This window comes from Mesorhizobium amorphae (genome assembly GCF_014843845.1).
GTDB classification, from domain to species: Bacteria; Pseudomonadota; Alphaproteobacteria; order Rhizobiales; family Rhizobiaceae; genus Mesorhizobium; species Mesorhizobium amorphae_A.
This window is the reverse complement of the sequence record NZ_JHQS01000056.1, coordinates 220,147-275,175: the sequence shown is the minus strand read 5'-3', so window position 1 is coordinate 275,175 and position 55,029 is coordinate 220,147. Positions and strand designations below refer to the sequence as shown.

At 63.4% G+C, this 55,029-nt stretch carries 59 protein-coding genes and 2 pseudogenes (2 of these 61 cut by a window edge); 27 read left to right on the top strand and 34 right to left on the bottom strand.

All coding sequences use genetic code 11. The features are described 5' to 3' along the window. From DH08_RS23795 to DH08_RS23775, 5 genes are all read right to left on the bottom strand, one after another. Positions 1-209, bottom strand: the 5' portion of a protein-coding gene (locus DH08_RS23795) for a MurR/RpiR family transcriptional regulator (RefSeq protein WP_192181597.1). Its footprint begins 667 nt before the window's first position; only the first 209 of its 876 coding nucleotides appear in the window; the start codon lies at positions 207-209; its stop codon lies beyond the left edge, outside the window. Beyond that, a complete protein-coding gene (locus DH08_RS23790; protein ID WP_192181596.1) occupies positions 206-1,183 on the bottom strand; it encodes an ABC transporter permease in 978 nt (325 codons plus the stop codon). The genes DH08_RS23795 and DH08_RS23790 overlap by 4 nt, the downstream gene beginning before the upstream one ends. Beyond that, entirely contained in the window at positions 1,184-2,707 is a 1,524-nt protein-coding gene (locus DH08_RS23785) for a sugar ABC transporter ATP-binding protein (RefSeq protein ID WP_192181595.1), read from the bottom strand. 78 nt (positions 2,708-2,785) lie between these two features. Then, positions 2,786-3,838 carry a sugar ABC transporter substrate-binding protein gene (locus DH08_RS23780; protein WP_006206470.1) on the bottom strand — a complete coding sequence of 351 codons (1,053 nt, stop codon included), beginning with the start codon at positions 3,836-3,838 and terminating at the stop codon, positions 2,786-2,788. 47 nt (positions 3,839-3,885) lie between these two features. Further along, positions 3,886-4,887: a sugar phosphate isomerase/epimerase family protein gene (locus DH08_RS23775; protein ID WP_192181594.1), complete on the bottom strand. Its 1,002-nt coding sequence runs from the start codon at positions 4,885-4,887 to the stop codon at positions 3,886-3,888. A 161-nt stretch (positions 4,888-5,048) separates the two neighbouring features. Here DH08_RS23775 and DH08_RS23770 point away from each other — a divergent pair, with 161 nt between their 5' ends. After that, a complete protein-coding gene (locus DH08_RS23770; RefSeq protein ID WP_246800975.1) occupies positions 5,049-5,618 on the top strand; it encodes a GNAT family N-acetyltransferase in 570 nt (189 codons plus the stop codon). An 88-nt stretch (positions 5,619-5,706) separates the two neighbouring features. Here the strand turns inward: DH08_RS23770 and DH08_RS23765 are convergent, their stop codons facing one another. Next, positions 5,707-5,955: a hypothetical protein gene (locus DH08_RS23765; protein ID WP_192181593.1), complete on the bottom strand. Its 249-nt coding sequence runs from the start codon at positions 5,953-5,955 to the stop codon at positions 5,707-5,709. Positions 5,956-6,132: 177 nt separating this feature from the next. Beyond that, the gene (locus DH08_RS23760; protein ID WP_192181592.1) at positions 6,133-6,837 is read right to left on the bottom strand and encodes an SDR family oxidoreductase; all 705 of its coding nucleotides are present in this window, start codon (positions 6,835-6,837) and stop codon (positions 6,133-6,135) included. A 119-nt stretch (positions 6,838-6,956) separates the two neighbouring features. Between DH08_RS23760 and DH08_RS23755 the strand changes: the two are divergent. After that, positions 6,957-7,859: pseudogene (locus tag DH08_RS23755) on the top strand (LysR substrate-binding domain-containing protein). Between the two features lie 22 nt (positions 7,860-7,881). On the opposite strand, the gene DH08_RS23750 reads toward DH08_RS23755, so the two are convergent. The 4 genes from DH08_RS23750 to DH08_RS23735 form a co-directional block, all read right to left on the bottom strand. Beyond that, positions 7,882-8,301 carry an AAA family ATPase gene (locus DH08_RS23750; protein WP_345892442.1) on the bottom strand — a complete coding sequence of 140 codons (420 nt, stop codon included), beginning with the start codon at positions 8,299-8,301 and terminating at the stop codon, positions 7,882-7,884. 65 nt (positions 8,302-8,366) lie between these two features. Next, positions 8,367-9,467 (bottom strand): flavin-containing monooxygenase, encoded by a 1,101-nt coding sequence (locus DH08_RS23745; RefSeq protein WP_192181591.1) that lies wholly within the window; start codon positions 9,465-9,467, stop codon positions 8,367-8,369. Between the two features lie 96 nt (positions 9,468-9,563). Next, complete coding sequence (locus DH08_RS23740; RefSeq protein WP_192181590.1) at positions 9,564-11,003, bottom strand: LuxR C-terminal-related transcriptional regulator; 1,440 nt, start codon at positions 11,001-11,003, stop codon at positions 9,564-9,566. 54 nt (positions 11,004-11,057) lie between these two features. After that, a complete protein-coding gene (locus DH08_RS23735) occupies positions 11,058-11,276 on the bottom strand; it encodes a hypothetical protein (RefSeq protein WP_192181589.1) in 219 nt (72 codons plus the stop codon). Between DH08_RS23735 and DH08_RS23730 the strand changes: the two genes are divergently transcribed. The 6 genes from DH08_RS23730 to DH08_RS23705 all read left to right on the top strand — a co-directional run bounded on the left by DH08_RS23730 (position 11,260) and on the right by DH08_RS23705 (position 16,760). Next, entirely contained in the window at positions 11,260-11,466 is a 207-nt protein-coding gene (locus tag DH08_RS23730; protein ID WP_192181588.1) for a hypothetical protein, read from the top strand. The genes DH08_RS23735 and DH08_RS23730 overlap by 17 nt on opposite strands. A 114-nt stretch (positions 11,467-11,580) precedes the next feature. Beyond that, entirely contained in the window at positions 11,581-12,189 is a 609-nt protein-coding gene (locus DH08_RS23725; protein ID WP_192181587.1) for a DUF922 domain-containing Zn-dependent protease, read from the top strand. Positions 12,190-12,380: 191 nt separating this feature from the next. After that, positions 12,381-13,463: an ABC transporter ATP-binding protein gene (locus DH08_RS23720; RefSeq protein ID WP_192181586.1), complete on the top strand. Its 1,083-nt coding sequence runs from the start codon at positions 12,381-12,383 to the stop codon at positions 13,461-13,463. Between the two features lie 39 nt (positions 13,464-13,502). Further along, the gene (locus tag DH08_RS23715; protein WP_192181585.1) at positions 13,503-14,828 is read left to right on the top strand and encodes an ABC transporter substrate-binding protein; all 1,326 of its coding nucleotides are present in this window, start codon (positions 13,503-13,505) and stop codon (positions 14,826-14,828) included. A 185-nt stretch (positions 14,829-15,013) separates the two neighbouring features. Further along, on the top strand, positions 15,014-15,865 hold the full coding sequence (locus tag DH08_RS23710) for a carbohydrate ABC transporter permease (RefSeq protein ID WP_425277685.1): 852 nt from the start codon (positions 15,014-15,016) through the stop codon (positions 15,863-15,865). A gap of 1 nt (position 15,866) precedes the next feature. Then, positions 15,867-16,760 (top strand): carbohydrate ABC transporter permease, encoded by an 894-nt coding sequence (locus DH08_RS23705; protein ID WP_192181583.1) that lies wholly within the window; start codon positions 15,867-15,869, stop codon positions 16,758-16,760. Between the two features lie 67 nt (positions 16,761-16,827). Here the strand turns inward: DH08_RS23705 and DH08_RS23700 are convergent, their stop codons facing one another. Then, positions 16,828-17,247: a VOC family protein gene (locus tag DH08_RS23700; protein WP_192181582.1), complete on the bottom strand. Its 420-nt coding sequence runs from the start codon at positions 17,245-17,247 to the stop codon at positions 16,828-16,830. Between the two features lie 214 nt (positions 17,248-17,461). On the opposite strand from DH08_RS23700, the gene DH08_RS23695 reads away from it, so the two are divergent. Both DH08_RS23695 and DH08_RS23690 read left to right on the top strand, forming a co-directional pair. Continuing rightward, on the top strand, positions 17,462-18,673 hold the full coding sequence (locus DH08_RS23695) for an MFS transporter (RefSeq protein WP_192181581.1): 1,212 nt from the start codon (positions 17,462-17,464) through the stop codon (positions 18,671-18,673). Positions 18,674-18,803: 130 nt separating this feature from the next. Further along, the gene (locus DH08_RS23690) at positions 18,804-19,439 is read left to right on the top strand and encodes an ankyrin repeat domain-containing protein (RefSeq protein WP_192181580.1); all 636 of its coding nucleotides are present in this window, start codon (positions 18,804-18,806) and stop codon (positions 19,437-19,439) included. Between the two features lie 36 nt (positions 19,440-19,475). Here the strand turns inward: DH08_RS23690 and DH08_RS37205 are convergent, their stop codons facing one another. Continuing rightward, positions 19,476-19,628 carry a hypothetical protein gene (locus DH08_RS37205; protein WP_345892441.1) on the bottom strand — a complete coding sequence of 51 codons (153 nt, stop codon included), beginning with the start codon at positions 19,626-19,628 and terminating at the stop codon, positions 19,476-19,478. A 165-nt stretch (positions 19,629-19,793) separates the two neighbouring features. Here DH08_RS37205 and DH08_RS23680 point away from each other — a divergent pair, with 165 nt between their 5' ends. The 3 genes from DH08_RS23680 (at position 19,794) to DH08_RS23670 (ending at position 23,564) form a co-directional block, all read left to right on the top strand. Continuing rightward, on the top strand, positions 19,794-19,982 hold the full coding sequence (locus DH08_RS23680; RefSeq protein WP_192181579.1) for a hypothetical protein: 189 nt from the start codon (positions 19,794-19,796) through the stop codon (positions 19,980-19,982). A 284-nt stretch (positions 19,983-20,266) separates the two neighbouring features. Further along, entirely contained in the window at positions 20,267-22,486 is a 2,220-nt protein-coding gene (locus tag DH08_RS23675; RefSeq protein ID WP_192181578.1) for a sensor domain-containing diguanylate cyclase, read from the top strand. Positions 22,487-22,832: 346 nt separating this feature from the next. Beyond that, positions 22,833-23,564: a DUF2270 domain-containing protein gene (locus tag DH08_RS23670; protein ID WP_192181577.1), complete on the top strand. Its 732-nt coding sequence runs from the start codon at positions 22,833-22,835 to the stop codon at positions 23,562-23,564. A gap of 90 nt (positions 23,565-23,654) precedes the next feature. On the opposite strand, the gene DH08_RS23665 is transcribed toward DH08_RS23670, so the two are convergent. From DH08_RS23665 to DH08_RS23630, 8 genes are all read right to left on the bottom strand, one after another. Then, positions 23,655-24,284: an ATP-dependent DNA ligase gene (locus DH08_RS23665; protein ID WP_345892440.1), complete on the bottom strand. Its 630-nt coding sequence runs from the start codon at positions 24,282-24,284 to the stop codon at positions 23,655-23,657. A gap of 296 nt (positions 24,285-24,580) precedes the next feature. Continuing rightward, positions 24,581-24,919, bottom strand: a complete 339-nt coding sequence (locus DH08_RS23660; RefSeq protein ID WP_192181575.1) for a slr1659 superfamily regulator — start codon at positions 24,917-24,919, stop codon at positions 24,581-24,583. 18 nt (positions 24,920-24,937) lie between these two features. Continuing rightward, positions 24,938-25,498, bottom strand: a complete 561-nt coding sequence (locus DH08_RS23655) for a slr1658 superfamily regulator (protein ID WP_192181574.1) — start codon at positions 25,496-25,498, stop codon at positions 24,938-24,940. A 2-nt stretch (positions 25,499-25,500) separates the two neighbouring features. After that, entirely contained in the window at positions 25,501-27,885 is a 2,385-nt protein-coding gene (locus DH08_RS23650) for a SpoIIE family protein phosphatase (protein ID WP_192181573.1), read from the bottom strand. Continuing rightward, on the bottom strand, positions 27,882-29,060 hold the full coding sequence (locus DH08_RS23645) for a class I SAM-dependent methyltransferase (RefSeq protein WP_192181572.1): 1,179 nt from the start codon (positions 29,058-29,060) through the stop codon (positions 27,882-27,884). Before DH08_RS23645 ends, DH08_RS23650 begins: the two co-directional genes overlap by 4 nt. Beyond that, complete coding sequence (locus tag DH08_RS23640; RefSeq protein ID WP_192181571.1) at positions 29,057-29,578, bottom strand: ubiquinone biosynthesis methyltransferase UbiE; 522 nt, start codon at positions 29,576-29,578, stop codon at positions 29,057-29,059. Before DH08_RS23640 ends, DH08_RS23645 begins: the two co-directional genes overlap by 4 nt. 178 nt (positions 29,579-29,756) lie before the next feature. Next, entirely contained in the window at positions 29,757-31,406 is a 1,650-nt protein-coding gene (locus DH08_RS23635; RefSeq protein WP_192181641.1) for a putative bifunctional diguanylate cyclase/phosphodiesterase, read from the bottom strand. 422 nt (positions 31,407-31,828) lie between these two features. Next, positions 31,829-32,971: a helix-turn-helix domain-containing protein gene (locus DH08_RS23630; protein WP_192181570.1), complete on the bottom strand. Its 1,143-nt coding sequence runs from the start codon at positions 32,969-32,971 to the stop codon at positions 31,829-31,831. A 231-nt stretch (positions 32,972-33,202) separates the two neighbouring features. Between DH08_RS23630 and DH08_RS23625 the strand changes: the two genes are divergently transcribed. Together DH08_RS23625 and DH08_RS23620 are read left to right on the top strand one after the other, a co-directional pair. Further along, on the top strand, positions 33,203-33,505 hold the full coding sequence (locus DH08_RS23625) for a hypothetical protein (protein ID WP_192181569.1): 303 nt from the start codon (positions 33,203-33,205) through the stop codon (positions 33,503-33,505). A gap of 27 nt (positions 33,506-33,532) precedes the next feature. Continuing rightward, a complete protein-coding gene (locus DH08_RS23620; RefSeq protein WP_192181568.1) occupies positions 33,533-33,853 on the top strand; it encodes a hypothetical protein in 321 nt (106 codons plus the stop codon). Positions 33,854-33,901: 48 nt separating this feature from the next. Here DH08_RS23620 and DH08_RS23615 read toward each other — a convergent pair whose 3' ends face one another. Together DH08_RS23615 and DH08_RS23610 are read right to left on the bottom strand one after the other, a co-directional pair. Then, positions 33,902-34,507, bottom strand: a complete 606-nt coding sequence (locus DH08_RS23615; RefSeq protein WP_192181567.1) for a sulfotransferase family protein — start codon at positions 34,505-34,507, stop codon at positions 33,902-33,904. A gap of 26 nt (positions 34,508-34,533) precedes the next feature. Next, positions 34,534-35,433, bottom strand: a complete 900-nt coding sequence (locus DH08_RS23610; RefSeq protein WP_192181566.1) for a VOC family protein — start codon at positions 35,431-35,433, stop codon at positions 34,534-34,536. Between the two features lie 155 nt (positions 35,434-35,588). On the opposite strand from DH08_RS23610, the gene DH08_RS23605 reads away from it, so the two are divergent. Both DH08_RS23605 and DH08_RS23600 read left to right on the top strand, forming a co-directional pair. After that, positions 35,589-36,395, top strand: coding sequence for a class I SAM-dependent methyltransferase (locus tag DH08_RS23605; RefSeq protein WP_192181565.1), 807 nt, complete (start codon positions 35,589-35,591; stop codon positions 36,393-36,395). 219 nt (positions 36,396-36,614) lie between these two features. Next, the gene (locus DH08_RS23600; protein ID WP_192181564.1) at positions 36,615-36,920 is read left to right on the top strand and encodes a hypothetical protein; all 306 of its coding nucleotides are present in this window, start codon (positions 36,615-36,617) and stop codon (positions 36,918-36,920) included. Positions 36,921-36,976: 56 nt separating this feature from the next. On the opposite strand, the gene DH08_RS23595 is transcribed toward DH08_RS23600, so the two are convergent. Beyond that, a complete protein-coding gene (locus DH08_RS23595) occupies positions 36,977-37,609 on the bottom strand; it encodes a Vgb family protein (RefSeq protein WP_192181563.1) in 633 nt (210 codons plus the stop codon). Between the two features lie 35 nt (positions 37,610-37,644). After that, the gene (locus tag DH08_RS23590; RefSeq protein ID WP_192181562.1) at positions 37,645-38,865 is read right to left on the bottom strand and encodes a helix-turn-helix domain-containing protein; all 1,221 of its coding nucleotides are present in this window, start codon (positions 38,863-38,865) and stop codon (positions 37,645-37,647) included. A gap of 119 nt (positions 38,866-38,984) precedes the next feature. On the opposite strand from DH08_RS23590, the gene DH08_RS23585 reads away from it, so the two are divergent. From DH08_RS23585 to DH08_RS23575, 3 genes are all read left to right on the top strand, one after another. Then, on the top strand, positions 38,985-39,737 hold the full coding sequence (locus tag DH08_RS23585; RefSeq protein WP_192181561.1) for a DUF899 domain-containing protein: 753 nt from the start codon (positions 38,985-38,987) through the stop codon (positions 39,735-39,737). A gap of 98 nt (positions 39,738-39,835) precedes the next feature. Beyond that, positions 39,836-40,120 carry a hypothetical protein gene (locus tag DH08_RS23580; RefSeq protein ID WP_192181560.1) on the top strand — a complete coding sequence of 95 codons (285 nt, stop codon included), beginning with the start codon at positions 39,836-39,838 and terminating at the stop codon, positions 40,118-40,120. 89 nt (positions 40,121-40,209) lie between these two features. Next, positions 40,210-40,656 (top strand): SRPBCC family protein, encoded by a 447-nt coding sequence (locus tag DH08_RS23575; protein ID WP_192181559.1) that lies wholly within the window; start codon positions 40,210-40,212, stop codon positions 40,654-40,656. Positions 40,657-40,807: 151 nt separating this feature from the next. Here the strand turns inward: DH08_RS23575 and DH08_RS23570 are convergent, their stop codons facing one another. Beyond that, positions 40,808-41,104 carry an antibiotic biosynthesis monooxygenase gene (locus DH08_RS23570; RefSeq protein WP_120018249.1) on the bottom strand — a complete coding sequence of 99 codons (297 nt, stop codon included), beginning with the start codon at positions 41,102-41,104 and terminating at the stop codon, positions 40,808-40,810. A gap of 312 nt (positions 41,105-41,416) precedes the next feature. Between DH08_RS23570 and DH08_RS37495 the strand changes: the two genes are divergently transcribed. After that, entirely contained in the window at positions 41,417-41,752 is a 336-nt protein-coding gene (locus tag DH08_RS37495) for a hypothetical protein (RefSeq protein WP_428339000.1), read from the top strand. A 70-nt stretch (positions 41,753-41,822) separates the two neighbouring features. Here the strand turns inward: DH08_RS37495 and DH08_RS37490 are convergent. Then, positions 41,823-41,912, bottom strand: a pseudogene (locus DH08_RS37490) (TetR family transcriptional regulator); the annotation flags it as partial. Between the two features lie 464 nt (positions 41,913-42,376). Between DH08_RS37490 and DH08_RS23565 the strand changes: the two are divergent. Beyond that, positions 42,377-44,494 (top strand): alpha/beta fold hydrolase, encoded by a 2,118-nt coding sequence (locus DH08_RS23565; protein WP_192181558.1) that lies wholly within the window; start codon positions 42,377-42,379, stop codon positions 44,492-44,494. Between the two features lie 37 nt (positions 44,495-44,531). Here DH08_RS23565 and DH08_RS23560 read toward each other — a convergent pair whose 3' ends face one another. Continuing rightward, a complete protein-coding gene (locus DH08_RS23560; protein WP_192181557.1) occupies positions 44,532-45,386 on the bottom strand; it encodes an aldo/keto reductase in 855 nt (284 codons plus the stop codon). A 244-nt stretch (positions 45,387-45,630) separates the two neighbouring features. Here DH08_RS23560 and DH08_RS23555 point away from each other — a divergent pair, with 244 nt between their 5' ends. Further along, positions 45,631-45,840: a hypothetical protein gene (locus tag DH08_RS23555; RefSeq protein WP_192181556.1), complete on the top strand. Its 210-nt coding sequence runs from the start codon at positions 45,631-45,633 to the stop codon at positions 45,838-45,840. A 43-nt stretch (positions 45,841-45,883) separates the two neighbouring features. On the opposite strand, the gene DH08_RS23550 is transcribed toward DH08_RS23555, so the two are convergent. Beyond that, positions 45,884-46,501, bottom strand: a complete 618-nt coding sequence (locus DH08_RS23550; RefSeq protein ID WP_192181555.1) for a TetR/AcrR family transcriptional regulator — start codon at positions 46,499-46,501, stop codon at positions 45,884-45,886. A 348-nt stretch (positions 46,502-46,849) separates the two neighbouring features. Between DH08_RS23550 and DH08_RS23545 the strand changes: the two genes are divergently transcribed. From DH08_RS23545 to DH08_RS23535, 3 genes are read left to right on the top strand one after another with little or no spacing between them, the layout of a single operon-like run. Beyond that, positions 46,850-47,335, top strand: coding sequence for a (2Fe-2S)-binding protein (locus tag DH08_RS23545; protein ID WP_192181554.1), 486 nt, complete (start codon positions 46,850-46,852; stop codon positions 47,333-47,335). Next, entirely contained in the window at positions 47,332-48,315 is a 984-nt protein-coding gene (locus DH08_RS23540) for an FAD binding domain-containing protein (RefSeq protein WP_192181553.1), read from the top strand. The genes DH08_RS23545 and DH08_RS23540 overlap by 4 nt, the downstream gene beginning before the upstream one ends. Next, on the top strand, positions 48,312-50,612 hold the full coding sequence (locus DH08_RS23535; RefSeq protein ID WP_192181552.1) for a xanthine dehydrogenase family protein molybdopterin-binding subunit: 2,301 nt from the start codon (positions 48,312-48,314) through the stop codon (positions 50,610-50,612). Before DH08_RS23540 ends, DH08_RS23535 begins: the two co-directional genes overlap by 4 nt. A gap of 72 nt (positions 50,613-50,684) precedes the next feature. On the opposite strand, the gene DH08_RS23530 is transcribed toward DH08_RS23535, so the two are convergent. Continuing rightward, on the bottom strand, positions 50,685-51,446 hold the full coding sequence (locus DH08_RS23530; RefSeq protein ID WP_192181551.1) for a slipin family protein: 762 nt from the start codon (positions 51,444-51,446) through the stop codon (positions 50,685-50,687). Continuing rightward, positions 51,443-52,810, bottom strand: coding sequence for an NfeD family protein (locus tag DH08_RS23525; RefSeq protein ID WP_192181550.1), 1,368 nt, complete (start codon positions 52,808-52,810; stop codon positions 51,443-51,445). The genes DH08_RS23530 and DH08_RS23525 overlap by 4 nt, the downstream gene beginning before the upstream one ends. A gap of 481 nt (positions 52,811-53,291) precedes the next feature. Here DH08_RS23525 and DH08_RS36560 point away from each other — a divergent pair, with 481 nt between their 5' ends. After that, positions 53,292-53,507, top strand: a complete 216-nt coding sequence (locus tag DH08_RS36560) for a hypothetical protein (protein WP_246800973.1) — start codon at positions 53,292-53,294, stop codon at positions 53,505-53,507. A 30-nt stretch (positions 53,508-53,537) separates the two neighbouring features. Here the strand turns inward: DH08_RS36560 and DH08_RS23515 are convergent, their stop codons facing one another. The 3 genes in view from DH08_RS23515 to DH08_RS23505 are tightly spaced (at most 4 nt apart) and all read right to left on the bottom strand, a layout consistent with a single transcriptional unit that may run on beyond the window. Further along, a complete protein-coding gene (locus tag DH08_RS23515; RefSeq protein ID WP_192181549.1) occupies positions 53,538-53,948 on the bottom strand; it encodes a TadE/TadG family type IV pilus assembly protein in 411 nt (136 codons plus the stop codon). After that, positions 53,938-54,378 carry a TadE/TadG family type IV pilus assembly protein gene (locus DH08_RS23510; RefSeq protein ID WP_192181548.1) on the bottom strand — a complete coding sequence of 147 codons (441 nt, stop codon included), beginning with the start codon at positions 54,376-54,378 and terminating at the stop codon, positions 53,938-53,940. The genes DH08_RS23515 and DH08_RS23510 overlap by 11 nt, the downstream gene beginning before the upstream one ends. Before the next feature lie 4 nt (positions 54,379-54,382). Beyond that, positions 54,383-55,029, bottom strand: partial view of a pilus assembly protein TadG-related protein gene (locus DH08_RS23505; protein ID WP_192181547.1) — the 3' portion only. Its footprint extends 574 nt past the window's final position; only the last 647 of its 1,221 coding nucleotides appear in the window; the start codon falls outside the window, past its right edge; it ends in the stop codon at positions 54,383-54,385.

Below are 55,029 nucleotides of genomic sequence, written 5' to 3'. Positions count from 1 at the left end.
CCGGAAAAGCCGAGCTTCTTGGCGATCTTGACCACCATCGCCTCCGACACGCCGGCCTCCTCGGCGATCTGCTTCAGCGGAATGGTGTCGTCGAAGCCGCGCCGGCCGAAGACGGTCTCCACCACCTTCGCCTCCAGCGGGGTCAGATGCGGCATCATCATGCGGATGCGCGGTCCTACGGCTTTCAGATCCAGGCTGCTCAAGGTCATCCACGTCCCCTCGTCACGCGATCGATAAGCATCGCGGCGAGGATTATAAGGCCAGTTGCAAGCAGCTGATAGAAGGACTGGACGTTCATCAGCGTCAGGCCGTTGCGCATGGCGCCGAGGATGACGGCGCCCAGAATGGTGCCGACGACGCTGCCCTTGCCGCCCATCAGCGAGGCGCCTCCGATAGCGGCCGCGGCAATCGCGTCAAGCTCCCACAGATTGCCGAGAATGGGTTCGGCCGCCCCCAGCCGGCCGATCAGGATCTGCGCGGCAAGGGCCGCCAGAAGTCCCGATATCATGTAGGCGGCGATCTTGGTGCGGGCGATCGGTACGCCGGCGATATAGGCGGCCTCCTCATTGCCGCCGACGGCGAGCAGATATTCGCCGAAAGGCGTCTTCTTGAGGATGATCCAGGCGACCAGCGCGACGACGGCGACGATGACGACCGCTAGCGGCAGGCCGAACAGCGAGCCGTTGAAGATGGAGCGGAAGCCGGCCGGCAGGCCGAGTACCGGATTGCCGCCGGTGTAGATCAGCGCCAGCGCCCGGTAGGTGCTGAGCGTTCCCAGCGTGACGATGAAGGGTTGCAGCCCGACATGGGCGACGAGCACGCCGTTGAGCAGGCCGCAGGCAAGGCCGACGGCGAAGCTCGAGACGATGGCGAGCGGAAACGGCACGCCCGCGACCAGCATCGAGGCCGAGATGACCGCCGAAAGTGCAGCTGTCGGCCCGACGGACAGGTCGATGCCGCCGGAGATGATGACCAGCGTCATGCCCAGCGCCAGGCAAGCGTTGATGCTCGACTGCTGCAGGATGTTGATCAAATTGCGCTCGGCGAAGAAGCCCGGCACCAGCGCGCCGAAGACGGCGAGGATGACGATCAGGCCGATCAGCGTGCCGGCGTCGCGCATGGAAAACCGGTGCAGGAAATCCGCCTTGGGCCGCGTTGCTGTATTTTCCGATATGTCCGTCATCTACTGCCTTGCCTGCGGTCCGGTTTTGCCGACCTGCATTTGCGTTTGTGGTATGGCATGCGCCGCGATCGCCTGTTCGCTGAGACTTGCCCGGTCGAGCTCGGCAGCAACCGTGCCGTCGCGCATGACCAGCACGCGGTCGGCAAGCCGGATCACCTCGGGCAGTTCGGAAGACACGACGACAACCGAATGGCCCTCGGCGGCGAGCTCCTCGATCAGGTGGTAGATCTCCGCCTTGGCGCCGACATCGATGCCGCGCGTCGGCTCGTCGAACAGAAGGATGCGGGTCCCTGCCGCGAGCCAGCGGCCGATGATCGCCTTCTGCTGGTTGCCGCCACTGAACAGACGGATCGGCCGGTCGAGCAGGAACGGCCTGAGATTGACCCGCTTCATCTTCTCGGCCGCCACCCGTTTCAGGCGGCGATGATCGATGACGCCGCGCGGCGCGAACACGCCCATCGAGGCCAACGCCATGTTGCTGGTGATGGAGCGCAACGGCACGATGCCTTCGCGCTTGCGCTCCTCCGGCACCAGGCCGATGCCGGCGGCGATGGCGTCGCGCGGGCCGGAAAACCTGACCGCCTTGCCGTCGATCTCGATGGTACCGGACGACGCACGGTCGGTGCCGGCCAAGAGCCGCAGCAACTCGGTGCGGCCCGAGCCGACCAGGCCGGCAATGCCCAGCACCTCGCCGCGATTGAGGTTCAAGGACACGTCGTGCACCTTGGTCGCCGAGGCGAGCCCGCGCACGCTGAGCCTGACATCGCCGGTGGCATGAGAACGGTGCTGTTCCTGGGCAAGCTCGCGGCCCACCATCATGGCGACGACGGATTTTTCCGACACCTGCGCGAGATCAACGGAATCGACCACGCCACCATCGCGCATGATGGTGGCGCGCTTGCAGATGCCGAACACCTCGTCCAGCTTGTGCGAGACATAGACGACCGCGACGCCGTCGCGGGCAAGGCCGACGATGACCTCGGCCAGGCGCTCGAATTCGCTCGGCGTCAGGCTCGATGTCGGCTCGTCCATGGCGACGATCCTGGCGCGATCGAGCAGAGCGCGGGCGATCTCGACAATCTGCCGCTGCGCCACCTTCAGGCTGCCGAGCGGGGCGGCCGGATCGATAGATGGGTCGAGGGCGGCAAGGGCTTCAGCGGCGCGGCGTTCCTGCTCGCCTCTGGCGACAAAGATGCCGCCACGGGTCAGCGGATGGCCGAGAAACATGTTCTGGGCGACGCTGAGGCGCGGCACCTGCTGCAGTTCCTGATGGATCATGGCGACACCGGCGGCGCGCGCCGCGACCGGGTTGTTCAGCGTCACTGGCTGGCCGTCGATCAGCACGCTTCCCGCTGTCGGTCGGTAGACCCCCGACAGGATGCGCAGTAGCGTCGACTTGCCGGCGCCGTTCTCGCCAAGCAGGCCATGGATCTCGCCGGCGCCGACCGAGAAGGACACGTCGTCGAGGGCCCGCACGGCAGGAAACAGCTTGGAGATACCTGCGAATTGCAGCCGGGGTGACATTGGTTCCATTCTCCGGGCAAGGTGTCAGCCGAGCGAAAATGCTCTGCCGACACCCGCCGCCTCGCCCTGTCTTTTGTGCTACTGGCCGACGGCCGCGTCCTCGAGCAATGCCTTGCGTGCATCGGGGCCGGAATAGCGGTCGGCATTATCCTTGGTGATCAGCGCCTGCGGCGTGGCGACGACGCGCGGCAGCTTCTGCCCGGCGACGAGACGCAGCGCCGTTTCCAGCGCCACCTCGCCGGTCAGCACCGGGAAGCTGTCGACAGTGCCGGTCAATTCGCCGGCGCGGATCGAGGCATAGGCGTCGGATATGCCGTCTGTGCCGAACACGGCGACCTTGTCCTGCAGGCCGGCCGCCTTGACCGCCTCGACGATGCCCAGCGCCATGCCGTCATTGTTGGCGTAGAAGCCGATCAGGTCGGGGTGCTGCTGCAGGATGTTGGTGGCCGCATCATAGGAGGTCTGGCGGTCCCAGTTGCCGGGCACGCTGGCGACGACCTCGAACTTGCCTCCTTCGGTGATGGTGGTCTTGAAGCCGTCGGTGCGCTGGACAGCGGCATAGACGCCGGCCTGGCCCTCGACGATGGCGACCTTGCCACCATTCGGCCGGTTCTTGATGAACCATTTGGCGACGCGCACGCCATTGTCGCGTTGGACATTGCCGACATAGTGCTCGGCCTGCGGGATGACGGCGTCATTGACGTTGACGACCGGCACATTGGCTGCCTTGGCCTGTTCCATGATCGGCTGCAGATTGGAGTCGGTCTGCGGCGAGACGAGCAGCACATTGTAGCCCTGCGTCACCAAGCCCTCGGCGATGGTTAGCTGTCCGAGCTGGTCGCCCTCGCTTTGCGCCGCCTGATAGACGACCGGCACGCCGACGCGGTCGCCGAATGCCTTGTAGCCCTCGCCCAGCGAGCGCCAGTATTCGTTGGTCAGCGTCTTGGAGACGGCGCCGGCCTTGGTGCCGTCGGGCAATTTGGGGAACGCGCCGAACTTTGCTTCCAGCTGCGACCAGTCGATGCGGTCCTTCTCTGTATCGGAGTTGAGCGGCGCAAGGTCGGCGGCAAAGGCCGAGCCGATGGACAAAGCCATCAGGGCAGCGGTGGCGGCGGCAAGCAGAAGTTTCATGGCATTCCTCCCTTGGTGAAAAACGGCGTATGGCGACGCCGGGCGCTTCAGGTGACTCCGGGCGTGTCGCGCCCAAGCATGGCTTCCTGGACGATGGCCTGCGAGGTGACGGCATCCTGGCTTGCGACGGCGGCGGACAGGCGGTTGTCCTTCTCGAGGCGCTCGACGACGCCGAGCATGCGCTTGACGGTGGCGATGTTGACCTCGCACTCGCGCACCGGATCGAGCCCGGTCATGTCGGGGAATGTGTCGAAATAGATGGCGCCGGCGTAGCCGTCCCGATGGATCTGACGCAGCAATTCGATCGTCTGCAACGTGTGCACAGCGCCGACCATCAGGCCGTCGTCACGCTTGGCGTAGCCGTCGTTGAGATGGACGCCGAGCAACTTGCTGTGGCGGGCAATGAGCGCGGCGGCGAAGGCCGGCTGTTCGTCGGCATAGAGCACATGGGCGAAGTCGAGCGTGACGCCGAGATTGGGCAGGCCGACATCGCGGATCGCCAGCAAGGTCGTCGCAGCGTCCGGCATCAGCGAGTAAGAGCGCGGCTCGTTCGGCTTGTATTCCAGACTGATCTGGCAACCGGGATCATGCGCCGAAACTTCACGAATCCCATCGATTTCGTGTTGCCAGAGTGTCGCATAGTCGGCCTGGAAGGCATAATCGAAGCCATCCTGCCCGAGCCACAGCGTCATCAGACTGGCGCCGGCTTCACGCGCTGCGTCGATGCCGGCCTTTGTCAGGTCGATGGCTTCGCGGCGCACCGCCGGGTCCGGATTGGTGAAGGCGCCGAGCTTGAAAGCCGGATTGGAGTAGTAGCGCATGGCGAAGCCATTGATGGAAAGCCCGATATCGCCCAGTTTCCGAGCAATTTCTGTTGGCTTTTCACCGATATGGTCGGGAAAGTTGAGGTCTAGGTCGGTGAGTCCTTCGACCTTGGCCGCGCGCGCCGCCATCTGCATCAGCGACGGCTTGCCGGCAAGGCCGGGCCATTCTGCCTCGGGCCGCGAGGCAAAGGAATTCAGACGGGTGGCAAAGCGGTGCGATGTCATGGATGGCCTTTCGGTTGCGTTACTTCACATAATTATGAATTTTTGTAAAGTTATTATTTCAAGAAACGAACGGCGCGCGCCGTGCGCTGTCCCTTTGTCGGGGAGATTGGCAGATTCGGCGCTGTGCGGCTGCGTCACGGTTCTTGCGAGATCCCCTGCCCTTGGCTAGCTTCGCCGGGCTGGTCGCGCTTGAGGCGGTGAATTTCGAGGCCACCCCAGGACAGGAGTTGGCGATGAACCGGATCAGGGCGATGACCGAACAGGACGTGGCGTCGGCATCAAGGCTGCTGGGAGACTCCTGGCGCCGCACCTACTCGCCGATCATGGGTGCCGAGACCACGGCACGGCTGTCGGACGACAAGCATTCGCCGGAGCGGCTGGCGGCGGAACTCCGGGACGACAACAAGATGTCCTTCGTGGCTGAACGGCCCGACGGCTCGATCGCCGGCTACGCGATGGCGGCGATGGACGAAAAGGGCGACGTCATGCTCGACCGGCTGCACGTCGACAAGAGCGAATTCGGCTCGGGGCTGGCGACCGACATGCTGCATGCGGTGCTTGCCGCCCATGCGGGTATTGCGAGCATTGCGCTGGAGGTGATCGAAGGCAACGACCGAGCCATCGCCTTCTACCGCAAGCACGGCTTCGAAGTGGTCGAGAAGCGGGCGGCTGCGCATGGCGTGGGCGGCCACGCCTCGCTGATCATGCGCAGGGTGCTGTCGAGGGCGTAAAGAGGGAATAGGGGAATGTGAGGCAGTAGGGAGTAGGCAGTAGGAAAAAGCAAGGTGGCGCATCCCTACTGCCCTACTGCCTACTGCCCTACTCACCAAACTCCTGCGCCGCCGGTGCCCTTGGCCCATCCTCGTCCTCAGGCACTTCGAGAATCTCGATCAGCCGCACCACCCTTGCGTCCGGCAAGGGATGGCCCTCGTTGACCAGCGCCTCGTCGGCGCCGATCCAGGCGAAGGCTTCGCGCAATTCCTCGAGGCTGGCACCGGTCAGCGCGATGTCGGCGATGACGGCTTCGTCCACAGGCCCCAGAACCGAAATGATGTCGTTGCGTGTCATGGTGTCCTCCGTGCCCGATGCAAAAGTGCCGGTGCGACGCCGTGGGACGCTCAGCCGGAGACCGGCATCGGGATAGATCTGCCACGGGATGGTATCTGGGTCTCGGCTTCGTGCCGGCAACCACCAGTTCGACATTTGCCGGTGCCGAACGGAACCGGCGCCTCGTGCGCCCGGCAGTCAGATCGCGCGGATGACGCCGCCGTCGACGCGGAAGTTCTGGCCGGTGATGTAGCCCGCACCTTCGGGGGCGAGGAAGGCGATGGTCGCGGCAACCTCTTCGCTGGTGCCGTAGCGCTGCATCGGCACGCTGTCGCGGCGCTCCTCGGTGGCCGGCAGGCTGTCGATCCAGCCAGGCAGTACGTTGTTCATGCGCACATTGTCGGCGGCGTAGGTGTTGGCAAAGATCTTGGTGTAGGCGGCAAGGCCGGCGCGGAACACGGCCGAGGTCGGGAACATCGGGCTCGGCTCGATCACCCATGCGGTCGAGATGTTGACGATGGCACCGGCCTTTTGCTTGACCATCTGCGGTGCAACGATGCGCACCGGCCGGATGACGTTCAGAAGGTAGACATCCATGCCGGTGTGCCATTGCTCGTCGGTAATCTCGAGGATCGGCGCGCGCGGCCCGTGCCCGCCGCTGTTGACCAGCACGTCGATGCGGCCGAAGCGCTCGAGCGTCAGGTCGACAAGACGCTGCAGATCCTCATTCGACTGGTTGGAACCGGTGACGCCGAGGCCGCCAAGCTCCTTGGCCAGCGCCTCGCCCTTGCCGGACGAGGACAGAATGGCGACCTTGAAGCCGTCCGCTGCCATGCGCTTGGCCGCCGCCGCACCCATCCCGCTGCCGCCCGCAACGATTACTGCTACTTTTTCTACACTCATTTTTTGCCCTTCCTGAGCGGCTCGCCGCAATACCCTCGATGTCTCCGCCATGATATATCCGTTTTTCACCTCTGGCTCGAACCAGAAAGCCTGAAATCAGACTGTAGAAAAACTGCTCGATGCCCGAAGCCTTCCTTCGCCTGCCGCCGCTCAATGCGCTTCGCGCCTTCGAGGCGTCGGCGCGGCACCTCAACTTCCGCCTCGCCGCGCATGAGCTCAACGTGACCCAGGGCGCGGTAGCGCGGGCTGGAGGCCAGCCTTGGCGCAAAGCTGTTCGAGCGGCTGCCGCGCGCCTGGCGCTGACCGACGAGGGCCGTGCCTATGTGCCCAACATCCGCCGCGCCTTCGAGCTGATCTCGGAAGCAACGGCGCTGCTGCGGCCGGAACCGGCGCGGCTGACGATCAGCGTCACGCCGAGCTTCGCCACCAAATGGCTGATCCCGAAACTGCCGGAGTTCGTGGCGCACAATCCGCTGGTCGACCTGCGCATCCTGGCCAGCGAAAGCCTGTCGAGTTTCCAAGCCGACGGCGTCGACATCGCGGTGCGGCAGGGACAGCCGCCGTTCGGCCCGGGCCTCATCGTCGACCTGTTGTTCCCGCAGCAGATCATCGCCGTGTGCAGTCCTGCCCTGCTGCCGCCCGGTGTTGGCGGGATCGCGCCGGCCGACATCCAGCATCATGTCCTGATGCACGATGCGCATAATCTGTGGCCGGAATTCATGGAACGGGCGCTCGGCCTGAAGATGGCGACGGAAGCCAAACGCATGCGCTTCAACCAGACTGGCCTTGCCATCGATGCGGCCATCGCCGGCCAGGGCATCGCGCTGGCCAGCCGCTTCCTCGTCGCGGCCGACATCGCGGCCGGCCGGCTGGTCCAGCCGGTCAGCGCCGAAATGCGCGGCACCTATGATTTCCACGTCGTGGTACCGAGAAAGCAGCGTCACCCCGAACCGACGCAAGCTGTGCGGCAGTGGCTGCTGGATGAGGCTGGCCGCGAAGCGATCCGTACCATTGCGGACTGATTGGCCTCCGGTTCGGCACGCTTCACGCCGGTGCGGATGCGCCGGCTCTTAGTGCGACCATGACTTCAGCCTCGAAGGCGCCGCTGCTTGCCTCGGCCAGTTGCCGGGCGTCCCAGTGGCGGGCGATACGACCCTCGACCAGAAGCACGGCGCGGGTGCACAGGCCGGGCACGGCCTCCACCAGATGGGTGGAGATGATGACGGCGTGGCGGCCGCTTGCGGCCACGGAGCGGATGATGCGCTTGATCTCCCAGGCGGCGAGCGGATCGATCCCGTTTAGCGATTCATCGAAGATGAGCAGCGGCGGCGCACCGAGCAATGCGGCGGCAATCGCGATCTTGGCCCGCGTGCCCAGCGAGTATTCGGCGATCGGCCGGTCGATCCAGCGTCTCAGGCCGAGCCGCTCGGTAACGTCAAAGCCCGGCCAGTCGGCGTTGTCGATAAATGCCGGCAGCAGCTGATGAGCGCGACGGCCGGATCGACCCGGTCGGCCTCGCCGGCGGCGCCTCAGCCCCGCCGTTCGATGTCGGCCACCACCGCGGTCGCCTCGCGGCCTATTTCCCGCAGCAGACCGGTGACCGGGTTGTGGAAGCCGACCAGATAGAGGCCGAGTTCGGAAGCGCGGGGATTGACGCCGCTTTTTGCCGGCCGCAGCTCCGCCGGCAGGAATTTGTCATAGGCCGGCCGGTAGCCGGTAGCGAGGATGACGGTTTCGAACGCCTCCTGCCGCCCATCGGTGAAGGAGGCGCCGTGCTCGGTGAAGCCGGCGATGTCGGGCACTATGCTGATCTTGCCGGACTTGATCGCCGCCACCGTGCCGACATCGATGACCGGGATACGCCCGGCGTCGACCTGCTTGAGGATGCCTTGCTTCGGCCTGACGATGCCGTATTTCTCGAGCTTGCCGAGTGCGAAGTCGAGGATGATCGGGAACATCCAGTCGTTCAGCGCCTGCGGCATCGGCCGGCTGGCGATGCCGACCATCTGGATCGGCACGCCGAACAATTGCCGCGGCACGATATGGACGCCCTTGCGCACCGACATCGTCGGATGGGCGCCGGACTCGGCAAGGTCGAGCGCGATTTCGGCGCCGGTGTTGCCCATGCCGACGATCAGCACGTTGCGGCCAACAAACGGTGCAGCTTCGGTGTAGTCGGCGCTGTGCAGGACCTTGCCCTTGAAAGCCTCGATGCCGGCGAGGTCCGGAACAATCGGCTCGGCATTGTTGCCGGTGGCGATGACGACATGGCGCGACGCCAGCCTGTCCGATCCGGTCTCGACGACAAAGCCACCATTCTCGCGCCGGATCGCCGTCACCGTCTCGCCGAAGCGCGGCCGGAGCTCGAAACGCTCGGCATAGGCGTCGAGATAGGCGACCACTTTTTCGCGCGGCACGTAGCGCGGATGATCGCGCGGGAACGGCACGAAGGGCAGCGAGGAAAACGACTTCACAGTATGCAGGTGCAGCCGCCGGTAGTGGCGGCGCCAGGCCGACGCCACCTCATGGGCTTTTTCGAGGATGATGAAATCCACACCCGCCCGCCTCAGGCAGGCGCCAACGGCAAGACCCGCCGGCCCGGCGCCGACAATGACGACATTGGTGTCCAAGCGATTCTCCTCCCGCCAGGCTGGGCTGAGGCTATGCGCAAAGCGGTCGAACGCGCAATCTCCCCCCTTGCGGGGGAGATTGGCAGCTTCACTGGCCTAGCCCAGCTTCGTCAACTTCGCGGCGTTCCGGATGGCCTTGACGGCATCCGGGTTGGTCACGGGATAGCCCGAGATGAAGCCCTCGACGGAGAAGTCGGGAAACTCGGCACGCAGCCGGGCCACGAATCCGGCCGCCTCGGCGTCCTCACTCGCCGCCGCGTGCGCCAAAGCCAGGAACATCAGCACATTGGGAGAATCCAGTGTGCTTCTGCGCAATGCGGCGATGGCTTCCCGGTGCCTGCCAGCGCAGAACAGGACGCGGCCATACATGCCGAAATACCAGGGCGGAGCGAGCGGATTGAGGCGCATGGCGCGCTCCATCAGCGGGATTGCCTCGGCCGGATCGCCGGCGACCAGTGCCTTGCTGCCGGAAAGCAGCGCCAGCGTGTCGGCGTGGTTGGAGCCGTACTGGTAGACTCGTTGGTAGGCGCGCTCGGCCGCGTCGAAGTCGCCGAGGCATCCCATGAGATCGCCAAGGCAGTTGCAGGCGCTGCTGTCGTACGGGTCGAGCCGGATCGCATTTTCAACCGCCGCGCGCCATTTCTCGATCGATCCCCTGGGATCGCGGCCAAAACAATTGCCGGCTTCGATCGAATAGGCGTAGGCGAGTTCGGTCCAGGCCCTGACCAGGGTCGGGTCGAGCTCCAGAGCGCGTGAGAACAGCCGGATCGCTTCCGCGTTGCCGGCGCGGCTGAAGGTGTTGTGCTGCTCGACGCCCAGAAGATAAAGATCATAGGCACGCAGGCTGGCCGGCGGCTTGCGGCGAACCGCGTTGCGCCCGATCGTGGCGATCGCTCCGAAACAGCCGGCGAGTACATTGATGACGGTTTCGGTCAGGCTGTCCTGCAGCGCGAAGATGTCCTCGACCGGACGGTCGTAGCGTTCGCTCCACAGGCTGACGCCGTTCCTCGCATCGGCGAGTTCGATGGTCAGCCTAATACGGGTGTCGTCGGCGCGCAGCTGGCCGGACAGAATATAGGTAGCGCCCAGCGCCTTGCCGTCGGCGGCGAAGTCGGCTGGCTTGCTGCCCAGCGATTTCATGGTGTGGAAGGCGATGACCGGCAAATCCGCGTAGCGCCCCAGGTCGATGGTAATGTCCGACGACAGGCCATCGGCAAAGCGGCGCCAGCGCTCCTCCGAATTCAGACATTCGATCGGGAACACGGCCAGCACCGGCCTGGTGTCAGGCAAGAGCGACGGCACGTCCACGCCCGCGGCGCGGTTGACATGCGCGGCAAGCGCCACCTTGTTGCGGACGCCGAGCTTTTCATAGATCGCGGCGAGATGGGTGCGCACCGTCGACGGCGCGATGAACAGCGCCTCGCCGATCTCGCGATAGGTCAGGCCGGCCGCGAATTTCTCCGCCACCGCACGCTCGCGCTCGGACAGCGCCGGCGAGGACGGTGAAGACGTGGCCGGTGTCGCGTTGTGGTTCATGACGATCCCCTGCCCGCGGACAGGCACCTTATCAACGCCTGCCGCGGCAAAATACTACAAATGCAGGATCCAAAACACCGCATCTGGCCGATCCCGCCGCAGGCGCACAGGGCGCAAACTCCCTTGCAGCAACAGGCTGCAATCAAGGGAGGTTTCCATGCGACGTGTTTCCATAGTGCTGGCATGCGCGATCCTGGGTTTTTCTTCCGCGTCGCCGTCATTCGCAAGCGGATGCAGGCAATTGCTGGAATCGAACGTGAAAATCACCAGCATGCGCCTCTATGCCGACATCCTGGCTAGTGCAGCCCGCAATGGCTGGGACTATACGCCTGACGCCATCGTCAGCGGCTCCAAGCGGCATTTCGACGAGATGAAACTCCAATTGATCGCCGCCGGCTATGAGATCGTCCCTGTCGGCCCCCGGCCGCATTGCCCCTCGTTGGAAAAGCTGGCGAGCGACTAGCAACCAGCGATCCATCCCTGCGACAGGCTTTGCCGAGACACCGATATACCGGCATGATGGGCGGCAAATCGCCCGCTGACTCGGGCTCCATATTGGCACCAGTCGCGGGGTCCTATGAAACCTGGCATCCTCTTCCTCTTGCTGGCGGCCGTTCTTGCGGCCTCACCGGCACATGCCGACTGGAGGCCGGTCGATAAAATCGAGACCTATGCGATCGCCGGGCAGACGGCGCCCGAACTCTATGCCTCGATCGGTGAGCGCGGACCGCTCATCGGCAAGGACGTCGTCGGCAACAAGGTCCGCGTCATCGCGCATACCAATTTCAAGTTGACCTGGACCCGGGACTACCGGCCCGAGGGCGGTGCCTGCGTGCTCAAAACGGCGCGGCCGAAGCTGATCATCACCTACACGCTGCCCAAGCCCGCCGGGCCCCTGCCAGCGGAGTTGCAGAAACGCTGGGATGCCTTCGCCGCCGGCCTCGCGGCCCATGAAAAGGTGCATGGCGGGCAGATCATCGACATGGTGCAAAAGATCGAGGCGCTGAGCATCGGCTTCACCGTCGCTAACGATCCCGGCTGCAAGAAGATCAGGACCGAACTGACGGCCAGGCTTTCCGAACTTTCGCAAGCGCAGCGCCAAGCCAGCCGCGACTTCGACCGCGTTGAGTTCGGGCCGGGCGGGAATTTGCAACAGCTGGTGCTGGGGTTTGTGAACGGCGACTAGCATCGGCCTGCACTCGGATTCACCACACGGATGACGAAGTTAAGCACTTAGCGCCGCGCGGGTTTACAGGCTGGTTTGGTAGCGCTACCGTCGCTGAGTCTGTCGCGTGACCAGAGGGGACTGGAGGCTGTCGCGGGCGGACTGGAACGGTTTCCTCAGGGGCGTCGGGAAACCGTTGGGAGGAGTCATAAATGGCGTCTGTCGCGATTGGCGAAGTCTATAAGTCATTCGGAACTGTCGAAATCCTGCACGGCGTCAGCGTCGATATAGACGACGGCGAGTTCGTCACTCTGGTCGGGCCGTCGGGTTGCGGAAAATCGACCCTTCTCAGGATGATTGCCGGCCTGGAGAAGATATCGCGCGGCCAGATCTCGATCGGCGAGCGTGTCGTCAACAACGTCGCGCCCAAGGAACGCGACGTTGCGATGGTGTTCCAGAACTACGCGCTTTATCCGCATATGACGGTCGCCGAGAACATGGCGTTCTCGCTGATGCTCAAGGGTGTCGCGAAAGCGGAGAGCGACGCCGGCGTTAAGCGCGCGGCCGAAATCCTGGGACTGGTGCCGTTGCTGGCACGCTATCCGCGCCAGCTCTCCGGCGGCCAGCGCCAGCGTGTCGCCATGGGCCGGGCGATCGTGCGCGATCCGGCGGTTTTCCTGTTCGACGAGCCGCTCTCGAATCTCGACGCCAAGCTGAGAGTCCAGATGCGCGCCGAGATCAAGGAACTGCACCAGCGCCTCAAGACCACGACGGTCTATGTCACCCACGACCAGATCGAGGCCATGACCATGGCCGACAAGATCGTGGTCATGCATGACGGCATCGTCGAGCAGACCGGGCCGCCGCTGGAACTTTACGACCGGCCGAACAATCTGTTCGTCGCCAGTTTCATCGGCTCGCCGGCCATGAACATGCTCAAGGGCGAAATCGCAATCGACGGCACGCCGTCCTTTCGAGGCGCCGGCGGGATTTCGGTGCCGTTGGCAAGGCTGCCTTCCACCGGCAAGGGCGAGCCGGTGGTGCTGGGCATACGGCCCGAGCACCTCAGGCTGTCCGACCAGGGCATTCCAGTCACCGTCGTGGTCGTCGAGCCGACCGGGTCGGAGGTGCAACTCATCGGCCGCACGCCCGGCGGCGAGGACATCGTCGCGAATTTCCGGGAGCGCCATTCCTTCACGCCGGGCGAGACCGTGCGGCTGACCGCCGAGCCTGGCCTCATCCACCTGTTTCACGGCGAAACCGGGCAGAGGCTGGAAACCCGCGCCGGGCAGTAGGACTTATACAGCGAGGAAACATCAGAGGAGGAAACGACCATGAAATTCACCAGACGCGACGTGATCCGCACGACCGCCGGCGTGGCGGCGGGAGCCTTGGGGAGCCGGTTCGTCGGTTCGCCCGCCTTTGCCCAGGAGGGGCTGAAGTCCAAGCCCGAGGACGGCGCCAAGCTCAGGTTGCTGCGCTGGTCGCCCTTCGTCCAGGGCGACGAGGACCAATGGCTGAAAAACACCAAGCGGTTCACCGAGGCGACGGGCGTCGAGGTTCGCGTCGACAAGGAAAGCTGGGAGGATATTCGCCCCAAGGCGGCGGTGGCTGCCAATGTCGGCTCCGGCCCGGACCTGATGTTCGTCTGGTTCGACGACCCGCATCAGTATCCCGACAAGCTGCACGACGTGACGGAACTGGGTGAACACCTGGGCACAAAATACGGCGGCTGGTACGACGGACCGAAGCAGTATGCGACGCGGGAAGGCAAATTCCTCGGCCTGCCGCTGGCCACCATCGGCAACGCCATCGTCTACCGGGAAAGCTGGGTCAAGGAAGCTGGGTTTTCGGAGTTTCCGAAGGACACGGCGAGCTTCCTCGAACTTTGCAAGGCGCTGCAGGCGAAGGGCCATCCGGCCGGCTTCACCCATGGCCATGGCGTCGGCGACGGCAACAACTACGCGCATTGGCTGCTGTGGAGCCATGGCGGCCAGATGGTCGACGAGAGCGGCAAGGTGACCATCAACAGCCCAGAGACGCTGAAGGCGATCGAGTACGCGCAGGCGCTCTACAAGACCTTCATTCCCGGCACCGAAAGCTGGCTCGACGTCAACAACAACCGTGCCTTCCTGGCCGGCGAACTCGGCGTCATCGCCAATGGCATTTCCGCCTACAACACCGCCAAGATCAACAAGGACAATGATCCGAAACTGGCTGAAATCGCCAAGGACATCCGCACCACCAACCTGCCGATCGGCCCGGTTGGAAAAGCGGTCGAGCTGTTCCAGGTGACCACCGCCGTCATCTTCGACTACACGCCCTACCCCAATGCAGCCAAGGCCTACCTGCAGTTCATGTTCGAGGATCCGCAGATGACGGACTGGATCACCTCGTCCGCCGGCTATTGCTGCCAGACGCTCAAGGCTTTCGACAACAATCCGGTGTGGACGGCCGATCCGAACAATGCCGCCTACGCCAAGGCCTCGGCGACGTTGCGTCCCAATGGCTATGCCGGGCCGCTCGGCTATGCCTCGGCGGCGACCATGGCCGACTATGTGCTGGTGGACATGTTCGCCAAGGCGGTGACCGGCCAGGCGACGCCGCAGGAGGCGATGGAGGAGGCGGAAAAGCGCGCCAACCGCTACTACCGCGTTTAAGCGCACAGCCGAGCCGGGCGGCACGATCGCTGCCCGGTCCGGTGCCTGAAATCGCTTGGCGGCCGCCCGGGCCGACCACCTCCTGAGGAGCTGTTCCCATGGCCGTGCCGTCAGTCGCCGTCCAGCCACGTCCGTCGACCCTTTCGCGCCTGTCCGAAAGCCATAACGCGCTTGGCTTCGGCTTCATGCTGCCGGCAGCGGCGCTGCTTTTGGTTTTCCTGACCTATCCGCTCGGGCTCGGCGTCTGGCTCGGCTTCACCGACGCCCGCATCGGCCGCCCCGGCATCTTCATCGGCGTCGAGAACTACGAGTATCTGTGGAGCGACGGCGTCTTCTGGCTCTCCGTCTTCAACACGCTGCTCTACACGATCAGCGCCTCGCTGCTGAAATTCGTGCTTGGCCTCTGGCTGGCGCTCATCCTCAACCAGAACCTGCCGTTCAAGTCGTTCTTTCGCGCGATCGTCCTGCTGCCATGGGTGGTGCCGACGGTGCTGTCGGCCATCGCCTTCTGGTGGATCTACGATTCGCAGTTCTCCATCCTGTCATGGGCGCTGCAGCAGATGGGCCTGATCGACCACCGCATCAATTTCCTCGGCGACCCGACAAACGCGCGCGCCTCGGTGATCGCGGCCAATGTCTGGCGCGGCATTCCTTTCGTCGCCATCACGCTGCTCGCCGGCCTGCAGACCATACCTCAGTCCCTCTACGAGGCGGCCACGCTCGACGGCGCCAGTCGCTGGCAATTGTTCCGCTATGTGACGCTGCCGCTGCTGACGCCGATCATCGCCATCACCATGACGTTTTCGGTGCTGTTCACCTTCACCGATTTCCAGCTCATCTATGTGCTGACCCGCGGTGGCCCGGTGAACGCCACCCACCTGATGGCGACGCTGTCCTTCCAGCGCGGCATTTCCGGCGGCCAGCTTGGCGAAGGCGCGGCAATCGCGGTCGCCATGATCCCGTTCCTGCTGGCCGCGATCCTGTTCAGCTATTTCGGCCTGCAACGGCGCAAATGGCAGCAAGGCGGCGGAGACTGACATGGCCGCGACAAAGAGAACCAAGCGCCCGGAAATCGACGAAGGCGGCATGGGCTACCTGCAGAGCCTGCCGCGCCGCGTGGTGACGGTCTATCTGCCGCTGCTGGTGTTCGTCATCGTGCTCCTGTTCCCGTTCTACTGGATGACGATCACCGCGGTTAAGCCCAATCTGGAGATGACCGACTATCAGAATTTCAACCCGTTCTGGGTGGTGCATCCGACATTGGAGCACATCCGCTACCTGCTCTTCGAGACATCCTATCCGGGCTGGCTGCTCAACACGATCATCATCTCGACAGCCGCCACCTTCCTGTCGCTGCTGGCATCGGTGTTCGCCGCCTACGCGATCGAAAGGCTGCGCTTTTCCGGGGCGCGGCAGGTCGGCCTGGCGGTGTTCCTCGCCTATCTGGTGCCGCCGTCGATCCTGTTCATTCCGCTGTCGGTGATGGTGTTCAACCTTGGGCTCTACGACACGCCGTTTGCGCTCATCCTCACCTACCCGACCTTCCTGGTTCCGTTCTGCACGTGGCTGTTGATGGGCTATTTCCGCTCCATCCCGTTCGAGCTGGAAGAATGTGCGCTGATCGACGGGGCGAGCCGGTGGCAGATCCTCACCAAGATCGTGCTGCCGCTCTCGGTGCCCGGCCTGATTTCCGCCGGCATATTCGCATTCACCCTGTCCTGGAACGAGTTCATCTATGCGCTGACGTTCATCCAGTCGTCGGAAAACAAGACCGTGCCGGTCGGGGTGCTCACCGAACTGGTCCGCTCCGACGTCTACGAATGGGGTGCGCTGATGGCGGGAGCGCTGATCGGCTCGCTACCGGTGGTCGTGCTCTATTCCTTCTTCGTCGAACACTACGTTTCCTCGATGACCGGCGCGGTGAAGGAATAATCCTGCGAGCATGCCGCGCGAACGCGGCGACAATGACCGCCTTGTGCCAAGATCACCGATGGCACGGCTAGAAATTGATCTCCACCGAAGCGGCGCTGCGCTTCGCCTCACCATGGAACACCGCCTCGATGTTGTTGCCGTCCGGGTCGAGCAGGAAGGCGGCGTAGTAGCCGGGGTGGTAGGGACGCTCGCCCGGCCCGCCATTGTCGCGGCCGCCGGCTGCAAGTCCGGCCTTGTACCAGGTATCGACCATGGCGCGGTCCCTGGCCTGGAAGGCGAGATGGTGGCGGCCGGTCAGCACGCCTTGTGCGGCGCGGCTGTCGGCGCTGGAGACGAACAACTCGTCGGCCCAGAAGTAGTCCTCGGCCTCGCCGCCGACAGGAATGTCCAGCACGTCGAGGACCGCACCATAGAAACGTCGACTCGCCTTCAGATCGCGCACGACGAGCTGGATGTGGTCGACTAGACGGCCCCGATGAAGCTCCATTGTTTCACTCCTCCTGATCGCAATGACTTCAATCTAGGTTAGGATGGCGTCCGGTCAATTCGCAGGACCTGTCGCATTTCGCTGCGGCACAAACTGGATAAAAAATGCAACCGGATTGTAGGATCGGCGCCCGCCACAGCGTCCTTCGGACGCAAGCGGCGCGACAAGGCACGAAAGAGGTCGCGCCGCATCGAACTGATTTCGGGAGCCAATCATGAAGCCTTCCTATCGTTGGGTCATCGTCGCGGCTGGCGCGCTGATGAGCTGTGTCGCCATCGGCGTGATGTTTTCGCTGGCGATCTTCCTGGAGCCGATGGCGCTCGACACGCAGTGGTCGCGCGCCGGCATATCGAGCGCGATGACGCTGAATTTTTTGGTGATGGGCCTCGGCGGTTTTGCCTGGGGCGCCATCTACGACCGCGTCGGCGCCCGCCCCGTCGTCTTCGCCGGCACTCTGCTGCTGGGGCTGGCGATGGTCTTGGCCAGCCGCTCCGGCTCGCTGCTGGCGTTCCAGATCACCTATGGCGTGCTGGTCGGGCTCGCGGCCAGTGCCTTCTTCGCGCCGATGATCGCGCTGACCACGACCTGGTTTGACACCAATCGCAGCCTTGCGGTGTCGCTGGTCTCGGCTGGCATGGGTGTGGCGCCGATGACGATCTCGCCCTTCGCGCGCTGGCTGATCACGGCCTATGACTGGCGCACCGCCATGTTCGACATCGGCGTGATGGCCTGGGTGCTCTTGTTGCCGGTCGCCTTCCTGGTGCGCCAGCCGCCTGTCCCCGTTACTGCCGCCGACGGCGCCGCTGCCGGTCCCGCCGCCGACGATCCCGGCATGTCGGTTGGCCAGGCGCTGCGCTCGCCGCAGTTCATAGTGCTCGGCCTCACCTTCTTTGCCTGCTGCGCCGCGCACTCCGGCCCGATCTTCCACATGGTCAGCTATGCGATGCTCTGCGGCGTCGCCCCGATGGCGGCGGTCACCATCTACAGCGTCGAGGGTCTTGCTGGGCTCGGCGGCAGGCTGCTCTATGGCGTGCTTGCCGACCGTCTCGGCGTCAAGCCGGTGCTGGTCGCCGGACTGGCGATCCAGGCCGTGGTGATCGCCGGCTATCTCGCCGTCCGGGAGCTCGACCAATTCTATGTGCTGGCCGTCATCTTCGGCGCCACCTATGGCGGCGTGATGCCCCTCTACGCGGTGCTGGCGCGCGAATATTTCGGCGGGCGCATCATCGGCACGGTGCTCGGCGCCGCCACAATGCTGTCCAGCCTCGGCATGGCCTTCGGCCCGCTCGCCGGCGGCATGGTGTTCGATGCCTATGCCAGCTACTCCTGGCTGTTCATCGGCTCGGCGCTTGTCGGACTGGGTGCGGCGGGAATTGCCATCGCCTTTCCTCCTTTGCCGCGCAGGGCAGAACTGCAGCCGGCATAGGCGTGCCAAAGCGATGGCCGCTCGCGGGAGCGGCCATCGCTCCAGGATTTGTCGCCGATCCCGTTGCCGAACACCACCAAAACCGGCACGATGTATGGTATTCTGGCCAGTCGCATCGGGAGCCACCGCATTGACCAAAAGCTTGGAAGCCGAAGACGCCAGGGGGTGGTCGAGCCTGCTCGTCGCCGCAGAGAAAGGCGATGCGGAGGCCGTGCAATCGGAACTGGCGGCCGGTGCGGACATCAATCAGGCGGACGAAGGCGGCTGGTCGGCGCTGCATCTTTCGGCCCTCAATGCCCACACGGCGACGGTCGAAGCGTTGATCGAGCACCCCGAAATCGACGTGAACTCCAGAAACAAGTGGAAGAGCACGCCGTTGAGCCTGGCGGCGGCCAAGGGCCATTACGCTTCCATCTCGGTCCTCGTGAAACATCGTGCAATCGACATCGATGCACGCGCCGACTATTACGGCCGCACCGCGCTGATCGAAGCCGCCAAGAACGGGCATCTGGATGTCGTGAAGCTGCTCGTGGAGCATGGCGCCGACGTCAATTTGATGGACAAGACCGGGCGCAACAATGCGCTGATCGAGGCCATCAAGGGACGGCATTTCGACATCGCGGAATATCTGCTGGAGACCAGGAAGGTGAACTTCCTCAACCGGGATATGCGCCTGAACGCGATGATCTGGGCGGGAAGCTGCCACAACCCCCAATTCATCGAGAAACTGGAAGCCGCGATTAGTAATTTCTTCGACGGTAAGTGAGTGCGGCAGGGCCACACCTCTCGCCGCCCGCCCCTGTCAACCCGTGCCGGAGCGCGAGGCCACGCGGGCGTCGTCGCGAGGCAGCCGGTCGTCGGAGATGAGCACCACAGGGCAGCGGCAGCGCTGCAGCACATCGCTCGTCGTCTCACCGAACATCAGTTCCTCGCCAGGGCGCCGCGCTACGCCCATGACGATCAACAACGGTTGCAGGCGACATCGGTTGCACGGGTCACTCACCCTCCGGCGCACCAAGCGGCGTCGAGACAATTCGATTCAAATGCGGCTGTGGATGTTTGCTTTCGGGTAAAGCGAGTCGCGCATCTTCGTTAGACGGCGGGCAATAAGGAGAAGCTAATGAAAAGCGACTTTGCCGCCGCTCGCCTGCATCTGGAGCGGGCCTGCCACTATCTGCGCGGCGACGACGAAACGAGCAGCGAGGCCCTTTCGGCGCTCGACCTGTTGATCGAGGCGATCGTTGCTGCCCAGTACACACGACCGGCGGCGGAAGTGGTGGATTTTCCTCGGTCGGCAAGGCTGCGGTAGTCCCACGAAGCCCGGGCTGACGACACGGTCGGGCACTCCCAAAAGGCCGTCCCACACGGCCGAAAGCGACATGGCAGAATAGCGAGGCCGCTTCGGAAGGGAGCGGCCTTTGTTATCGGCCTGCGGGTCGGCAATCACCCGTCTTTGATGAAAACGCTACGAGACAGGCTTCGGGGCTTGGTCGCCGTTAGTACGTTAATAAGCATTTGGTAATAAAAGATCGACAATGAAATACAGGCTCGATCCAGCGCATAGGATGCCGGCATTCCCGGCGGATTCGTGCCATGCGCATTAGAAGCCAGATCATCCTCAGCATGGTCAGCGCCGCGGCCTTGATCGGCCTGGTTGGCGGCGTCGCCATCTTCACGCAGATCGCGGCGACCAAATATCTGGGACTGACCGAAGCAACCAATGTCGCGCAGGAACTGGCCGACACGATTGTCTTCAAATCATCCGACGGGACGCCTTCGCTGTTCGAGCGGCCTGAGGCGCTCAAGCAATTCATGCTGCACCAGCACCGCCGCCTGCATCGGGATTTCCTGGTCCTCGACCGCAACAAGGTCGTCGTCGCCCATGCCGGCGACGAGGAGCACCATGTCGGCGACAAATTCGAGCACGACCCCGGCAACGAAATCGGCCAGACGCTGGAGGACGGCGTTGCGCGCAGATTTGTCGACCCGGAGGAAGTGAACGCCATACTCGCCGTGCCAATCGAATATCCTGCCGATACGATCATTGGCGCCGTGCTGCTGGAATATGACCCTGTTCTGCATGCCGCGGAGCAACGCACCAACAGCCTGCTCTGGCTGGTTGGCCTCAGCGCGGCGGCGGCCGTGCTGGTCGCGGTGGGGTTTGCATGGATGCTGCTCAGCCGTTTCGGTGCCGGCCTCAACGATATGATGCGCGGCATGGAAGCGCTGGCGAAAGGCAATGCCATGACGCGCATCAGCCATGCCCGCAAGGATGAATTCGGCCAGCTGGCCGATGGGTTCAACACGATGGCGGACCAGCTTGCATCGGCGCGGGCGCATATCGAGGATATCGTCGAGACGGCGGCCGAAGGCATAGCGGTGCTGGACGGCGACGGCCGCATCGCCAGCGCCAATCCGGCGGCCGCAATGATGATCGGGCGGCGCGCCGACAAGATCGTCGGGCAGCAATGGGATGCGGTGCTGACGGTGCGCGACCCGAGAGGCGGTGCGTTCGCGGCCGGCGCTTCTCCCGTCGAAATGGCTTTGGCCACCGGCCGCCAGCACCAGGGCGAAGTGCGCCTGACCAAATCCGACGGCTCGCATCTGCCGGTCATCGCCAGTTGCAGTCCACTCAGCCGATCCGACGGCGGTCTGGTCCTGACGCTCAACGACATCAGCGAGCTGCGCCGCGCCGAAGGGGTCGTCAACGAGCGTGCCGATCAGCTGGCAATCCTCAACCGCGAGCTGCACGAGAAGTCGGAAACCACGACCCGCCTGGTGAAGCTTGGCGAACTGCTGCAGGCCTGCGTGACCTTCCCCGAAGCCTTCTCAGTGGTCGGCACCGCCATGACAGAGTTCCTGGGCGGCTTGAGCGGAACCGTGCATTTGACCAGCGCCTCGCGCAACCTGGTCGAGGAGATGGCGCATTGGGGCGACGTCCGGTCGAGCGTCACGCAATTTGCGCCCGAGGATTGCTGGGCGCTGCGGCGCGGCCAGGAGCATGTCGCCGGTCCGGGCATGCTGACGCCGCGCTGCGCCCATATCACCGAGAACGGCAAGAAGGGCTATGTCTGCATGCCGCTGGCGGCGCAAGGCGAGACGCTTGGCATCCTGCATCTGTGCGAGCCGAACGCGGCCGACAAGCCGCAATGGCTGGCTGAACGGCAGCAGATCCTGCGCGGTGTCGTCGACACGCTGGCATTGGCGCTGGCCAATCTGCGCCTGCGCGAGACGCTCAGGCAGCAATCGATCCGCGATCCGAACACCGGCCTGTTCAACCGGCGCTATCTCGAGGAAACCAGCAGCCGCGAACTGCGCCGGATGGAGCGCTCGGCCCAGCCGCTGACGATCCTCATGCTCGACGTCGATCATTTCAAGCAGTTCAACGACACGTTCGGCCACGAAGCCGGCGACCTCGTGCTCAAACAGGTCGCCGCCACATTGATCGAGCACGCCAGGGACAGCGATGTCGTGTCGCGCTATGGCGGCGAGGAATTCGCCATCGTCATGCCGGGATGCTCGCTCGAGGAAGGCGCCCAGCGGGCGGAAGCGCTGCGCCAGGCTATCAGGCAGCTGCATCTGACGCATCGCGGTCGCACACTGGGCACCGTGACGGTCTCGTTCGGCGTCGCCGCCTATCCCGAGCATGGCACGGGCTGGGCAGAAATCACCAATGCCGCCGATCACGCGCTCTACGATGCCAAGGGCGAAGGACGCGACCGGGTCGTCGTCGCCAAGACCAGCACCCCCGGTGAGCGGCCCTCGATCCAGTTGGTATCAGCCGCCAAAGCGAGCGCGGACATCAAGGGCTGAAGCGCTCCGCGCCAAGCGCGAGCGGTAAGAGGAAGACAAGCAGCGGCTCCGAGCGGCGGCGAGACGCGTTCGGCCGTTCTGGAACTGGCAGCAGAGGAAGGGCTGTTCTCGCAGCCATGCCAATGGCATAGTGGGGTCAGGGCCTACGCTTGCTTTATTCATGGCCCCCTGTCCTGGGTGACCGGCGAAACCCACCCCCCGCCCCCCGCTCGTCGGTCGCCCATCTTTTCCACGCCAGACATTCTGAGCCGCGCTGGAACGTTTCAGCCGGCCGCGCGTTGTGTTTTTCGGGGTGTGGCCGGTTTGTTTCGGCCGGCCACTGCGTTCGGGAGGCGCATGGCAGGGGATGTCCCAGGTCCGGACCGTGAAATCCACCGAGGCGGCAGCAGCGCCGCGGGCGTCGGATGCGTTCGCGATGAAGCTCACCTCATCGGAACTGGCAACCACGATGTCGCATTTCCATCGCGCCGAGATCGGCCGCATGGCCGGCTGGCGCGACCGGCTCGACCGGACCAGCAACTGGGCGATCACGGTCGTCGCCGCCATGCTGTCGGTGTCGCTGTCGACGCCCAGCGCCCATCACGGGGTGCTGCTGTTCGCCATGCTTTTGATCACGCTGCTGTTGTGGATCGAGGCGCGGCGCTACCGCTTCTTCGACGTCTACCGGGCCCGGGTGCGCCAGTTCGAACGCTATTACTTCGCGCAAATCTTCTCGCCGCAGCCGGACTACGCCTCCAACTGGCTGGCCATTGTCGGTGAAGGCTTGCGCTCGCCCCGCTTCCTGATCTCGCAGCGTGCGGCGCTGGTGCGGCGGCTGCGGCGCAACTACCTCTTCATGTACACGATCCTGATGCTGGCCTGGGTGCTGAAGATCACGACGCCCAGCCTGCAGCGCGAAGGGTCACCGATCGGCTTCGGCGCCTCGTTCCTCGACGCTATGCGGGTAGCATCGCTCGGTCCCGTGCCCGGCATCGTCGTCGCGTGCATAGTGGGGTTCTGCTATGCCGCGCTGCTCGCCGCGGCCTTCCTCGTCAGCAGTGAGGAAGGCGAGCTGTCGCATGGCACCGTGCATGTGTGAGCATGGCAATTCCGCCATCGTTCCGAAACGTTCGGTTCCTATTTCAGCGACATTGTCGAGCGGAAGTCCCTGGCGCTGTTGCGGTTGGGATCAGGGCCGGTCTGGCACGGCAATGGGCGCAGAATATTTGGCCTTCAGCCATGTGTTCGACGATCCGCTCCTGTAGCGGCTGTCGGCGCGCTTGGAGATGATGCCCTCGAGCCCCATCTCATCGACGGCGCGGAAGATCGCTAGCGCACTGCCTTCGAAATGCGCGCTGTACTGGATCTTGCCGAGGCCGGGCTCAACCAGCTGCCACAGCGCCTGCTTGCGCTGCAGCAGGGGCAAGGAGGCAAGATTGCGACCGTCGAGATGGAGAATGTCGAATGCGACGAACACCAACCGGCTCGGCTCGTTCCAGATCGCGGCTTCCAGCGCGGGACAATCGGGAGCGCCCTGCTCGCCGGCTACAATGACCTCGCCGTCGAGAATGGCAGCCCGGCATGGCAGCTCGGCTGCCAGCGCGATGGGCCAGTATTTTGTGGTCCAGTCGTGGCCGTTCTTGCTGTAGAGACGCACGCCGCCTTTATCGATGATGATCTGCGTCCGGTAGCCGTCGAACTTGATCTCGTGAACCCATCCCTCATCTTCGGGCGGGTGCTCGACCGGAGTCGGGATCTGCGGCGGAATGAACTGCAGCCGGCCGCTGCTGACCTTGGGACGCTTACTCAAGACGACCACCTTTGACCGCGTGGCGGCGGCATGATCGGGCACAGGCGGCCCGACATCCCCCCAACGTGGACGCCTGCCGCCTGTGCCGAGCCCCCGCCAAGCCACTACGAACATCTACGCACGAGGCGCGATTGTCGTTAGCTTCGCATCCAAATACTTGTCCGGGCGTACATATCTCGCTGTAGGCGGCGATCCTGCACCGTTCTCACTGTCGGTACGGCCTCTCGCACCGTCCCCGGCTGGCCTATGCTATCTCGGGTTGCCGGCAAGCCCACGCAGTCCCCTGCAAATTTCGGGCGACCTGGTCAGTCCATCAAAAGCACCACAGCGGGATGCAGCTTCTTCAGATTCGGCAATGATTTCGATTGCCAGGGTATGTCGGGCGTTCCACGCACGATGAGTCGAACATCGGGATGCTTGCGCACCTCGATGGTAAATTTCGCCAGCAGGTTGATGCCGGAAGAATTGAGAAACTGAAGGTCCTTTAAATTGAGCGTAACGGAAGCGGGATTTGAGGCAAGAACACCGATCGCCAAAGCCATGATGGGTGCACCAGCCTCGGAACTGGCAAGCCGCATTGCACCGTCGAAAAAGATATCGCTTCCTTCGATCCACACGCGGTAGTCGTCTGTTTTGATTTCCATAGCCTGGCTTCGTTTCATCTAGTTGTGCGTTTGCGAGATCGGAATGGAGGCATATGTCTCCAGGCAAATCCGATCGCTTTCGTCGGCAGAGCTGAATATCCAAGCCAAACGCGCGTCGTAGTCGCTCATCAACGTCAGCAATCCGAGTCCGGAGCGTACCACGTCGGGGTTCGCAGCATTCGCTTCGATTCGCTGTATCAGCAGGTCTCTGGGGTCGCCAACCGTGATGTCCGCCAGGAGACTTTGGAACTCGGACGCGTTTTCACCATCGAGGTCATTCGACACCTTGAGCTTGAAGCACTCCGAATCCATCGACGCCTCGATCACGATTTCGCCCGGTGCGCGAAACTTGACGGCATTTTCGATGAGCTCGTTGACCAGATACCCGATGCTGTGCCGCACTTCCTTGTAGTCGTTGCGGGACGACTGAAAGCGCAATGCGAAAAGATCGGCGATGAAGTCCGAAGTCGTAGCACAATGACGCCAACTCAAGTCTAGAGGTCCGTCGAACAGCCGTACCCGGCTGACACTTTCCATCATCCCGATAGCAATGTCAGGGGTTCCGAACAGCGTGGTCATTCCTATGTGTGCCTTATGATTACGAGGGTGATGTCGTCGTGGATCTTCTGGATTCCGATATGGGCCATAAGATCCTCAATGATCCCGGTTTTGATTTCCTCTGCGCTCCTGCCATAACGTTTTCGTGCGCTCTGGCAGAGGCGCTCGAACCCGAATAGCCTTCGGTCCTGGTCTTCCGCCTCGGTCACACCGTCGGTGTGCAGCACGATCACGTCGCCACTCCCGAACAGGATGTCGCGCGTGGCAATGAACTTCGAGATGTCATGCTCCAGACCAACCGGCAGACCCAGATCAAGCGTATCGATGCGTTCGACTTCCCCACCCGCACGGACGACCAGAACGTCCTCATGCTGGCCGGATAGCGTTACCTGCTCACCCTCAAAGTCAAGAAAGGCCAGCGAGAGATGCTTGTCGGTGTTCGTCCGCTCAATGTTCTTGTAGATCGCCCTGTTCAGCCGATCCAGAAACTGGTGCGGATCCGCTTCATTGGTCTCCTGCAGCGCGCGTGCAACGGATTGGACCATCAGCATCAGCACGCCGCTCTCGAGACCATGACCGGTCACGTCGCCGATGCCGATCTTGACCCGTGACCCGTTCTGCAGGACGTCGTAGTAGTCACCGCCGACCTCGTCGGCCGGCCGCATGTAGGCTGCGATCTCCAGCCCCGGAATCGCTTCGAGTTCGAATGGTTTCGGCAGGACCATCATCTGGATCTGCCTGGCAACTGCGAGCTCGGCACCGAGGCGGACGTTCTCGTCCCGCAATTTTTCGTTGAGTGCGGATATCTCCTGATTTGCGTCCCCGAGCTCCCTGGTTCGTTCGTCGACGAGTTGCTCGAGGTTTTCCGTGTGAAAGCTGATCTGCTCAGCCATGCGGTTGAAAGCGACCCCCACCGCTCCAACCTCGTCGCGCGTCGGAATGCTTACCCGGACTGAATAGTCTTTCGCCTGCAACCGCTTGGCGGCCCCGGCAAGCGCACTAAGGCCTGCAGTGATTCGCTTTGAAATTCCGAAGACAGCCGCAAAGACGATCAGGAGCGAAACGATAACTGCGATGACCTGGGTGATCAGGATCCGGTTGGTCGCGCTGGAAATGCTCTCCTGCGCTGCAAGGAGGGAAGCATAGATTTCCCGTTCGGGGACGACGAAGCCAAGCATCAGGGTTTCGGCCGTGATGGACCCCGTACTATTCCAGAGATTGACTGCGTTTAGCCGGCGAAGTGCGACGATGTATGGTTGGGCCTTGCCGTTCTCATCAATCGAAATATGCTTAATGACTGTCTTGTCGTCGGCGGGAAGTTCGAGCGCTGCGACGGTCGCGTGCGTACTCTTTTTGAGCGAGCGATCGAGGCTGGTAACGCCTTGACCTGCCGCACCACTTGCGATCTTGAGCCCGAGCATTTTCTCGCCTTCAGGCTTGATCGCGAGCACATTGCCGTTCGACATGGTGAGAAAACCGAAGCCCGTATCGGCGACCTTCACGCTTTCGACGATTTCAGCGAGCTGATCGAGCGTCACGTCGGCAGCGACCATGCCGGCGACATCACTGCGGTCTTTCGTCCAGAGCGGGTGGAAGAAGCTCACGATGAGCTTGCCGGTAATCGCGTCGATATAAGGAGCAGTCGCAGTGATGTCATCGCCCTTTACGGGGCGCGAATCCGGCTCCCTGATCCAGCCTTGCCAGCCTTCATAGACGCCAGGAAAGAAGAAATCCCAGAAATTCGCTTTGTCGTGGCCTGGATAGAGCTTGTCGAAGGTCTGCGCCTGATCGGAATAAGGAATCGTGCGCATGATCGGCCCTGCCTTCGGCCCGACGTAGTAGACCTGCAGCTTCTTGGCGCCGGTTGCCATCTGGCTTGTGCCAAAAATATCGAAGATCGCACTGTCCTGAATGTCGCGGAGAATTTCGGGCTTCGGTTGGTGATCAGCGGAGAGGAGATATCCCCAGACACTCATGACCGAAGGTGACCCTTGCCGGGTCTGCACCCAGTTTCCCGTGGCGTCATATGCAAGCGGCGCATTAAAATTGGGGTTCTTCGCCAACGCCTTGCCGATCGCATCTTTCGCTTCCGGATAATCGATTAGTCTCTGCATGGAGCCTGCAAGCGCGGTCACCTCGGAGTGCATGCGGCCGAAGAGGAGATCGGCGCGCAGCGCCGTCGTCTCGATATAGTTCTGAAGGTATTCCTGGCTTGCCCTGGTGAGGCCGCTCTCGATCTGGTGGGTCGCGTCCCGGGAAAGCCGGTTCACATTCCACAGCGCGACACCGCCGCCGACGAGGAGGTCGAACAGCACCGCCCCACCCACAACGATCAAGAATTTCGCGCGGAAACTGTTAAGCCGGAGGACAGGCCAGGGTCTAGGCGGCGTTGCATCCAAATCGGTCATAGCGGCTTGCGTCCCGATGCAACCCAGATCGGCCAGCCGGCATAGCCTTTGGAGTGGAGCGCAGCGAAGATGTGGTCCTGGAAGCCCTGTCGGAACCGCCTGATAAACGCCGGTGTGTCACCTCGCTTGGTAGCCATCTCGCCTGCATAGACATTTTCCCATGCCGCGATGACGTCCGCGAAGTCCTGTGGATCGCCGTCGTGGTTGGAGACCATGAAGGACTCGACCCGAATGTCTTCGAGCCCCGCTTCGGTCAGGTAGCGTCGGCTCTTCGGGCCAAGCTCAATATCCATCTGGAAGTGCGCCCACAGCTTGGCGACCTCGTTATAGGTCCACTGGATGCTGTCGGCGCGTGGTTCACCCAGGCAGTGCGAATTTTTTTCATTGGTGATGTAGACGCGTCCGCCCGGCTTGCAGATGCGAAACAGCTCCCTGAGGATCAGTTCGGGCCTGTTGAACACCTGCAGCGAATGGCGGCACGTGACGAGGTCGAACTGATTTTCCTCGAGCAGCATTTCTGATGCATCGCCATAAGTGTACTCGATGCCCTTGATATCGAACTCCGCAGCCACTTTTCGCGCATAGGCGAGGCTCGACCTGGAGTGGTCGAGGGCGACGATCCGCGACGGCTGGAACTCCTTCTGCACGAGCACGGCGAAATCACCGATCCCGCAACAGATGTCGGCCATGACAATCCCGGGCCTCATGCCGTGTCGCGGCAAGATCGCGCGCTCGTGGCGCCAGGTCATCTTTGTCTGTGTGCGCAGGATTGGAACGAACCCGCCTCCCTCAAGGAAGCCCTGCCCCGGATAGAATTCGCTGTCATACTCTTCGACCGTGATGTTCGGTTCGATTCCGCTCAAGCGACCGAATTTTCGCGACGTCCATCCGACGACACTTGACGTGATGACGACGAATTTGAGATCGGGCCGAGCGCGGCAAGCGTCAATGATGATCCTTGAAAAGGCGTGAAATGCAGCGTTGTTCATCTGCGTCAGGCGTCTGACGTTGACGTAGAGAACGCCGCGCACCCGACCGATCGCATCGCGGAGCAATGCTATGCTGGGCCCAAGCTCATCGATGGCCTGAGGCCGGACCACTCCCGATATGGAGAACTCCTGGTTGTTGGCGTCGTATTGCGCCTTGAAACGCGGGAGAAGGTCGTAAGGGCTCAATGTCGCAGGCCCTCAAGCGGAAGATCCACGACAAGCTTGATTGCATCACCATCGGCTTCCTCCAGCCTGAGTGTCGCGTTGTAGTCGACAGCCAGTTCCAGGAGTACGACCTCCCGGCTGGGCGCGAGATCGCCAGACACCGAATTGAGGTATCGCTCCCTGGCCTCTATTCCTGCGACTTGCGATACGGCTTCTTCGTAGAACCGGCGCTCCTCTGGCACACAAGGAAGTATCAGCTCGATCCTGTCCGTCGCGCCATGGCGGGACACCCTGCATGCCAGTTCGCCGTCGGCATGGCGCGTACGAAAGGCGACTTCCAGCAATTCGTTGAAGGCAGAGGAAAAGAGATTTGAATGCCGGACCGAGTCTGACCTGTTTTGACTGATCATCCGGGCCATGTATGTCGAGACATAATCGCAGTGTCTCCAAACGGAGACAAAAGCTTTGATTTCCATGTCAATCTGGATCATGGGCTCAAAAGCCGGCCCGCCAGCCAGGTCATGATGAACAGGTTCCATCGGCATCCTCCCTTGTTCCATCAGTACTGTGCCCTGGTGGGGCGATGACCTCCGAGGCGGATAATTTCACCGCGGCCCGTTATGAGTCAGTCTCGCATCGACTCGAAGAATGCGCGGTATCTGCCTCGATCGTTTCTACAAATCTCCACTTCACCGTTAACAAAGGGTGTGCAAGGCGCTAGACCGCCCGATTTGATTCCTCCATCGCTCGTACCACCCTCAGTGGGGACCGCCTGATGAAATCGTTGGTTGCCTCGGCTCCGAGCGGTCGTCCCAGGAAATTCCCTTGCAGGCAATCGCAATTCTCCTTGATCAGCCACCGTGCCTGTGCCGACGTCTCGACCCCCTCGGCGGTAACGCTTATTCCCAGGCCGTGCGCCAGATTCATGATCGATCGCACGATGGTCTGGCTTTTGAGATCGGTCTCCAGGTCCGCGATGAAGTATCGATCTATCTTCAGCGTGTCGAAAGGAAAGTTCTTAAGGTAGCTCAACGATGAATAGTATGTTCCAAAATCGTCGAGCGATATTCGTATCCCCAAGACGTTCAGGGTATTTAACGTGTCGATATTGTCGATCGTCTTCTCAAGAAGAACCGTCTCGGTTATCTCGAGTTCAAGTCGGTCTGCCCGGATTCCAACTGCGTCGATGACCTGAGCGACCGTGTCCGTCAGCGAACCGCTAAGGAACTGAGCCGGCGACAGGTTCACCGCGACCGTCAGCGAGGAGGGCCACGTCAATGCCTGGCGACAGGCTTGTTCGAGCACCCATCGTCCAATCTCGTCCATAAGACCGTCGGCTTCGGCGATCGGTATGAACACACTGGGTGGAATGATTCCGATCTCGGGATGCCGCCACCGCAGTAGCGCTTCGAAACCGATCACCGACGAGGGAGGCCGAATGAGCGGCTGATACTCCAGATAAAGCTCGCCTCGCTCCAGAGCGGTTCGAAGGCTGCGCCTCAGATTCTCGCGTTGCTCGAGCAAGAGCAGCATCGAACGGTTGAACGTTCGAGCGCAACCGCGCCCATCCGTCTTGGCTGCGTAAAGTGCAATGTCGGCAGCTTTCATCAGCTGCTCGCCATCGGTCCCGTGCTCCGGCCCGAAAGCAATTCCGATACTCGAGCCGACGAAGACGGCAATGCCGTTGATGACGAACGGCTCCTTGAACGCGTCGACCAGCGATCCGGCGAGGCGCTCGGCCTCCGCCGGCTGATCCTTTCCCAATTGGATGACAGCGAACTCATCGCCGGCATACCGGTACGCGGATTCGCCGTCCTGCAGCGCGTCGCGGATTCGACCTGCCGCGAGCTGAAGAAGCGTATCGCCTGCTCCATGGCCGAGCGTGTCGTTGACCGCTTTGAAATCATCAAGGTCGATTTGCAGCAGGGCGGCTTTCGGTTTTGGTCCGCCGATGGCCTCAAGTGCCTGCTGCAGCCGCTCGCCGAATCTCCGCCGATTCTGCAGGCCGGTCAGCACGTCGTGCGTCGCCTGGTGGAGCAGAATTACATGCTCCTGTTCCTCCGCCGCGCTCCGCCCGCCGTGCTCCCTTGATTCGATGATTCCCACACCACTTGCAGTAGCGAAGACGAAGGCGGACCGTGGCGCTTGGCCTGACGATCGCGGCAAATCGATGCTGGCCGGAGAGCCGCCGTGGAGCACACGAAGAAATTCGTCGCGATGCCTCGCATCGAGGAAGCTCGGGTAGATCTCCCAAACAGCGGCGCCCGGCGCCACCGCGCCTCCGTACACACCTTTAAGCCTGGTTGCGTAGTGCGTCAGGTTGAAGTCGCGGTCATAGAACGACAAAAGTTCGGTCGTGTTCGCCAAAAGGGCAGCGAGAAGCGCTTCGCCGGCACGTGGAACATCGCTCGAGGAAGGCCCCTCACTCTCGGTGCCGACGCCTGATGCCTCTGGATGCAAGAGCCACCTCCGTAAACGGTGCAAATCCGCGTCCCCCAGTCTAGAAATAGCATAACTATCAAGCTTGGCAAACTTTCAACTCGCAGTGTTAACAAGCGCCGCATGCGGCGTAGTTGCAATGTACGCTCCGCTGCAATTGGTGGAAAATTATCAATAGCGATGAACAGTCGCAATTCGTTAATAAATCGGGAATTGGCGGGGATTAGCGATATGATTGACGGAGCGGTGGACGCGACACGAAGTATTGTGATCTATGAGGCGGCGTGGCCTTCCCCGCCCCGGCAAGCCTGTTTGAGCCCCGCCCCGTCCCAAGATCGCCGATCCCCTGTTCAGTTTCCGAGCGCTTTGAGCCAACCTTCAAAGGAAGGGGCCCTCTCGTGTCCAGCAAGCGAAACAGAGTTGGCGGGGCGCGGCAATACCACAGCAGTGCGGCCTTCGCGGGGGCTGTAACCGAATTCCTTGCTGAATGCCCTGCTGAAATTCGCCGCAGAACTAAACCCGAAGGCTTCAGCAATTTCAACGATGCGCCGGCTGTCCGCCGGATCGCTAAGCGCAATATGGGCTGCCAGAAGGCGGCGACTTTGTATGTAATGGAGAACACCACCGCTCGGTTCGAACAACTGATAGAGACGAGAGCGTGATACGCCGAGCGCCCGGCACATTGTATCCGGTGTCAAATGAGCCGCATCCAGATTGTTTTGGACGTATCGACGCGCTCGCTCCATCAGCGCGACACTCGTCAATTGTTCGGCGGCCGCAACATGTTCCGCCGGAGGCGTGAGGCAGGCAATGATCATGCTGCGTGTTGCGTGTACGATGCGAGGCAGATCTTCAGCCGTGAGACTGCGCAGCCTTGCTTCAATGCTGTTGACGTAGTCAACTAAGAGGTTGGCAAAGTTGCCGGACAGAATTGAATTGTTCTTTGCGTCGAGGGTTGCCGCCGCATCAGGGAACAAATCACGCGGCAGATAGAGAAAGAGACCTTCGGAGTCCGTTGTCCTCCCGCGAAACGGATAGCCAAGCGACCTGATCTCCAGTTTGCCCGGCTGGCCTTCTGCAACGCGGCGATCGACCTCCGTCCACGACCGGCCAATACGTGGCAAGACGATATACCAGTGATCGATCGAGCTGGACCGAAGCTTAGCGGCAGAACGGATGTAACTATGTGCCGGAGCGTGCTGCTGAACGATCAGCATGCCACCGAGGTTCCAAGCCGTGTGGTTGGCGGGAAAGCCATCGTCCAGCGATCTGTCATCCGGCAACCTGACCTCGACAAGCGGTGCCATATGCGCTTGCCAAGCGGCGAATTGATCCTCTGGTGCCAGTTCGAGCGTTGAAAAGGGCAGAGGTTCGAGCGCCGGCGCGAGTAACGGAGCAGCCTCATTGTGAGGTTGAGCTTCGCGTGCCCAGCGACGTCGATCACGCTCCGGTGCCTGCTTCGCAGAGGTCTTGTCTCGCCTTTTAGCGTCCATCGCGTGGTGCCATATCCGAATCGGCTATGCCCATGCCCCTCTCAATCATGTGGTGTAACTCAGGCATCTGGCAAGACTGGTGGACTCGAGTCGACTGAAACGGCGATCACGCTGGATTACGGCAAGAAATGCATTCCGAGATAAGTTTCTGGATGCGAAGCTAACGACACTCTTCAACCTGATGCGTATAGAATCGAGCATCGTGAAATATTAGTTGAGGAGACCACCGAAGTGACCACAAAGCTCAACAGCGAAGCTCGTCGCAGGATAATTCTTGATGGATACGGTAACAACGAACCGTTGAAAGATATTGCGGCAAAGATCGGATGCTCCCTGGCGAGTTTGAAAGTCACCGCCAGTAAACTGGGCTGCACTCGAACTCCGAAAGAGGCGGCGGAATTTCGACGCGGCTTTCATGTTCCGGAACACAAACGGCAAGATTATTACCAACTTATGGTTGCTGGACAGTATAAAGCTCGTGAGTGTGCGCTGATTTTGGGATTAATAACAGAGCAATCATCAGCAAACAAATAAACTTATTCCAATACTCTGCAGACGATATTGTCACTTAAGCAGTCCATCGCTTCAGCGGCTCATCAGCAAAAAAGCCCGCCGCAAGCACGGGTAGCGGGCCCTGAAAGGTTCGCACGGATGCTGCGTCGGCGTTTCAATCGCACCTGCCTCAGCCCTCACGATCTGGCTATTTGCGAACGCGTATTCGATCAGGTCTGTGCGGATGAGCATCTCGACCCTTTGGACCCGGACACCGAAATCTTGGCGGTGATGGTTGTGGCCATTTTTCGAAATGCTCACACCAGCGAGCGCGAACTGATGGAAGCGGTCAGATCTCGTCGGCAAAAGGTCGGGGGAAGCGGGCATTAGAGCGTGTCTGAGCGCGGCGATCGGCCATCGCTTTGAAAAGTGCGATCTCTATTTCAGCGACAGCCATGTCGAGCGGAAGTCCTTCGTGTTGTTGCGGTTGGGATAGGGCTGGTCCGGCACGGCAACGCCAAGATGGGCGCAGAGCGGCTCCCAGCCGTCGCCCAGCCTGTGGACCAGCAGGCGCTCGGCCGGCACTGTGGCAATGACACCCTCGACATTGGCCTCATAGGCGGCGATCGCGGCCGCGCGATCCTGCGGCCGGCCGGCGAAGACCTGCTTGGCGATGAGGGCGACGCCCAGCGAATCCGGCTCCTGGCTAGTGGCGATGCCGGCAACGATCGTCTTTTCGAAACTCTCCCACCAGCTTTCCGGCGAGCGCCAGGTGAGGATGACGCGGGCGTCGGGGTAGAAATCGATCAACTCCCGCCAGTAATAGGCCGACGGCCAGTCCATGCAGGAGACATAGCCGGAGAACAGCGTGTTCCAGTCGGGCGCGGCACCCTTGGCCAGCGCGCGCCAGAGCCGCTTCTGCTCTTCGTTGGTGTTGACCGCGGACATGTGGTGGCAGGGGCCGTAACCCAGGATCGCAAGCGCCTCGCGCATCGAATCCGTGCCGGTGCGGCCGAAGCCGGTTCCTATTATTTTGATCGCCATGCCACCCCTCCCCTTGATCGAGCAGATCAGTCTCCCGCCACCACGATCCGCAGGCGGTTGCCCTCGGGATCAGCGAGGTGCAGTGCCCCATCCGTTTGCGTCGAAGGCAGGTTCGCATTGCCGAGCCGCCGCGCGACCGCAGCGAGATCCTCAGCCGATGGAACCACCGCGGTGAAATGATCGAGACCGGCGGCACCGGGCGGCGGTTCGCGCAATTCGTCGCGAGCCCAGATATTGAAGGCGACCATGTGCGGGCGCCGGTCGGTGCCGCAGTCGAACAGGCCGAACGAGCGGGACTGGATGTGCGGCCTGAAGCCGAGCACGCCGAGATAGAATGCCATCAGCGCTTCCGGCGAGCGGGCGCGCATATGAATATGGCCGATGAAGGCGTCCGCCGCCAGCATGGGTTCGACATGGCCGGAATTGCCGAGCTCGCGCAGCAAGCCCGCGACATCCAGCGGCTCGAGGCCGGAATGGGCGCTGCCGTCTCTGGCGATCAGGGTGACGCGGCCGTCCGCGGTCTCCTGTCTCGAGGCATAACGCTCGGGCGTGTCGAAACAGATCTCGATGCCGTTGCCGGATGGGTCGGAGACATAGAGGGATTCGGAGATCAGGTGGTCCTGGGCGCTGTGTCTCAGCCCCGACGCCTTGAGCCGGGCGGCAACGCGCGCCAATTCCTTGCGCGTCGTCACATGGATGGCGACATGGAAGAGATCGCGCGACTTCGGCGACAGGACGGCATCCGCCCCGGCATGAAGCACGATCAGCGTCTTGCCATCGACGCCGAGCCCGACTGTTGCGCCATCATCGCTAAGCACCGCGAGGCCGACCGCGTCGACCCAGACCGGCAAGGCCGCTGCGATATCGATGACGCGCAGATGAACCGGCCCGAGACAGGTCGCGCTGGCCAGCAATTCTTCGCTCATCGATAGTCGTCCGGATTGCAGCCTCAGAACATTAGCTTTGAACGATATAGCTGTCTTGTGCAAAGTGACCAGTCGCGCGTCCCACTGGTCCTGTCAGGGAGGCGGGCGTATCCTGCAGTCCAATGGTCTGAAAACGATCTCGCTAGGAGTTTGCGATGGCTCAGGCAACGCGTCACGACGCCTGGCAGGCTGGAGACAGCTACGACCTCTATATGGGGCGATGGAGCCGTCAGATCGCTCCCCTCTTCCTGGATTGGCTGGATCCGCCCGAGGGGCTGGATTGGCTGGAGGTGGGGTGCGGAACCGGGGCGCTGTCCGCGGCCATCCTTGCGCGATGCAGCCCTGCGAGCCTGGTCTCGATAGATCCCTCGGAGGGCTTTCTCGCCAAGGCACGCGCAAACGTGCCTGACGGCTGTGTCGAGTTTGTCCAAGGTGATGCGCAGGCGCTGTCCGTCCAATCGGGCAGCAAGGACGTGGTCGTGTCGGCGCTGGTCCTCAACTTCATCCCCGACAAGCAGAAGGCGCTCGCGGAGATGCGGCGGGTTGCTCGCCCTGGAGCGACGATCGGGCTCTATGTATGGGACTATCCTGGCGGCGGCGTGGAATTCATGCGGGCATTCTGGACAGCAGCGACGGCCCTCGACCCCGCCGCCATCGACCTCGCCGAGAACAAACGCTTTCCATTCTGCACACCGGACGGATTGACCGACCTCGTGAAGACGGCCGGACTGGTTTCCATCGACTGCACCCAGATCGAAATGCCGGCTGTGTTCAAGGACTTTGACGACTACTGGCGCCCCTTCACGCTGGGCGCAGGCCCGGCGCCGGGCTACTGCATGAGCCTCGAACCGCCAGCCCGCCAGCGCCTGATGGAGAAACTGCGTGACAGCCTGCCGCGCGGCGAGGACGGATCAATCCCCATGAAAACCAGAGCCTGGGCGGTGCGGACCAGGGTAAGCTGACTGTCGCTGCGCCAGACGAGGAACGATATCGCTCTCTGGAGCGGTTCACCGTTTCACGGAAACGCCGCTCCATCCTTTTGGTTTGACGCAATTCCGGACGGAGAACCGCTACGCATTTTTCCTGGAATTGCTTTAGCGCAAAGTTCGGGTTGACCGCTCCCGGGCACGAAGCGACTATCGGGTCCAGCCAGCCGGCGCAGACTGCAGGGAGGAAATGCAATGGACGAACCCGATCAGTGGCGTCACATGTCGAGCGCGCCACGGGACGGCAGCCGCATCCTGGTCACAGTGCGGCCGTCCGAACAGGGGCCAGCGGAAGTCGACATGGCCTATTGGTCGCGCGCCGACCAGTTCGGCGCCGAAGGCTGGCGCGCCTCCGACTCCTCGCCGGGCCGTGTGGTCGAATATGCCGACCCGGAGTTGAAATGCTGGATGCCGCTGCCAAGGGCCAATCCGGGCCGGGCCTCGATGCCGGCGCCCTGGGAAGGCGAAGACGTGCCGCTGCTCGACGGCTCCGGCATATGAGCGGGAGCGGCCGGCGACGGCCAGTGCAACCGCGTCGGGTTTGACCCCTTCGGTCGTTACCTCGGCCGGCGCATCGCTCGCACCGTTCCGCCGGATCCGCTGCCGCAGAAGAAGCAGTCGCCGCCATCGGATTCGAGGCCGGACACGCCGGTGCCGGCCGGCATGTCCAGCCGCTCCAGGACCTTTCCGGTTTGCGGGTCGACGCGCCGCACATCACCCTGGTCGCCTTCCCAGGTGCCGTGCCACAATTCTCCGTCGACCCATGTCACGCCGGTGACGAAGCGGTTGGATTCGATGGTGCGCAGGATTGCCCCTGTCTCGGGGTCGATCTGGTGGATCTTGCGCTCTCGGTACTGGCCCACCCAGAGCGTCCCTTCGGCCCAGGTGAGCCCGGAATCGCCGCCGCCGCCCGGTGCTGGAATCGTGGCCAGCACCTGGCCGGTGTCCGGATCGATCTTCTGGATCCGGTCCTTGGCAATTTGGAACAGGTGCTTGCCATCATAGGCGGTGCCGGCATGGGCGGCGACATCGATCGAGCGCAGCGTCTCACCGCTTGCCGGGTCGAAGGCGGTCAGCTTTTCGCCGGAGGCAAACCAGACATTCTTTCCGTCAAAGCTCACCCCATGCACGGCGTCCACCCCCGGAAAGGGTCCGTATTCGCGCAGGATTTCGGCCGCTGCATGTTTCATATCTTTGTCCTCGCCAAGATTATCAATGATAGCTCCTAGCCGTTCGGCAGCGGTGCCGGGAGTAACAAGGTGGTCGTGAATCCGGCCACCGGTGGCGTCATCCAGCGGCGCGCGCGGCCGTGCCCGAATGACTGCACCTTGCCGGTTAGGGCGAGTTGCTCCAGCGCCCGCTGCACGCTGCGCTGTCCGGCGCCCAGCGCCAGCGCCAGCGCCGAGCTGGCCCAGGATTCACCATCGGCAAGGAAGGCCAGCACCGCCGCGTGCCGCTCTTCGATCGGCCGCGCCAGCACCAGCACCTCGCCGGCCTGGCGCGGCGCCAACGCGAAGCCTCGCTTGGTCGCGCCGATGTCGGCCAGCGTCCGCAGTTCGGCGCGCAGCCGGCCGATCTCGACCCGCAGCCTGGCGCGATGCGATTCATCGGCGTGCTTGCCGCCGAAAGCCCGTGCCACGAGTTCCTCTCTCGACACATCCCCCGGCCACGCTTCGGCGAGCGCTCGCGCCAGCGCAAACAGCACCGGGCGCGTGGCCAGCGAGATTGTCGCTTCCTGCTTGCGCACGAGATAGCGCAAGGCATCGACGACCAGAGCCGACGAGGCCTGCAACGCCTCGACCTCCTCGAGCAGCAGCGGGCGCTCTTCGCCCTTGGCGATCAGCCGCGCCGCGGGCGTCTCCAGCGCCAGGAATGCACTGTCGACCTCCGCCGTCAGCCCGGCAATGCCGGCCCGGTTCGCGGCCAGCCTCGCCCACTCCAGCGCTTCACGCGCGGCTTTCGTCCTGAGGCGCCGCATCGCGATGCCGGCGACGGCGAGCTCGTGCGCGGCCCGCGAGGCCGGCGGAAGCGGCGCCGGGTCGAGCCCGGCCAGCACACGCTCGGCCTCGTCGAGGCGGCCGATCAGCAGCAGGCGCCGCACCGTGAGGTGCCCGGCATGCGCTGCGTTCAGCCGGTCGCCATGCCTTTCCAGCGTCGCCCGCGCCGCGTCGAGCATCTTGGCCGGCCAGCCGAGATCGCGCGAGACGAGCGCGATCTCGGCCTCCGCAACAATGCATCTGGCGCGCGCCACGGCCTCCTTGGGGCTGAAGCCGCGCACGGCCCGCCGCAGCAGCAGCTTGGCGCGATCGAGATCGCCGAGCTGCGCCATGGCGATGCCGCGCAGCGCCAGCGCCGGCGCATCCTCGCGCAAAGCGACGCGGTCGAGCGCGCCGAGCGGATCACCGGCCGCCAGCGCCAGCCCGGCCGCGGTGATCAGCGAGTCCATTCAAATCCCGTCACACTTGTAACTCCCACCTTTTGGCGCAGCGCCCCTACTCTATCTCACGATCAGCAACCAACAACACGTCGCGATGGCGTGACGACAGACTGGCAAAGGAGAAGACCATGACCAAGCACACCGCAATGAAGACACCGCCTGTTGTCTCGCAGCAGCATTGGGAAGCCGCGCGCGAAAAGCTGCTGGTGAAGGAGAAGGCCACGCTCCGCGCCAAAGACGCTTTGGCGGCCGAGCGCCGGCGCATGCCGTGGATGGAAGTGGACAAGACGTACACGTTTGAGGGACCCAACGGGAAGGCAAGCCTGCTCGACCTCTTCGAAGGGCGGCGCCAGCTGATCGTCTACCGCGCCTTCTTCGAGCCCGGCGTCTATGGCTGGCCCGATCACGCCTGCCGCGGCTGTTCGCTGGGCGCCGACCAGGTCGGCAACCTCGCCCATCTCAACGCCCGCGACACCACGCTCGTATACGCCTCGCGCGCCCCGCAGGCTGACATTGTGCGGCTGAAGAAGCGGATGGGCTGGGAGATGCCCTGGTACACCATCACCGACAGCTTCGACAAAGACTTCGGCGTCGACGAATGGCACGGCCACAACGTATTCATCCGCGACGGCGACCGCATCTTCCGCACCTACCTCATCAACAGCCGCGGCGACGAGGCGATGGGCACCGTCTGGAGCTACCTCGACGCCACGCCGCTGGGCCGCCAGGAAGTCTGGGAAGATTCGCCCGAAGGCTACCCGCAAACCCCGACCTACAAATGGTGGAACTGGCACGACAATTACGACGCCGACGCCGCGCCGGACAAGAAATGGGTCGAAGTGTCCGATGCCGGAGAAGCGGCGTTCCGGGACAACAACTAGCAGGCGGAATTGACAGGACGCCCGGCGCCGTCGGCGAGCGGGCGGCCTCCCCCGACACGTGCCAGTGGCGCAATTGCGCTCCATCAAGGGAAGAGACCATGAGCGAGACCCATGCAGGCACCGGTGGTGCGATCCCCAGTGATCAAGCCAATGCAGTTACCCTTGGCACCACCGACTGGCTGTGCCTTGCCGCGGCACCGACCTTTGCGCTGATGGCGCTGCTCACCTGTGTTCAGGGTGGCGATGCGGCCATGCTGTGCATGGGCGCGAATGCCTCGCCGCTCACCGGAATGCCGGCGATGTATCTGTTGATGAGCGCCTTCCATTTGGCGCCCTGGCTGCGGGTGATTTCCGGCCGGCAGGCACGCCCGGGCCGGGAATGACCAACCTCAAACCTTTGACGGCTGATGAGCAGACCCAGCACTGAACAGGAGACAGTCATGACCATCGCAATTTCACCACCGCCTTCACGGTGGACCAGACTCCGGAAGCAGCTTTTACGGCCATCAACAATGTCCGCGGATGGTGGTCGGAAGAAATCCAAGGCCGAACCGACAAATCCGGCGAAGACTTCGACTACCACTATAGCGATCTCCACCGCTGCAAGATCAAGGTGACGGAGCTCGTCCCCGGCAAGAAGGTCGCCTGGCGCGTGCTGGACAATTATTTCAGTTTTACCGAGGACAAGACCGAATGGACGGGCACGGAGATCATCTTCGATATCTCCGGCAAGGACGGCAAGACCGAGGTCCGCTTCACCCACCAGGGCCTGGTTCCGGACTATGAGTGCTACGACGCCTGCTCCGACGGATGGCGCACCTATATCAACGGCAGTCTGCGCAGCCTGATCGCAACAGGCAAAGGGCATCCAAATGTCGGGGATCCCATGACCGACAGCGAACGGACGCTTGTTGCCTAGATGGTCCCTGAGGGGTGGATCGCGGCATCAATCCATCTGGTTCCTCGCCCCACGGCATGGGGGAGAGAGGAACCCCGGTCCTGACATGCTGGCGGAACCCCCTCTGCCATGCCGGGCATCTCCCCCACGAAGGGGATTGGCTGTTGCTCCCTCAGTGCACTTCCGCGACAACCGTCCCCGAGACCGGGTCCGTCACGCCGAGATTGCCGCCGAGGTCTTCCAGCGTATCGCGGAATGTGTCGAGAAGGCCGATCATCGATGGCCGCGCGGCGGCGAGGCTGTCCATGTCGTTCCACTCGCCGACAAAGCAGAACGTGCCCTCGCCGGTCTTGATCAGGGCGCCCTTGCGAAAGCCCGCGGCGTTGAGCGCGATTTTCTCATGCGCTTCGATGAAAGCCTTTTCCTTGCCTGGCTTGGTGCGAAAACGGACGACATTGTAGGCGGTCATAAATTCCTCCCATCGGTTCAAGTCATGCGCTCCGGTCCACATGGGGGTCACTGTGTTTTGGGCCCCTGGATGGACCGGGGCGTGAATAGCATCAAAGACTTAGAAATCCGTTCCCGCCCAAGGCCCATGCCGCCAAGCAAACATCGGCCATGAACGCGCCCTGCTTGTGAGGGGGCAGGATGGGCAACGCCTCGGCACCCGGCCTCAGCGCCTGCATCCTCTTTAATTGTCGCGAAATCTAAGCCTTTTGGAGAGCTGGTGCCCTTAGACAGAAACACTAAAGTAAATGTCTTGAAAGTGAGGGGTTTTTACATGGCAACGGAAAGCCCAAAACGTTCGGAGCCCGAGAGTCTGGTTTCAGAAGCTCAGGCGCGGCGCGATTTTCTCAAGAAGGCCGGGCGCTTCGCGGCAGTGACACCGCCGTCCGTAACGCTTCTGCTCGGCACAAGCCTGAGCTCCGCGGCGATAGCCAAATCGGGTGGATCACGTCCCGGCAATGGCTGGGGGGACAAGAACCACATCCACCGCGGCCCTCCCGGTCAAACCCGGAAGGCCGGTTCTGCTCAAGCCCGGAAGGCCGATCATGGTCGTTCCGACAACGCCGGCGGCGGGTCTCACGGGGGCTCGAGGTCCGGCGATCCTAACTAGCAGGGTACCCGGCATTTGTACGATGGCCCGGGCTGCTGTGCCTCGCCTTCTCTCCTTGTCGGAGAAGGCCTCACCACTCAGCCGCCTCACCCTTTCCCGCTCCGAATCGCAGTCCATCCATCAGCGGCTTGACCAAACGGCGCGAGCGGTCGCGCCAGTCCTGTCGGGTACGGGATCCATGCCCGCGCTGGGTGGCGATGCAGTCGATGAAGCGCTGCGTCCGCGGGGTGGGAACAGGATGCTTGCGATCCGCGCTGCAAGCGCCCGCAGGCGGCTTGCCGTTTCCGTGAGATCGATCCCGCCGGGTCTCGTTTCCCGGCAGGCCCTTTGTTTTTCAACAAAGCGCGCAAGTTCGATGTCGTGGCGCTGCGGCACGGGCTCGTCACGCCCATGCCCGTTCCGCCGGGGGTCGTCATGCCAGATGGGCCATTCGACTGTGTTCGGGGGCAGCATGGCATCGCTCCTTGACTGATCGTATCGACCAACTGTCGTCCGCGGCCGTGACGAAGGCGGTGAAGCCAGCGTGATGGAATCGTGAAAAACGGCGCTCAGGGCAGATCGCGGTTGAATTAGCGGCCGCTACACGAAAGAATTGCCGCCAAGCCATGGCTGGGGCGAAATCCAATGACGGGGCCTCATCTTCATCTGCTGGGTGGTTTCGACTTTGCCGGTGTCGGGGCCGCGGTCCCGGTCTTCAGCCGCAAGGCGCGCGCCATGGTGGCTTACCTCGCGCTGCAATCCGGGCATTCGCAATCACGCGAGAAGCTCGCCACGCTGCTCTGGGGCGTCAACAGCGAGACCCAGGCCCGGATGAGCCTTCGCCAGGCAGTGTCTTCCGTCAGGAAGGCCATGCACGCGTCCGGCGGGCGCTTCATGACGGACGGCGACAACATCGCTCTCCATCTCGATGACCTTGATTTCGACGTCGCGCGGTTCGAGGCGCTGGCCGCCAGTTCGGCGCCTGAAGACCTCGAACAGGCGCTTCTCGTCTACCGCGGCGACCTGCTCGATGGCTTCGGCCTGAAGGCGGAGCCGTTCGAGGACTGGCTGCGGATCGAACGAGAGCGCCTGCGGGCTATGGCCGTCGCCGCGCTGGACAAACTCGTCGCGCACTATTCCGCGACGAAGGATCCTGCCTCATGCGTGCGCGCGGCAACGCGGCTGCTGGGCATGGAGCCCCTGAGGGAGGATATCCACCGCGCCCTGATGCGAGCCTATGCGGCGCAGGGCCGGATCAATCTCGCGCTCAGGCAATTTGAGCATTGCCGCGATGCGCTGCAGCGCGAACTCAAGCTGCAGCCCGAGCCGGAAACCCGGCATCTCCACGAAGAGCTGCGGACGCGGCGCATGATGCCGCAAGCCACCTCCCGCACGGCCGCTCCGGCGTCGTCAGTGTCGCCTGCCCGAGCCGGCGAACGGCCGGCGTTCGGGAATGAGCCGAAGCGCCCTCCGACCCACTATGTCAAATCGGCCGGGATCAACATCGCTTATCAGGTGACCGGCGACGGGCCGATCGACCTGATCTATGTGCCTGGATGGGTCTCCAACCTCGACCTTGCCTGGGCCTCGCCGCGGCTTTCACATGTCCTCCGGCGGCTCGGCACTTTCTCGCGCCTGATCCGCATGGACAAGCGCGGCACCGGGCTGTCCGACCGCAATGTCGGCCTGCCGACGATGGAAGAGCGGATGGAGGACGTGCGTGCGGTGCTGGATGCGGTCGGCTCGAAGCGCACGGTGCTGTTCGGCAGTTCCGAGGGCGGCCCGATGTGCATGCTGTTTGCGGCGACCTATCCCGAGCGCACAGCGGCACTTGTGCTCAACGGAGCCTATGCCAGCGGCAGATGGTCGAGAGGCTATCCGTGGGCGAAGACAAGCGAGCAGGTGGAAGAAGATCTGGCGGTCGTCGAGAGAGAGTGGGGAGCGGCGGCGGATATGAGCAACGCGGCGCCCAGCCTGATGAGCGACACGTTGGAGCGGGAATGGTTCGCCGCCTATCTCAGGAATTCAGCCTCGCCCGCCGACGCGATCGCGCTCTGGCGCTGGGGAACCGAAATCGACGTTCGCGATATTCTGCCTGCCATTCATGTTCCGACGCTGATCGTGCAGACGGCCGGCGACCGCTGGATAAAGCGGGAAGAAGGACGCTACCTGGCGACGCATATCGAGGGCGCCAGATACATCGAGCTTGCCGGCCGGGATCACGTGATGTGGGGCGAGAATTCCGATCGCCTCGTCGACGAGATCCAGGCTTTCGTCACCGGCGCCTTGCCGGCGGCGCCGGGCGAACGCGTCCTGGTGTCGGTGCTGTCCGTGGAGATCGAGGGCTCCGATGCCGGCGCGGATCCGATCGAGCGGCATGCCGAGGATATCCGGGCCGAACTGCTGGTTGCCGAAGGCAGGCAGATCAGGCGCTCGGCAAGCGGATTTCTCGCCGTGTTCCAGCGGCCGACGCGGTCGATCCAGTGTGCGATCGCGATCCGCCATCGCCTGAGGCAATCCGGTCTCGACGTCCGCGCTGCAGTCCACACTGGCGAATGCGAGGAGCGTAGCGATGATTTTTCCGGCATCGCGATCGACCTTTCATCGCGGCTGCTCGACCGGGCGCGGCCGGGCGAGATCATCGCGTCGCGAACCGTGCGCGATCTCGTGGTCGGCTCCGGCCTGACGTTCGAGGAGCATGGTGAGATGGAAGCCAGCGGCCTGCCCGGCGTGCTTGCGTTCTTTACGGTCGACGGGGGATGATCTCCCTCCTCCCACAAGGGAGAAGGGAGAGCATAGCTCAGAACAAAAACGCGGCCGTCGCGGGATTCGCCCCGTTGCGGCCGTCGGGTGAATCCATGCCGCCGATTGTCTCGAGATCCTTCGCATCCAGCTCGAAATCGAAGACATCGAAGTTGGCGGCGATGCGGTCCTGATGGTTCGATTTCGGAATGGCGATCAGCCCTTCCTGCAGGTGCCACCGGATGATGATTTGCGCCACCGACTTGCCATGCTTTCTGGTAATGCCCGCAAGTGTCGGATCACTCAACAACCGGCCGCTGCCCAGCGGACTCCAGCTTTCGATACGGATGTTGCGCCTGGCGTGAAAGTCCCTGGCGTCGCGCTGCTGGAAGCGAGGATGCAGTTCGATCTGGTTGACCACAGGGGTCACTCCGGTCTCGCCGATGATGCGCTCCAGATGGTCCTGGTTGAAATTCGAAACGCCGATCGATTTGATCCGGCCGGCCTGCCTGAGTTCGACCAGCGTCTTCCAGGCCTCGACATATTTGCCCTGGCTGGGTACCGGCCAGTGGATCAGGAACAGGTCGAGCTGCTCGATGCCAAGCTTCTCCATCGTCTCGTCGAAAGCCCGCAACGCTGCGTCGCGCTGATGCGCGCCGTTGCGCAGCTTCGAGGTTATGAACAGCTCGTCTCTCGGCACGCCAGCCTTGCGGATCGCCTGCCCGACCCCTTCCTCGTTCTGGTAACCTTCGGCGGTGTCGATCAGCCTGTAGCCGGCCTCGATCCCCCAGCCCACCACCTCGGCGGTGATGGCCGGATCGACCTGCCACACGCCGAGGCCGAGCTGGGGAATGGCGGAGCCGTCGTTGAGCGCAATCAGGTCAGGTCTATTCAGGGTCATCTGTTCAGGCATGTCCAAGTCCTTCTGCAATTTTGCGCCCAGCGCAGGCCTTATCTAGGCACTGCGGCCGCCAGGGCCAGTCGCCATCAACAGAAAGTGCGGCGGTGGGTCTGCCAGGAGACCGCCGCTCCCCTCGCCGCATTCGAATCGGACCGCAGCGGAACTTTTTGCATGGCTAATGTTTTCTTAACCATGCCCCCGCAATTTCATCGGAGCGCGTTGCAATCGTTGCGAAAGCGTCTGCACTGGAGGCGTCATGCCGATTCGCCGAAAAGCTCAGGAAGCCGGCATTTTCGATCCGTCCGAATTGGCTTTGCTGGCGCGGGTCTTCGAACGGCTGAAACGTGAAAGCGATGCGCCCGATCGTCTCGAGGGTCTGGCGTCTCGCATTCTTGCCAACTATATGGCCGGCATCCTCGACGAGGCGGAACTTGTCTCGTTGTCGAGGCAACCGCTGGGACGATAGCGAAGCGCGCTCACCGCCCGATCGTCGAAGCAGCTTCGGCGCCTCAACTCCCTTTCGCGCCGAACCGCAGTCCATCCATCAGCAGCTTGACCAGACGGCGCGAGCGGTCGCGCCAGTCCTTGGTGTCGGGCGCGGAATAGATGCCGCCGAGTGCATGCAGCACGTCGGAGGCATCGACGTCGCTGCGGATCGAGCCGTCGGCGACTGCTGCCTCGACCAATCGGCGCAGCGCGAGCGTCACCCGGCCCGACATGTCGGAGAACAGGGTGGAATTGGTGGTGAGCAGAATACGCAGGCTGGTCGAGAGCCCGCGCTTGGTGGCAATGTAGTCGACGAAGCGCTGCATCCACTGTTCGAGCGCGACATCGGGCGGATGGTGGAGCGCAAGTTCGTCGGCGGCTTGGCAGAGCCCCTCCACCTCGCGGCGGTAGACCACCTCGACCAAATGTTCGCGGGTCGGGAAATGCCGGTAGAGCGTGCCGATGCCGACGCCGGCCTGGCGGGCGATCTCCTCCAGCGAGGCGTCGACGCCGTTTTGGGCGAAGGCCGCCGCAGCCACTTCGACCAGTCGGTCACGGTTGCGCTGCGCGTCGGCGCGCAACGGCTTTTGCGGAGCGGCGGGTGCCTTGTCCTCGACGGTTTCTGCCGGCTCTAAAGCCAATTTTATCTCCACATGCAATTCGGGACTTGAACCCAGGCGGGTCAGCCCCCACGTAATAAACGGAGGCGCCTCCGATTTAGTGGAGCACCTTTATCATATAATCAGGGGGGCCGGTATGTCACGTGCTGAGAGTTTGAAGGCCAGAACTTCCCCTGCCCGCTGGAGAATAGCGGCCGAGAATCTGCCGATCTCCCCCACGAGGGGGGAGATTGGCTCTCCGCCGCTTTCGCCAATCGCCAGCCTCTGCCGGCTGCCAGCAATTGCAGTCGCCCCTACGCCCCTTGCCGTCCTCCGGTAGGGCACCAGATCAATCCCCCTCAGCGTCAAGCAACTGGAGCCAGACGCCCCATGACAAGCCCAACCACCATCCCCATCCATCTCACCATCAACGGCCATGATCATTCGCTGGAAGTCGAGCCGCGCGTCACTTTGCTCGATGCATTGCGCGACCGCCTCGACCTGACCGGCACCAAGAAGGGCTGCGACCAGGGCCAGTGCGGCGCCTGCACCGTGCATGTCGACGGCGAGCGCGTGCTTGCCTGCCTCACTCTTGCCGCGCAAGTCGAAGGCCGCTCGATCACCACCATCGAAGGGCTGGCCGAGGCTGACGGCACGCTGCACGCCGTGCAGGCCGCTTTCCTTGAACAGGACGCCTTCCAGTGCGGCTATTGCACGCCGGGCCAGATCATGTCGGCGGTGGCCTGCATCCGTGAAGGCCATGCCGGCTCGGATGACGAAATCCGCGAATACATGGCCGGCAATCTCTGCCGCTGCGGCGCCTATCCGCACATCGTCGCCGCCGTGCGCCAGGCAGCCCTGGAGGTGCAGTCATGAGGGATTTTTCCTATCTTCGCGCCACCTCGCCCGCTGCCGCGCGTGAAGCGGCCGCGCTCCCCGGCGCCATGCTGCTTGCCGGCGGCACGACCTTGGTCGACCTCGCCAAATGCGGCGTCGCCGAACCCGCGACGCTGGTCGACATCAGCCATCTCAAAGGGCTGGACACGATCGAGGTCGGCGAGCAAGGCGCCAGGCTGGGCGCACTGGCAAAAATGAGCCAGGTCGCCGGCCATGAGGGCATCAAGAGCCGCTTCCCCGCCGTCTCGGAGGCGCTGTGGCAAGCGGCTTCGGCGCAGATCCGCAACATGGCGAGCATCGGCGGCAATCTGATGCAGCGCACGCGCTGCCCCTATTTCCGCGACCCGGCCAATTTCCCCGCCTGCAACAAGCGCGAGCCCGGCAGCGGATGCTCGGCGATCGGCGGCGTAACCCGCGGCCATGCCGTGCTCGGCACCAGCGAGGCCTGCATCGCCATGTATCCCGGCGATCTCGCGGTGGCGCTCGTCGCCTTCGACGCGACCGTCCATCTCGGCGAGCGCCAGCTCTCCGTCGACGACTTCTTTCTGCTGCCGGGCAGCACCCCCGACAAGGAGCACGCGATCAAGCCCGGCGAGATGATCACCCAGATCAGCATTCCGGCATCGGCCGCGGCGCGGCGTTCGACCTATCTCAAGGTCCGCGACCGCCAGTCCTATGAGTTCGCCGCGGCCAGCGCCGCCGTCGGCATCGAGCTGGAGGCAGACGGCCGCACCATCAGGGATCTGCGCGTCGCGCTCGGCGGCGTCGCCACCAAACCCTGGCGGGCGCGGGCCGTGGAAGAAGCGCTCAAAGGCAAGGTGCTGGAAGAGGACGCGGTCCGTCACGCCAGCCTGCTCGCCGTCGAGGGCGCCGTCGACCATGGCGCCAACCACTACAAGATCGAACTGGCGCCGCGCGTCGTCGCCCGCGCCATCCTCAAGACGGGAGCCATGGCATGACCATTCACGACCTCAGAACCCGGCACGGCGACGCTTCGGACGGCAGCGCCGATCAGGTCGGCGGGCGGCTGTCGCGAGTCGACGGTCCGGCCAAGATCACTGGTGCTGCGAAATACGCGGTCGAGCAGCAGCTCGAGGGCCTCGCGCATGCCGTGCTGGTGGAAAGCACGGTTCCCGCCGGCAAGGTGCGCGCGATCGACACGGCGGCGGCGGAAGGCGCGCCCGGCGTGCTTCTGGTGCTGACGCCGGACACCATCCCGCCGCTGAAGACGGCATCGGACTGGTTCGGCACGCCGCCGCCGGATGTGCCCTATTGCCCGCTGGCGCGCGACATCGCCTTCAGCGGCCAACATGTCGCGGCCGTGGTTGCCGAAAGTTTCGAGCAGGCGGTCGCGGCGGCGGCTTTGGTCAAGGTCAGCTATGACGAAGCACCGGCCGTCGCCGACCTAAGCGACCCCAAGGCCGGCGACGGCATTGCGATCGACATGATGACCAAGGAATGGGGCGAGGCCGAAGCCGCCTTCGCCGCGGCACCGGTGCGCATCTGTGCCGCCTATAACACACCGCGCGAATACCAGGCGCCGATGGAGCCGCATGGGCTGATCGCCGCCTGGCAAGGCGACCGGCTGACCGTGTGGGAGCCGAGCCAGTGGCTGGACGGCATGGCGCGCACCTATGCCGAATGGTTCGCCATACCGTTCGAAAATGTGCGCCTGGTGTCGCCCTACATCGGCGGCGGTTTCGGCTCCAAGGCATTGGCGCTGTCGCATGGCGCGGTGGCGGCCAGTGCCGCGAAAATGCTCGGACGGCCGGTGCGGCTTGTGATGAGCCGGCCGCAGACCTTCACCGGCTATGGCGGCCGGGCGGCGACGCGGCAGACGGTGACGCTCGGCGCCGACCGCGACGGAAAAATCCAGTCCATCGTGCATCGTGGCGTCAACGAAACCTCGATGGGCGGCATGTGGGTCGAGCCGCTGGGCTCCGTCACCTCCGTCATGTACGCGACGCCGAATTTCTCCTCGAAGCAGAATGTCGTGCGGGTCAATTCGGTGGTGCCGGGCGCGATGCGCGCGCCGGGCGAGAACCCGAGCGCCTTCGGCATCGAAAGCGCCATCGACGAACTCGCCTATGAGGTCGGCATCGATCCGCTGGAGATCCGGCTCAGGAACTATGCCGAGCAGGATCCGCATGCCAGGAAAGCCTGGTCGACAAGGCAGTTGCGTGAGGCCTTCGTTGCCGGCGCCGAGGCCTTCGGCTGGGCCAGGCGCAGCCCTGCCCCGCGCTCGATGCGCGACGGCAACCAACTGATCGGCTGGGGTGTCGCCGCCGGCACCTATCCGGTGCGGCGCGCCTATGGCGAGGCCCTGGTGCGCATTCTCGCCGACGGCACGGTCGAGGTCGAAAGCTCGTCGATCGACATGGGCCAGGGCACCTACACGATCCTGGCGCAGACGGCGGCCGAGACGCTCGGCGTGCCGGCGGACAATGTCGTGGTCAAGCTCGGCGACTCGCGCTTTGCCCGCGCCGGCGTCACCGGCGGCTCGAGGCTGGCCGGCATCATGACCGGCGCCGTGCACAAGGCGGCCGGTGCGGCACTCGACCATTTGGTGGGCCTGGCGATCTCCGATCCGCGCTCGCCCTTCCATGCGCTGCAGGCCAACACGCTGGTGGTGGCGGGCGGCCGTGTTTCATCGCCGCGCGGCGACGGACCGGAGGTTTCGATCGCCGAGCTGCTGGCCAGCGTCGGGGCCGACCAGATCGAGGCGAAGGGCGACACCATGCCGGCCAATTCCACCGCCGAGGATCGCTACAAGGCCTACACCACCATCGCCACGCCGCTGACGCACACCGATGGCGACTATTCCCGGCATAGCTGGTGCGCGCATTTCATCGAAGTGCGCGTCGACGAGGATTTCGGCACGGTCAGGGTATCACGCGTGGTGTCGGCGCTGGATTCGGGCCGGCTCTACAATCCGAAGCTGGCCGAAAGCCAGTGGAAGGGCGGCATCATCATGGGCATCGGCCAGGCGCTGCTCGAAGAAGGCATCGTCGACCGCCGCCACGGCCGCATCGTCAACAACAACCTCGCCGACTATCTGGTGCCGACCAATGCCGACATTCCGGATATCCAGACGATCTCGGTCGGCATCCCCGACCCGCATTCCTCCGCGCTCGGCGGCAAGGGCGTGGGCGAATTGGCCATCGTCGGCGTCGCTCCGGCGATCGCCAATGCGGTGTTCCACGCCACGGGCAAGAGGGTGCGGGATTTGCCGATCACGCTGGAGAAGTTGATCTAGAGGCGGTGGAGCTGCCGATCTCGCCCGCAAGAGGGGGAGATCGGCTGCCGTCTTGGCCTTCCCCAATCTTCACTACTTTGCCCCACCCTGCTTCAGGAATAGGCTGAGCAGGTCCACCGGCAGCGGGAACACCACCGTGGACGAGCGCTCGCCGGCAATGTCGTGCAGGGCTTCGAAATAGCGCAGTTGCATGGCTTGCGGCTCGGCCGCCAGCATCCGGCCAGCCTCGACCAGCTTTGCCGCCGCCTGCTGCTCGCCATCGGCATTGATCACCTTGGCGCGGCGCAGCCGCTCGGCCTCGGCCTGCTTGGCGATGGCGCGGACCATGCTCTCGTTCAGGTCGACATGCTTGATCTCGACATTTGAGACCTTGATGCCCCAGGCATCGGTGCGCTGGTCGAGGATCTCCTGGACGTCGTTGTTGAGCTTGTCGCGCTCGGCCAGCATCTCGTCGAGCTCGTGCTTGCCGAGCACAGAGCGCAGCGTGGTCTGCGCCAGCTGGTTGGTCGCGGCCATGAAGTCCTCGACCTGGATGATCGCCCGCTCGGCATCGACGATGCGGAAATAGAGCACGGCGTTGACCTTCACCGAAACATTGTCGCGCGAGATGACATCCTGAGGCGGCACGTCCTGGACCACGACACGCAGGTCGACCCGCACCATCTGCTGGATGAAGGGAACGAGGATGATGAGGCCAGGCCCCTTGACCCCGGTGAAGCGGCCGAGCGTGAAGACCACGCCGCGCTCATACTCCCTGAGAATGCGGATGGCCGCGGACAGGAACATGACCACGACCAGAGCGAGTACCAGATAGGCCACATAACCAACCATCATTGTCTTGCTCCATTCTGTCCCGCATCGCGGCGCCGCACCGTCAACACGAGGTCGCTGACACCGATCACCTCGACGCTGTCGCCGGGTGCGACGTGTTCGTCAGCCTTCGCCCGCCAGCGCTCTCCTAAAGCCAGCACATGGCCCTCGCCGCCTTGCCAGTCGAGGATCTTAGCGGGCTGGCCGCGCATGGCCTCGCCGCCGACACGCGGCAGGCTCCGGCGCGCCGCCCACAGATAGCTGCCGGTGAGCAGCGCCAGGCCAAGCGTCAGGGCGGCGGCGGCGCCGATGACCGCCCATGACATCTCGAAGCCGGGACCCTCGACCTTGAGCAGCATGGCGGCGCCAAGCAGAAAGGCGCTCACGCCACCCAGCCCAAGCACCACGGTGGGGTTGAAGGCCTCGACGGCAAGGAAGGCAATGCCGAGCAGCATCAGGGCAAGGCCGGCATAGTTGATCGGCAGGAGATTGAGCGCGTAGAGCCCGAGCACGAGGCAGATGGTGCCGACCACGCCGGGCGCCACCGCGCCGGGGCTGGTGAACTCGAAGACGATGCCGTAGATGCCGACCAGCATCAGGATGACGGCGACATTCGGGTCGGTGATGACGGAGAGAAGCCGGATGAACCAGCCGGGCTCCAGCGTCTCGACCGGCAGCCCTTTCGTCGCCAGTGTTTTTTTGGCGCCGGCCGCCTCGACGGTGCGCCCATCCGACAGTTGCAGCAGCTCGGTCGTATCGCGGGCGACGAAGTCGATGACACGCTCCTGCAATGCTCCGTTGGCCGACAGGCTGGCCGCTTCGCGCACAGCCTTTTCGCCCCAGTCGCCATTGCGCCCCCGCAGTTCGGCGAGCGAGCGGATCAGGGCAACCGCGTCATTGGTCACCTTGGTCGTCATCGCGTCGGCGGCCGGCGGCCCGGTGCTCTTGTCGTCCTTCTCTTTGTCGCCGCCCGGCAGCGACGGCAGCCCGCCCATCTCTACCGGTGTCGCGGCACCCAGATTGGTTCCGGGCGCCATCGCCGCCACATGGGTGGCATAGAGGATATAGGTGCCGGCACTCGCCGCATGGCCGCCCGCCGGCGCGACATAGCCGATGACGGGCACCGGCGAAGCCAGGATGTCGGCGATCATCTCGCGCATCGAAGTGACCAGCCCGCCAGGTGTGTTGAGCTGAAGGATAAGGACTTCGGCGTCCCGCCTGGCGGCGACATCAAGCGCTTCCTCGAGCTGCCTTGTGCTTGCCGGCCCAATGGCACCGTCGATCGCGACGCTCAGCGCGACTTTCCCGCTCCCGGCCGATGGCAAGGGAGAAAGGACTGCGGCGGCGACGAAAGCCGCGGCAAGAAGGGCCACCCGCGCGAAGGTCACGCTCAAAGCTCCATGGATTCAATATGGGTTGTATTCCGGCGAAGTCCATGAGGTGGCGAAGGCAGAGGAGCGAGTGATCTCCCCCCTCATGGGGGAGATTGAGCGCTTCGCCGCTTTCGCCAATCTCCTTGCAAGTAATGCCACGCCATCAGTTATTCTGTATGGTCCCTAATGCCTGCAGAGCCTCGATGGCTTGGGAGGGGGATCATGCGAAGCGGATTGGCGATACTTATCGTGGCTGGCTCCGTCGTGGCCACCCTGCCGGCGTTTGCGGCACCTTGCGGCTGGACGGCGAAGATGGAGGAAGACGAGGGCGGCAGTGTGCTGACGGCCTCGGTGTGCGGCGGACCGAAGGCCGATGCGCATCTGATGCTGACCTGTTTTGGCAAGCCGACGCTGAGCTACGATCTAGGCCCCACCGGCCAGCAGCTGGAACCCGGCATCAGCGCTTCGTTCGTGTTCAGGGGCCGGCGGCACGGCCGTGATCAAGACGCTCGAACTCGAGGCAATGTACAATTACTTCACCGTGCAGATGGACAGCGCCGACCCGCTGCTGGCCCTGTTGCGCGCCAAGGGCGAAGTGGCCGTCGCCTCGGACAAACATGGCGAGAACAGCTTTCCGCTTCGCGGCTCGAGCGCCGCCATCGGCAAGGTGTTGGCCGAGTGTGGCAAGGCTTCTTCCGGCGATGGCGACTGAAGCCGGCAAAAACTAGCCGCCTCGCGCCCCCTACGAGGCAACCAGCGGCACGGTGACGGTTGTCGCGTAGTTGATGGGGTACTGGTCGAAGTAGGGAAAGTCGATGACGAAGGCATAGCTGGCGTTGACATGCGCCATCTTGAAGCCGCCGCTCGCCGGGTCGGTGGTGATCGTGACGCTGACGTTCTTCAGGCCGAGCGCCTCAAGCTTCTGTTTCGCGATCGCCTGGATCTGGGACTCGGTCATCGTATTGTTGAGCTGCAGGGAGCGCGCGGACGCCTCGAGCGCGTAGCGCACGCTGGACATGTTGTTCATCGACCAGCCGAAGGCGAAGATGCCGAACAGGAGCATGATCAGAAAAGGCGCGATCAACGCGAATTCGAAAGCGGCGCCGCCCGAGGCATCGCCGGCAAACGCCCTGGCTCTCTGTTTAGCGGACACGGACCACCTGCTGATGGGAAATCGCGCTGTTGCCCGGGAAGACGCCGAAGGTGAAAGGCGGAACCCAGGTGCCCGACGCCTGGATCTGGACGAAGACCGAAGACACCTTCGGGCCCGCGCAGGTGGTCGTCGAAGTGACCACGGTCGTTCCGCACTTGTAGCTGCGGGTAACCGTGACCGCCGCATCGTCCGGTTTCTTTTCCCAGCTTGCCACCGCCGCGGCCTGGATGGCGTTGTCGTCGGTGGCGCCGGCCATCACCAGGTTCGCCGCCGTCTTCACGCCGGCCCGCATCGCCAGCGAACTGGTGACGTAGGACCAGCCGTCAGCGATGCCGAAGAGCACGGTGCACAGCACCGGCAGCACGAGCGCGAATTCCACCGCGGCGGCGCCGGAGCGGTTCTTGCGGAAGCGGATCGCGAATGGCCCCATGCCGCTACTCGACGATACGCACGGCTTGGGCGGCCGGAATATTCTTCATCCCAAGACTGGTGCAGTCCTGGTTGATGATCGTACTGCCGGACCACTGGATCGTGTCCGCAACCACCTGGGTGCAGCCATTAATGCCCGAGAAATTGCCGAGATAGTTGACCTGCTGCCTGGGGAAATAGATGGCCCCGGTCAAAAGCGAGGTCGCGGTGCCGTTGAAGGTGCTCTGCGCCGCGGTCCCCGTCCTGTCGCCGTAGAACAGCACGCCGGAATAGGCGCCCGAGGTCGGCGCGCTCAGCGTCACCGTGGCATTGCCGTTCATGCTGACGGTGTTGCTGCCGGACATGAAGATGGTCACGCCGGTTCCGGCGACGACCGCGTTGGCGTTGACCTTCAAACTGCCCTCCACGACATAGACACCCGGAGAAAGCGTGACGTTGCCCTTGAGGTCCATGCCGCTGCAGTAGGTGCCGGCCTGGAGCGTTTGTGAGGTTTTGTTGCCGTTGACGTTCTTGCACGGGTTCGAGGCCGTGGGTGTCGCCAGGCTGGCGTAAGGATCGGCCGCAGGCAAGGCCTGGGTAATCGGGGCCTTGCAGACCATCGTGGGTGTGTTGCCAAGCGAAACGCCGCCAACCGATATCAGGCAGTCAGTCT

What these genes read in the sequence shown, in the direction of transcription:
- DH08_RS23790 (WP_192181596.1), bottom strand. Translation starts at nt 1,183, where the DNA reads ATGACGGACATATCGGAAAATACAGCAACGCGGCCCAAGGCGGATTTC.
- DH08_RS23785 (WP_192181595.1), bottom strand. Translation starts at nt 2,707, where the DNA reads ATGTCACCCCGGCTGCAATTCGCAGGTATCTCCAAGCTGTTTCCTGCC.
- DH08_RS23780 (WP_006206470.1), bottom strand. Translation starts at nt 3,838, where the DNA reads ATGAAACTTCTGCTTGCCGCCGCCACCGCTGCCCTGATGGCTTTGTCC.
- DH08_RS23775 (WP_192181594.1), bottom strand. Translation starts at nt 4,887, where the DNA reads ATGACATCGCACCGCTTTGCCACCCGTCTGAATTCCTTTGCCTCGCGG.
- DH08_RS23765 (WP_192181593.1), bottom strand. Translation starts at nt 5,955, where the DNA reads ATGACACGCAACGACATCATTTCGGTTCTGGGGCCTGTGGACGAAGCC.
- DH08_RS23760 (WP_192181592.1), bottom strand. Translation starts at nt 6,837, where the DNA reads ATGAGTGTAGAAAAAGTAGCAGTAATCGTTGCGGGCGGCAGCGGGATG.
- DH08_RS23740 (WP_192181590.1), bottom strand. Translation starts at nt 11,003, where the DNA reads ATGAACCACAACGCGACACCGGCCACGTCTTCACCGTCCTCGCCGGCG.
- DH08_RS23735 (WP_192181589.1), bottom strand. Translation starts at nt 11,276, where the DNA reads ATGCTGGTGATTTTCACGTTCGATTCCAGCAATTGCCTGCATCCGCTT.
- DH08_RS23725 (WP_192181587.1), top strand. Translation starts at nt 11,581, where the DNA reads ATGAAACCTGGCATCCTCTTCCTCTTGCTGGCGGCCGTTCTTGCGGCC.
- DH08_RS23720 (WP_192181586.1), top strand. Translation starts at nt 12,381, where the DNA reads ATGGCGTCTGTCGCGATTGGCGAAGTCTATAAGTCATTCGGAACTGTC.
- DH08_RS23715 (WP_192181585.1), top strand. Translation starts at nt 13,503, where the DNA reads ATGAAATTCACCAGACGCGACGTGATCCGCACGACCGCCGGCGTGGCG.
- DH08_RS23710 (WP_425277685.1), top strand. Translation starts at nt 15,014, where the DNA reads ATGCTGCCGGCAGCGGCGCTGCTTTTGGTTTTCCTGACCTATCCGCTC.
- DH08_RS23705 (WP_192181583.1), top strand. Translation starts at nt 15,867, where the DNA reads ATGGCCGCGACAAAGAGAACCAAGCGCCCGGAAATCGACGAAGGCGGC.
- DH08_RS23700 (WP_192181582.1), bottom strand. Translation starts at nt 17,247, where the DNA reads ATGGAGCTTCATCGGGGCCGTCTAGTCGACCACATCCAGCTCGTCGTG.
- DH08_RS23695 (WP_192181581.1), top strand. Translation starts at nt 17,462, where the DNA reads ATGAAGCCTTCCTATCGTTGGGTCATCGTCGCGGCTGGCGCGCTGATG.
- DH08_RS37205 (WP_345892441.1), bottom strand. Translation starts at nt 19,628, where the DNA reads ATGGGCGTAGCGCGGCGCCCTGGCGAGGAACTGATGTTCGGTGAGACG.
- DH08_RS23680 (WP_192181579.1), top strand. Translation starts at nt 19,794, where the DNA reads ATGAAAAGCGACTTTGCCGCCGCTCGCCTGCATCTGGAGCGGGCCTGC.
- DH08_RS23675 (WP_192181578.1), top strand. Translation starts at nt 20,267, where the DNA reads ATGCGCATTAGAAGCCAGATCATCCTCAGCATGGTCAGCGCCGCGGCC.
- DH08_RS23670 (WP_192181577.1), top strand. Translation starts at nt 22,833, where the DNA reads ATGTCCCAGGTCCGGACCGTGAAATCCACCGAGGCGGCAGCAGCGCCG.
- DH08_RS23660 (WP_192181575.1), bottom strand. Translation starts at nt 24,919, where the DNA reads ATGGAAATCAAAACAGACGACTACCGCGTGTGGATCGAAGGAAGCGAT.
- DH08_RS23655 (WP_192181574.1), bottom strand. Translation starts at nt 25,498, where the DNA reads ATGACCACGCTGTTCGGAACCCCTGACATTGCTATCGGGATGATGGAA.
- DH08_RS23650 (WP_192181573.1), bottom strand. Translation starts at nt 27,885, where the DNA reads ATGACCGATTTGGATGCAACGCCGCCTAGACCCTGGCCTGTCCTCCGG.
- DH08_RS23640 (WP_192181571.1), bottom strand. Translation starts at nt 29,578, where the DNA reads ATGGAACCTGTTCATCATGACCTGGCTGGCGGGCCGGCTTTTGAGCCC.
- DH08_RS23630 (WP_192181570.1), bottom strand. Translation starts at nt 32,971, where the DNA reads ATGGACGCTAAAAGGCGAGACAAGACCTCTGCGAAGCAGGCACCGGAG.
- DH08_RS23615 (WP_192181567.1), bottom strand. Translation starts at nt 34,507, where the DNA reads ATGGCGATCAAAATAATAGGAACCGGCTTCGGCCGCACCGGCACGGAT.
- DH08_RS23610 (WP_192181566.1), bottom strand. Translation starts at nt 35,433, where the DNA reads ATGAGCGAAGAATTGCTGGCCAGCGCGACCTGTCTCGGGCCGGTTCAT.
- DH08_RS23605 (WP_192181565.1), top strand. Translation starts at nt 35,589, where the DNA reads ATGGCTCAGGCAACGCGTCACGACGCCTGGCAGGCTGGAGACAGCTAC.
- DH08_RS23600 (WP_192181564.1), top strand. Translation starts at nt 36,615, where the DNA reads ATGGACGAACCCGATCAGTGGCGTCACATGTCGAGCGCGCCACGGGAC.
- DH08_RS23595 (WP_192181563.1), bottom strand. Translation starts at nt 37,609, where the DNA reads ATGAAACATGCAGCGGCCGAAATCCTGCGCGAATACGGACCCTTTCCG.
- DH08_RS23590 (WP_192181562.1), bottom strand. Translation starts at nt 38,865, where the DNA reads ATGGACTCGCTGATCACCGCGGCCGGGCTGGCGCTGGCGGCCGGTGAT.
- DH08_RS23585 (WP_192181561.1), top strand. Translation starts at nt 38,985, where the DNA reads ATGACCAAGCACACCGCAATGAAGACACCGCCTGTTGTCTCGCAGCAG.
- DH08_RS23580 (WP_192181560.1), top strand. Translation starts at nt 39,836, where the DNA reads ATGAGCGAGACCCATGCAGGCACCGGTGGTGCGATCCCCAGTGATCAA.
- DH08_RS23570 (WP_120018249.1), bottom strand. Translation starts at nt 41,104, where the DNA reads ATGACCGCCTACAATGTCGTCCGTTTTCGCACCAAGCCAGGCAAGGAA.
- DH08_RS37495 (WP_428339000.1), top strand. Translation starts at nt 41,417, where the DNA reads ATGGCAACGGAAAGCCCAAAACGTTCGGAGCCCGAGAGTCTGGTTTCA.
- DH08_RS23565 (WP_192181558.1), top strand. Translation starts at nt 42,377, where the DNA reads ATGACGGGGCCTCATCTTCATCTGCTGGGTGGTTTCGACTTTGCCGGT.
- DH08_RS23560 (WP_192181557.1), bottom strand. Translation starts at nt 45,386, where the DNA reads ATGCCTGAACAGATGACCCTGAATAGACCTGACCTGATTGCGCTCAAC.
- DH08_RS23555 (WP_192181556.1), top strand. Translation starts at nt 45,631, where the DNA reads ATGCCGATTCGCCGAAAAGCTCAGGAAGCCGGCATTTTCGATCCGTCC.
- DH08_RS23545 (WP_192181554.1), top strand. Translation starts at nt 46,850, where the DNA reads ATGACAAGCCCAACCACCATCCCCATCCATCTCACCATCAACGGCCAT.
- DH08_RS23540 (WP_192181553.1), top strand. Translation starts at nt 47,332, where the DNA reads ATGAGGGATTTTTCCTATCTTCGCGCCACCTCGCCCGCTGCCGCGCGT.
- DH08_RS23535 (WP_192181552.1), top strand. Translation starts at nt 48,312, where the DNA reads ATGACCATTCACGACCTCAGAACCCGGCACGGCGACGCTTCGGACGGC.
- DH08_RS23530 (WP_192181551.1), bottom strand. Translation starts at nt 51,446, where the DNA reads ATGATGGTTGGTTATGTGGCCTATCTGGTACTCGCTCTGGTCGTGGTC.
- DH08_RS23510 (WP_192181548.1), bottom strand. Translation starts at nt 54,378, where the DNA reads ATGGGGCCATTCGCGATCCGCTTCCGCAAGAACCGCTCCGGCGCCGCC.